Origin of the sequence: Aquabacter spiritensis, assembly GCF_004346185.1 — a bacterium.
In the GTDB taxonomy this organism is placed as follows: Bacteria; Pseudomonadota; Alphaproteobacteria; order Rhizobiales; family Xanthobacteraceae; genus Aquabacter; species Aquabacter spiritensis.
On the sequence record NZ_SMAI01000018.1, the window covers coordinates 1 to 56,739 of the forward strand.

Here is a 56,739-nt window from a genome sequence, read left to right on the forward strand (position 1 = left end):
GATCTCAAGAGCGGTCTGGGTCGGGCCGGGTTTCTTCAGCATACCCGAATGAATCAAAAACCCCCGGCTCGCGCCAGGGGTTTGTCAGCGGTCTGGAGCGCCGTCCCCGGACGGCGCTCTTTTCATATCGGCCGCCGGAGGCCGCTCGGAAGCTTCCGCACCACCTTCGCGTTTGACGCTATCGTATTGAAAAGCATCGTTTTCCACAGGCCGTATCGGCGCGCGCCGACGGCGATTGGACGATCGGGAAAGAGTTGGGCCGGAGGCCTAGACAGGGGCAGGACCCTCTGCTACACGACCACCTCCTTCGCGACGCCCTCGGGCGCTGAAGGGGCGCATAGCTCAGTTGGTAGAGCAGCTGACTCTTAATCAGCGGGTCCTAGGTTCGAGCCCTAGTGCGCCCACCACTCCTTAAGATGAGATCCGGGCCCAGAGCCCGAACCAACCGGACCGGTCGATCCCCAACCCTTCCGATCGCTCCGGCGCGAGGCCCTCAGCCGCGATTCAGGCCAAGGCCGCGCCCGCCGCCAAATCCCCGCGTCCGCGCAGCGAGTCCATGTTGTGGATATGGACATGGGCGCCGATTGCGATCGGCGCCGTCGCCCGGCCGACCACCACCCCGTATTTCAGGATCGGCGCGCCCGCCGGGATGGCGGCGAGGGCGAATTTGTGGCCGTCCGGAACCGCTTCGGCGGGCGCCAGGGTGCCGGCCGCGATGCCGCGCAGCGCCAGCGGCTCGTCCGGCGCTGCGGCGCCGCCGAGCAGGGTCGCGACATTGTCCGCGGGGTGCAGGATGAAGGCGACCTTGGACATGCGCGTCTCCCGAAGGCTCAGATGGAGGGCCGAATGCGGCTGATCGCGACTTCGAGCTCGCCCAGGCGCTCGGCCGCCGTGAGCGCGCCGCAGGCGACCTTCCGCAGGCCCGCATAGATGCGCTCGCCGGCGGCCTGAAGGCTGGTCTCGCCGGTCACGACGTCGCCGAGCGGCACGTCGATATGCACCGGCATGGCGGCGCAGGTGCGGGGATTGCCGCAGATCTTGATCGTCGGCGAGACCGGGCTGCCGATCGAGTTCAGCGCCCCGGTCCCGAACAGGATCGCGTGCGCCCCGCCGGCCGAGAGGGCGGTAATGTTCTCGGTCGCGGGGGCGGGGGCGTCCATCAGATAGAGGCCGGGCGCCGGCGCTGGCGCGCCATAGGACAGGACGCCGGAAATCGGCCGCGTGCCGGTCTTGCAGATGGCGCCGAGCGACTTCTCTTCGATCGTGGTCAGACCGCCGCGAATATTGTCGGGCGCGGGATTGACCGCATTCAGATTGACCTGCGCCGCCTCGGCGATGCGCTCGTATTTCAGGATGGTGTCCCGGATCGCCGCCGCCACCGCGGGCGAGGCCGCGCGCGCGTCGAGCGCGGCTTCTCCGCCGAGGCATTCGACGGGTTCGGAGAAGACGAGGCGCGCACCCGCATCCACCAGCCGGTCGCAGACGAGACCGATGGCGGGGTTCGAAACCAGGCCGGAGGAGGAATCCGACCCGCCGCATTCGAGGCCGATCGACAATTCGCCTTCGACGAACGGCGTGCGCGCCACGCGGACCGCATCGCTGCGCCAGGCATCGAGGAGAACGGTGCCGCGCGCCTGCAGATTGGGGGTGCCCGAAAGGCTCTGGATCGACAGCATCTCGACCGGCGTTCCCGCGGCCGCGATGGCCTCGGCCACACGCGCGCCGGCGACCGGCTCGAGGCTCACAACGAGGACGGCATAGACGTTCGGATTGGTGCCCAGCCCCACCATGGTGCGGATGGAGAGCGCGAGATCGTCGCCGAGCTGACCCCGTCCGTATAACGGCGTGATGGCCACGGCGCCGGGCACCGCGGCCGCGAGCCGCCGGGCGACCGGATTGGCCGCGTCGGTCGCCGAGATCACCGCCAGGCAGTTCCGGATGCCGATCCGGCCATCGGTGCGGCGGAAACCAAGCCAGGGAAGAGCCGCGGGATTAGCCATCGAGCCGTGCGCCTTTTGGAATGTCGAGGTCGGTCGCGAGCCGGTCGAGTTCGGCGCGGATCTCGAGCGGGAGGGGAATGCCGGTCTCCGCCCGGTCTGCCGCGATCGATCGGCGCCGATCCCCGGGCAAGCGGATCGTGGCGCCGGCGCGGGCGGGGGCCTGGCGAAGGTCGTCGGTCATCTGTTCCATGCGGGCGGCGAACTCGTCCTGCCCCAGGATTGCCGTCGGATCGATGGCGGCGAAGACCTGGCCGAGGCCGGCCGCCCCGGCGCCGCCGACATGCTGCGAGCCGACATTCGGGGCGAAGGCCGAGCCGGCGAGGATGCCGGTCAGAATTTCCAGGCCGACCATCAGGGCATAGCCCTTGGCGCCGGCCATCGGCAGGACCGAACCCGCCAGCGCCGCCTTGGGATCGGTCGTCGGCACGCCGTCCGCATCCATCGCCCATCCCTCGGGGATGGGGCGGCCGGTGCGCGCCGCGAGCAGGATCTGGCCGCGTGCAACCACGCTGGTCGCGAGGTCGACGACGACCGGGTTCGCCCCGTTGGGCGCGCCGATGGCCAGAGGGTGATTGGTGAAGAAGGCGCGGGTGCCGCCCCAGGGCGCGACCACGGGCTCGCCGGAGGAGGCGCACAGGCCGATCATGCCGGCTTCGGCGGCGAGCGCCGCATAATGGCCGGCATGGGCGAAATGATTGCTGTTGCGGGCGAGCACCCAGCCGATGCCGAAATCCTGCGCCAAGGCGATGGCATGCCGCATCGCGGCACGCCCCACCACCGGGCCGAGCCCGTTATCGCCGTCGAGCACCGCGAGCCCGCCCCGGCCCGCCACCAGGGCGAGGGCCGGATCGGGATTGATCGCGCGGCTGGCGACCCGGCGGGCATAGACACCCAGTCGAGCCACGCCGTGCGTATCGATGCCTTCCAGATTGGCCTCGACGAGACACGCGGCGGTCTCCCGGGCATGGGTCTCGGGACAGCCCGCTTGGATCAGGACCGCCGTCGCGAACGCCTCCAGCCGGCCGGCGGAAACGGGCGCCGGATCGCTCAACTCGTCGGCTCCAGAAGCGCGCCGTCGGCGATCGCGAAGCCCTTCGCGCCGGCATCGACGATGCCGGACATGCGGCTGAAGAACAGAACGCCGTCGCAGGGTGCGCGCAATTCCTCCACCGGTTCGAGGCTGAAGGCGTCGATCACCGTGCCGAGAAGTTCGCCCTTGGTGACCCGGCGGCCGAGATCCTCGGGCGCATCGGCGCGCGAGAGGAGATAGCCCGCGCGGGTTGGGTTCGCCTCCTTGCGGGCCTTGCGGCCGAACACGTGCTGCGGCCCCGGTTCGGGCGGGTGCCCGTCCAGCATGCCGAGGAGGGTCATCACGGCCTCGATGCCCTGGACCGTCAGGTCGCGATAATAGTCCGCGAGCGCGGTCGGCAGATAGGTGCCGCCGACCTCGACCGCGCAGGCCGCGATGCCACGGGCATTGGCGTGCCCCGCCGCCGTTCCGGGCGGCAGGAAATTGACGTGGACGAAGCCGGTGCCGAACGCGGTGCACATCGCCCGGCTCCTGGCTGCGACCTCGCCGGTCGCGTCCTCGTTGAGATCGGCGCGCTGCTGGATCCGCCCGCCATTTCCCCCGGCATGGATGTCGATAAGGGCGTCGCATTTGGCGATCACCTCGCGGGCGATCACGTCGGCGATCATTTCGGTGATCGATCCCCGGGGATTGCCCGGAAAGCAGCGGTGCAGATCGGTATTCTCGCGCTGCTCGCCGGTCTCGCGGCGCAGATCGGCGAAGGCGAGAGGATTGGCGACCGGCAGCAGCAGCAGGGTGCCCGACATCCGGTCGCGGTCGAGGACGTCCACGAGCTTCTTCAACGCGACGAGCGAGCCGTTCTCGTCGCCGTGGACAGAGCAGAGCACGGCGAGCGTGGGGCCGGGCGCGAGCCCATTGAGGACATGGACGGGGATCGACAGGTCGCCGCGCAGCGTCCGGGTGACCGGCAGCGAGACGAGGCTCCGGCCGCCCGGCGCGACCTCGGCGCCTCCCAGGGTAAACGCACTCATAGGCTCATGCCCCATTTCTTGATGGTGACCCGCTCCAGGAAGTCGAAGGCGAATTTTTCGAAGAGATAGCCGAGCAGGGCGATCGTGATCATGCCGGCGATCACCTCCTCGCCGCGCAGCAGGCCGCGGGCATTGTCGATCATGAAGCCGAGGCCGGAGCGGGCGGACAGGATCTCGGCACCGACGATCACCCGCCAGGACGTGCCGTAGGTGAGGCGCAGACCGGCGAGGATGAAGGGCAAGGCGGCCGGCACGATGACGCGGGTGAAGGTGCGCCATTGCGAGGTCCCGAGCGCCATGGCGGCGCGCCGGTAGATCGGATTGATGCTGGTGATACCGGCTTGGGTGTTGAACAGGAGCGGCCAGATCGACGAGAAGAAGATCACGAAGATGATCGATTCCACGCCGATGCCGAACCACAGGATCGCCAGCGGCACCCAGGCGAGGCCGGGGATCGGATAGAGCAGCTGGAGGATCGGCTGAACCGGTTCGCGGAAGGCGCGGGAATAGCCGAGGAGCACGCCGACCGGCAAAGCGAAGGCGACCGACAGGGCGAAGCCCGTCATCTGCCGTCCCAGACTGATGCCGATATTGTCGATCAGATACCCCGAGCGCGTCATCTCGATCAGCGACTGCACCACCGCCGACGGCGCCGGCAGCAGGAAGGGGGGATAGATCTCGGATATCGCGACGACGTGCCAGACGATGATGACGGCCGCCAGAAGCCACAAATGGCGCAGCGGCCGGGCCAGGAAGTTCAGGAATAGTTTCACGGCCGTTTCCTTCGCGGGGCCGCCATCGGCGGCGCGGCGCGTTTCGAAAGAGGCGAGGCTCACGCGGCGGCTCCCACGGGTGCGATCTCGTCGGCGATCGCCTGGAACAGGCGGTAGCGCAGCTCGGTCATGGACGGGTCGTTGGGATTGCGGGTGTGGGGGTGGTCGATGGTCTCGATCAGCTTGATCCGCCCGGGCCGGGCCGACAGCACGATCACCCGGTCGGCCAGCACGATCGCCTCTTCGAGCGAATGGGTGATCAAAATGGTGGTCTTGCGCGCCTCGCGCTGGATCCGCAGCAGCTCGATCTGCATGAGATAGCGGGTCTGGGCGTCGAGGGCCGCGAACGGCTCGTCGAGCAGCAGAATGTCCGGCCCCGGCGCAAGGGCCCGGGCGATCGCGACGCGCTGCTTCATGCCGCCGGAAAGGCGGTTGGGATAGGATTGCTCGAAGCCGGACAGGCCGACCAGCTTGAGATAGTCGCGTGCCTTGGTGGCGGCCTCGGCGCCCGAGACGCCGAGATTGCGCAGGCCGAAGGCGACGTTCTCGATGATCGTCATCCAGGGGAACAGGGCATATTCCTGGAAGACATAGCCGCGCTCCGGCCCCGGCTTGCGCACCGGCTTGCCCCCCACCAGGACGGTGCCCGTGGTGGGGGTCTCGAAGCCGGCGACGATGTTGAGCAGGGTCGTCTTCCCGCAGCCCGAGGGACCGAGGATGCAGACGAATTCCCCCTCCTTCACCTCGATGTCGGTCGGCGAGAGGGCGACGAACGTCCCCTTGCCGTCGGGCTTGGGGAAGCTCTTGCTCACGTTGGACAGCGTAACCCCTGCCATCACATGACGTCCTTGGGCAGGAAGGAGGTGTCGACCACGGGGCCGAGATCGGGTGCCGATTTGATCAGGCCGAACTTCACCATGGCATCGGCGAAGCGGGCGACGGCGGCGGGCTCGATCTTGGCGGTGAAGGTCAGGCTGCGCATCGAATCGAGCTGCAGCGCGAGATCCTTCTCGGTGCCGCGCAGCAGCTTGTTGACGATCTCGGCCGCCTTCTTCGGATCCTCGTTGATGAACTTGATCACCTCGCAATGCACCTGGACCAGCTTGCGGACGGTCTCCGGTTCCTTGGCGACGAAATCGGCGCGGGCGGCGACCACGGCGGAATAAGCCGGTCCGTCCCACATCTTGTTCGGCGGCACGATCACCTTGGCGCCGAGCGCGACGGCCTGCGACACATAGGGGTCGAACGACACGGCCGCATCGACGTCGCCGCGGCGCATGGCGGTGAGGTTGTCGGTCGGCGCCAGCGGCACGATTTCGACGTCCGCTTTGCTCAGGCCGGCCTGCGGCAGCACATACATTTCGAACTGCAGGGCATGGGTGGTGACGCCGCGCGGGATCGCGACCTTCTTGCCCTTGAGGTCGGCGACGGACTTGATGGCCTCGGAGAAGGTGTAGACGCTGGTGCCCCCGATCGTGGTGGCGGCCAGGATCTTGATGGGCAGCCCGACCTGGAGGAGCGTCACGGCGTTCGGCACGTTGATATAGCCGAAGCTCGCGCTGCCCGAGGCCATGGCTTCAGCGGCGGCGCTGCCATTGCCGAGGTCGCGATGGTCGACGGAGAGTCCGTATTTCTCCCAGAGCTTCATCTCCGTCGCGATGAAGGGCATGCAATGCGGCCAGCCCAAGCGGCCGGAGACGACGGTGACGGTCGGTGCGGCGAACGCCGCCTGCCCGGACATCAGAGGCAAAGCGAGCGAGCCACCGAGAAGGTGGAGGACCCGGCGACGATCGAGGGTGAAGGACATCACGCGCTCCATTAGAAAATGTTTATCAGCATTTCCTAAGCAATCCGCGTGCCAACATGAAAATACAACAAATGCGGCGCATTTCCCTTCATTCCAGCGACGGAATGCGATAGTTTATCTTATTCAAAATGCCGGTACGGACGTTTGCCGCCATGGAAAAGCTGCCGCCCCTCAACGCTTTGCGCGCCTTCGTCGCGGCCGGTGCGGCGCTCAGCTTCACCAAGGCCGCAGCCGAACTCGGCGTCACGCAGGCCGCCGTAAGCCAACAAATTCGGCTTCTTGAACAACATTTAGGCAGCGCATTGTTTGTGCGGAACCACAACACGCTCCACCTGACGGAAGCCGGGGCGCAGCTTCTCCCGCGCTATCAGGATGCCTTGTTCGCGATTTCCGCGGTCTCCGAGGCCGTGCGCGCGCGCCGGCCGCCGGGCATCCTCAGGGTCAGCGCGCTGCCGGGCTTCGCCCAATGCTGGCTGTTGCCGCGTTTGAAATCGTTCTGCGACACAAATCCGGATGTCGAGGTGCATGTTCTCACCTCGCACCGCACCGGCGACTTTCCCCATGGCGACGCCGATATCGCGGTGCGCGTCGGCACCGTGTGGCCGGGTCTCGATGCGACCTTTCTGATGGGGGCGGAAATCACGCCCGCTTGCAGCCCGCAGCTCCTGGCGCGGGGCAGGGGCCTCAGGAGCCCCGAGGACGTGCTGCATTATACCCGCCTCCATTCCACCACCGATCCCGACGATTGGCGCACCTGGCTGGCGGCCGCCCGGGTGAGCGCCGACGACATCGACCGGGGGCCGCGCCTGGATTCCTTCGTGCTGGTCATCGGCGCGGCGGTTGCCGGGCTCGGCATCGGCATCATTCGGCGAACCCTGATCGCCGAGGATCTCGCCAAGGGCCGGCTCGTCGCTCCGTTCTCGCTCTGCGTCGGGATCCCGGGCGGCTGGCATCTGCTCCATCCCCCGGAGAACGGGCGCCGGCCGGAGGTGCGCCGCTTCAAGGACTGGATCATCGCGGAAGCGGCGCGCGATTCCGGAGTCTCGCGTGATTAAGGCGATCTGATGCGACCGCCTTCGGCCGTCCTCAGGGCGGCGCCTGGCCGAACCGGATGGCCGGGAAATCCCGGACCGGATGCCGGTCGTCGCGGAGATCGGCCTGCGCCTCATATTCCGCGACCGCCGCCCGCGCGGCATCGGCCATGACCGAGAACATGGTGAGGAAGAAATTCGTCATCGCGCGCCGCATCGGCTCGGCGAGTTGCACATTTCCCGAAGCCGACGGCGTCCGGACGATCAGCCCCTCGGATTCGGCCTCGCGAAGCAGCTTCAGCACATGCGCGCGGGAGACGAAGAATTGCCGCGCGAGGGCGGCCACCGGCACGGGGACCGGGTTGCGGGGCGGAAACACGTCGTCCTCGGTCCGCGAGATCAGGAGGCTCATGGCGATGAGGAGCCCGGCATCGCGTTCGGCGAAGAGGGACGCTTCGGGCGCGTGGTGGAGGATCCGCATGCCGGCCTGAAACCGATGGCCGACCTGTCGCAGCAGCGCGCGGGCGAAGGCGCGCTCCTCGATATGGAGAAGAACCTGCTCTCCGACCGGGTCGATCAGCGAGAGGGCGCCGTACATATGCTGCCAGCGCTTGATATGTTCGGCCATCAGGCGGGGCGTTGGAAGCAGCGGCCGCTGCCGCCGGTTCGGCCCCGATTCGGGACCTGTCTCGAGATAGCCGGCCCAACGCATCAGCAGGACCATGGCTTTCGCGCGGCCGCGGCTGCACACCCCTTGTTCCTGGCAGAGATTGGCGATGCGCGTGACGGTCAGCCCGACCCCGTTCTCGTCGGGCATCGCGTCGAGATAGAGTGCGAAGACGCCGAAGGCGACCCGGCCACGGTCATTGAGAATCCGGTTCAAAATCCGGTTGCCGCGATACATTTGCACGAGCCCGCGGGCACACTGCTCGAAGGCCGTGAGGAATTGCGGATGAGCCCGGAATTCGTCCACCCTGCTGAGAGATTGCGCCACGATTGCTTTGTTCCCGGATCTATCCGCGCGCTGCATTCCAACCGAGCCTCGCCGACGGCATTGTATACCATCCGATCGCGTGTTGGTGCTTATAGCGCGGACAGGGGGGCTGTGACGAGGTAGGCTGGGCAGCGAGGGACCAATAATCGCCATTGTCACGGCGCGGCATGCAGCATAGCCCCTGCCTTCGGCAGACCCCTTGGGAGGTTTTAATATGATCAGAAGCCGTCTCGCATTCTTCGGACTTTGCGTCGGTCTTTCGACGTTCGGCGCGGCGCCGAGCCAGGCCGTCGTCTATTGCACCGGCCCGGGCTATCCGGTCGGTTGCGTCGTTCGTCCCGCGCCGGCCGTGGTCCATTGCACCCGTCCGGGCTATCCGGCGGGCTGCGTGGCAAATCCCGGTGGTATCGGCGTTCTGCCGGGCGCGGGCGCCGGTGCGGCCGGTGTCGGCCTCGCCCCCGGCGCGGGCGTCGGCTGGGGCGCGAATGCCGGCGGACCGGTGAACCGGGCCGGCGTCCGCTGACCGGTCCGCGGCGCACACAGCCTGCCCGCCGGAGCGGGAACCCGGTATGATATCGGCACCGGAGCCGCGGTCGACGGGCTCCGGTCGGTACGGTGGTGAGTTCAAACGGCCGGCGCGGATCCGGCGCGTTTCAAGGAGGAGAAGGCAATGTCTCTGAGAGTTATCCTGGCTGCAGGGTTCTGCGTGGTCGCCACCGGGGCCCTCGCCGACAAGGCGGCTGGCGACAAGTGCGCCGCCAACCTGAACACCGATGGCAAGGCGATCTATGCCGGTGCGGCGCCTCAGGTTGCGCCCGGTGCCGACCTGCGCGGCATCGTCACCGCCCAGACCCAGTCGCTGGTCAAGTCCGGCGCCATCGGCATGAGCGGTGCGCGCTCGGCCGCCGAAGCGGCCGGGAAATGCCTCGCGATGATCAATTCCTGATCCCGCGTCTTCATATGAGGTGACGCGTTCCGGCGCCCGGCTTCATCGAGCCGGGCGCCGTTCGTTTGCGGGGTCAGGACCGGGAAACCGGCTGACGTCCGAGAAGGGTCGCCATCTCCGCCTCGAGGTCCCCGAACGGATCGTCGGCGTCCGCGGCCTTGACGTCGGGCGCTTTGGCTTCGGAGACTTTGGCTTCGGGCGCTTTGGGTGCCGGCTCGCTTCCTTCCGGCGCCACGGCGGCGGGGACCGGGGGCGCCGCGGGCGCGGCTGATGCGGCCTGCTCCTTGCGCGTGCGCTCCTCCTGCGCCTCCCGTGCCAGTGTGAGTTCGAGTTCCCGGACGAGGTCGTTCTCGTTCAAGCCGAGGCCGTCCGCCGGGGCGACGGTCTCGCGAACCACGACATCCTGAACCACGACATTCGGCGGTGCCTTGGCCGCCGGGACCGGAGCGGGCGCGCGCGGCGGCTGGGCTGCGGGGACGTTCGCCCGCAGGAACGGCGCGAAGCGCGCGGGCGTCGACCGGCCCGGCTGCGGTTCGGAGGCGGCGGGCGACGCCGGTGCGGCCGGCGGCCGTGGCGCGGGGGGAGCTTCCGGAGCCGAAGGCGGGACGGCCGGGCCGCCGAGCGCACGCTCCAGAGTGGCATCCAGCTTCTGCGCCACGTCTTCGATGCGCGGCTCGGTGCGCTGCGGCGGCGCGAGCGGACCGCGCAGCGGTCGGGCGATGTTGAAGAGCGGGATGCGGCGCGCCGCCGGCGTCGGAGCCGACGGTTCCGGCTTTTCGCCGGCCGGGGCATCATCGGTGCGGGCAGCGACCACCGGCGGCACCGGGGGGGCCGGCCGCTCGGAAGGCGCGGGGGCGGCGATCCCGGGAACGGGTTCCGACGGGCCCGGTTCGGGCTCGGCGGTGGAACCCGGGACGGCGCCCTCGCTCTGCCCGTCGGCGCGCGGCATCGGCGGCGCGGCGGGCGTCGGCGCGACCGACGCCGGGGGGGCGGATACCGGTGCCGCGGGCGGCTCATCCGGTTCGGACGCGGGGGCTTCGGATTTGGGAGTATCGGATGGGGGTGTGTCGGATGCGGGCAATTCCGGTGCCGGCGGCTCCGGTTTCACGTCCTCGGCCTTCACGTCCTCGGCTCTCACGTCCTCGGCCTTCACGTCCTCGGCTCTCACGTCCTCGGCCTTCACGTCCTCGGCTCTCACGTCCTCCGGCTGCGTAAGCTCCGAGGTCGGGGGCTCCGAGGCAGGGGGCTCCTGGGCCGCTTGCTCTTGGGCCGGGGGCACTTCAACTGTGGGCGCTTCAACCGCGGGAGATTCGGGCGGCAACTCGCGGTCCGATGGCCTTTCGGCCGGCTCGGCCGGGCTCGGCGCGAGGGGCGCCACGGCGGCCGGGGCATCCTGCGGGGCCGGGGGGCGGACGTCGGGCGCGGAGGTCGGAGGCGCGGGCGTCGGGGGCTCGGCCACCTTCGGTTCCGGCGCCGCGGCCGCAATCACCGGCTCGTCCACGCCCGAGGCAACACCGTCCGCAGTCCGGGGTTCGGGGGCGGGAGGGGAGTCGACGGAGGGGGCGACGGGCGCGTCCGCGGGCACGTCCACGCGGTCGGCCCGCGGCCTGCCGGCTTGCAGGCCGCCCTCGCGCGTAATGGCGGAGGCAGCCGGAGGATCCTCGGCTGAGGGCGTTTCGGGCGCGGAGACAGCTTCCGGCTTGGGGGCGGGTGCCGCCTCGGGCCAAGCATGGGCAGGATTATGGGCGGGATTGAGGCGCGCACGGGACGGCGATTCAGACCCGCGCGGGTCGGCGGCGCGCCCCGCGGCCGGCTCCGGGCGACCCATCGCGCGCATCGCGGCAAGGCTGGGTGGCAGGCCGCGTGCGGGGCGGTCGGCGCCCGCCGGACGGTCGGGGAGGCCGAGGGGCCGCACCGGGCGCGCGCTCTCCTCGCCCTCCGGCCGCAGCGGCCGGCGCAGTGCGGGGCGGCGCAGATCGGGAGTGGACGGGGCGTCTTCCGCGACCTCGGGTTCGGAGGCCGGTTCGGCCGCAGCCGGCTCGGCGAGCGGGGAGGCCGGCGGCGACAAAGGCGGCGCGACCGGCCGGCGCGGCAGGGCCTCGCGGCGCGCCGTATCGTCCCGCAGCGCAAGGGGATCGCGCAGGCCGGAGGGTTCGCGCAGCGCGGTCGGCTCGCGCTGGGTCGGATCTCGCGGCAGCGCAGCGTCCCGCTCGCGGGCGAGCAGCGCGTCCCGCGTCAGGCCTCGCGCAATGCCGGGCTCCACCACGATGTCCGCGGTACCGCCGATCAACAGCAAATGTTCGACATCGTCCCGTCGGACCAAGACGAGGCGACGACGCTGGTCGACCGTGACGCTGTCCAGAACCGCGAGGCGCGCTTGGCGGGACCGGGCGCCGCCCGCGCCACCACCCGCGCTCAGCCGCCGGACGATGAAAACCGTAAGCGCGAGCAGCGCGATAATGACGATGGCGGCGATCGCCACCCTGATCGGCAGATCGAGCTGCATTCCTAGAAGGTCCTGCAACATCACGTCTCCTTGTGGCGGCCGCCCCCGCGGTCGCATTGCCAACCGGCATCCGCCCACTTACAGCAGGAGGTGCGCGAGTCCCAGACCTTCGCGCAAAACGAAATTCTTGACGAATATGACCAGAATTCAACCAATGCCGTAACTTTGCGTTAATTTCCGGGAATCGGCAATGCGCGGCGGGTGCATCGCAAGTTGCTTGATAAAGAAGGAAAGTTCATGATGAGTGACGCGCGCAAGGACCGCGCGGAAAAGTCGACCTCCCTTTTGCAGCCGCAGCGAATCGGAGTTCAGCGCCTGCTGGTGGGCGGCGCCGCCTTTGCGGGCGGGCTTGCGGCGGCCATATTTCAGCAGGAAGGCGGGCCGGCATTGACCGCCACGCTGGCGGCTCTCGCCGCGGTCGGCGTCTTTTCCATGATCGTCACATCCGTCCGCTTTGTGCGCGGCGACGCGAAGAAGAGCGATGATCTGGCGCGGACGCTGCTGTCGGCGACCAGCGACGCCATCGCTCTCGTGGAGGATGGCGAGCAGCTGGTCGAGGTGAATGCCGCCTATCTCCGCCTGTCGCGCAGCGGAGAGGGGCAGGCGCCGACGCCGGAACGCTTCCTCAGCCGCATTCCGGGTTCCCAGGCGGCCGTTGGTGCTCTGCTGCGCGCGATCGCCGACGGAACCCATGCCGTCCAGATCTTTCCGTTCGATCCCGAGCCCACCGGCCGGCGGCTCGTGGCGGCTGTCCACCCGTTGGAGGGGCTGAAGCGGGTCGTCTGGGTCCTCAGCCTCAGCGATGCCGAGGGGCAGAGGGTCAGCGGCGGGTTCAACGCGCGCGCCGGCCGGAGCGACCAAGCCGCCGGGGCGCGAGGAAATGTCGACGGGGGCGGGGTCGACGGGGACGGGGCGGCGATCCTGACCCGGCTTTGGGAGCAGGCCCCCGTCGGGCTGATGCTGATTTCGCCCACCGAGGGCCGGATCCCCAATGGAACGCTGGCGCGTTGGCTCGGCTACGATCTCGCGGATTGGGGCGCAGCGCCGATGGCGGTCGCCGAACTGCTGAATTCCCCCAGCGAAGTCGCCGTGATGCGCGCCGTGGCGCAGGGCGACGCGGGGCCAGGGGGATTGGCGGTGGATTTCGTCTGTAAGGACGGTTCGATCTGGCCCGGCCATGTGTGGATCGGCGGGCGATCGGGCGGCGAAAATATCCTCGTCGTCGTTCCGCGCGCCACATCGCAGCCGGCGGGTCAGAGCGCGCCGGCTTCGCTTGTGGGCGGCGCCGATGCGGCCTTCTTCACGCGTTCGCCGCTGGCGATGGCGAATGTCGACCGGACCGGCCGGGTGGTCGAGGCGAACGGCAGCTTTTCGCGTCTCTTCGCCGGCAGCGCCCCCGCCGTGGTGGGGGCGAAGCTCGACCGGCTCGTGGTGGAGCGGGATGCGCCGGGTGTCGAGCGGCTGATCAAGGATACGCTCGCAGGTCTTGCGACCGCGACGCCGGTCGATGCCTCGGTCGGCGGCGAGGGCGGACGCTCGGCGCGGCTGTTCGCCGCCATGCTCGGCACCGGAAGCATCGCCGTCTATGCGGTCGACACCACGGCCCAGCGGGCGCTCGAGGTCCAATTCGCCCAATCCCAGAAGATGCAGGCGATCGGCCAGCTGGCCGGCGGCGTGGCGCACGATTTCAACAATGTGCTGACCGCCATCCTCGGCTATTGCGATCTTCTGCTCGCCAATCACCGCCCGAGCGACCCGTCCTTCCCGGACATCATGCAGATCAAGCAGAATGCGAACCGCGCGGCGGGACTGGTACGCCAGCTTTTGGCCTTCTCGCGCCGCCAGACGCTGCGCCCCCAGGTGATCCAGCTGACCGACGTTCTGGCGGATCTCTCCATGCTGCTGCGGCGCCTGATCGGCGAGAGCATCGACCTGAAGGTGGATCACGGCCGCGATTTGTGGCCGGTCAAGGTCGACGTCAACCAGTTCGAGCAGGTGATCGTCAATCTCGCCGTCAATGCCCGCGATGCCATGCCCGAAGGCGGTGTGCTCGCCGTGCGCACCGCCAACGTTTCCAGCGCCGATTGCGCCGCCTTCGGCGATGCGGCGACGCTCGCGCCCGCCGATTACGTCCTGATCGAGGTGGTGGATACCGGCACCGGCATTCCCTCCGACATCATCGACAAGATCTTCGAGCCCTTCTTCTCCACCAAGGAGGTCGGCAAGGGGACGGGCCTCGGCCTGTCGACCGTCTACGGCATCGTCAAGCAGACCGGCGGTAGCATCCTCGCCGCGAGCCAGCCGGGGCGTGGCAGCACGTTTCGGGTCTTTCTGCCGCGTCACGAGCCGACGGCCGAGGATGCCGTCCCGGTTCCGGCCGAGCCCGATTCGCGCGGGACAGATCTCACCGGGCAGGGGACCATCCTGCTGGTCGAGGACGAGGACGCCGTGCGCGCGTTCGCCGCGCGGGCGCTGGCCGCGCGCGGCTACAACGTCATCGCGGCCGCCAGCGGCGCCGAGGCGCTGGAGGCGATGGACGCGGCCGACACGCGGATCGATCTCGTGGTTTCCGACGTCGTGATGCCCGAGATGGACGGGCCGACGCTGCTGAAGGAATTGCGGGCCCGGGATCCCGCGCTCAAGGTGATCTTCATCTCGGGCTACGCGCAGGAGGCGTTTGGGCGCAGCTTGGCCGAGGGGGAGAAGTTCTCGTTCTTGCCCAAGCCGTTTTCGCTGAAGCAGCTGGTCGCCGCGGTGAAGGAAGGCATGGGCGCCTGAGGCGCTCTCGCCTGCCGAGCCATACTGTCGCACTTTGCGGCCGCCGCCTCTGCGGGCCGATCCCGCATTGCAGCATGACGGGTGGCGAGGACATCGCTGCGGAAGCCGCTTCAGCGCGTGTCGCGGCGGTTCCGGCCCTGTCCGCCGGGGCCGGTACGGGGGTGGTGGCGGGAAGCTTGTACTTGCCAACCTATCTGGCACTGCGATAAGCCTCGGTCGTTTCGAATTCCTCCAACCGAGGCCGGCGCGGTAACGCCTGAGGCGGATCGCCCAATGCGCCCCGAGGTGCGGACATGACTCTGCTTCTGCAGGACTATCTTCCGGTGGTGATCTTCATCGGCGTGTCCCTGGTGATCGGGCTCGCTCTGCTGATCTCCCCCTTCCTGGTCGCCTACAGCAACCCCGACCCGGAAAAGCTGTCCGCGTACGAGTGCGGATTCAACGCGTTCGACGATGCCCGCATGACGTTCGACGTGCGGTTCTATCTGGTCGCGATCTTGTTCATCATCTTCGATCTGGAAGTCGCCTTTCTGTTTCCCTGGGCCATTTCGTTCGGCGGCCTCGGCGATCTCGGCTTCTGGTCGATGATGATCTTTCTCGGCGTCCTGACCGTCGGGTTCATCTACGAATGGCGCAAGGGAGCACTCGAATGGGATTGACCCCTTCAGCCACCAAGCCTCTCGTCGCGCCAGCGCCGAAGGGGCTGATCGATCCCTCGACCGGTCGCCCGGTCGGGGCGGACGATCCTTTTTTCAGCGAGATCAATGCCGAGCTCGCCGACAAGGGTTTTCTGATCACCACCGCCGACGACCTCATCACCTGGGCACGCACCGGCTCGCTCATGTGGATGACCTTCGGGCTCGCCTGCTGCGCGGTGGAGATGATGCAGGTCTCCATGCCGCGCTACGACGTCGAGCGCTTCGGCTTTGCGCCGCGTGCCTCTCCGCGCCAGTCGGACGTGATGATCGTCGCCGGCACGCTGACCAACAAGATGGCCCCGGCTCTGCGCAAGGTCTACGACCAGATGCCGGAGCCGCGCTACGTGATCTCGATGGGCAGCTGCGCCAATGGCGGCGGCTATTACCATTATTCCTATGCGGTGGTGCGTGGCTGCGACCGGGTGGTTCCGGTCGACATCTACGTGCCCGGCTGCCCGCCCAGCGCGGAGGCGCTGCTTTATGGCGTTCTGCTGCTGCAGAAGAAGATCCGACGCGTCGGGACCATCGAACGCTGATCGTGCCATGCAATCGCCCCCGGGGATCCGGGCGGCGCGGGGAAGAAGCTGATGGACGAGACCCTGAAGGACCTCGCGGCCCACGTGACCGGCGCGCTCGCCGGAGCGCTGCGCGGCAGCACGGTCGCGTTCGGCGAATTGACCCTGCATGTCGAGCGCGCGCAGATCGTCAAGGTGGCGACCTTCCTGCGCGACGATCCGACCTGCCTGTTCAGCTGCATCGTGGACGTTTGCGGCGTCGATCATCCGGCGCGGGAAACCCGCTTCGACGTCGTCTATCATCTCCTCTCGGTGAAGCAGAACGTGCGGGTGCGCCTCAAGGTCGAGACCGACGAGGCGACGCCGGTGCCGTCCTTGTGCGGGGTCTATCCGGGCGCGAACTGGTTCGAGCGGGAAGCCTACGACATGTACGGCATCCTGTTCACCGGCCATCCCGACTTGCGGCGCCTGCTGACCGATTACGGCTTCGACGGCTACCCGCTGCGCAAGGACTTCCCGCTCACCGGCTTCGTCGAGGTGCGCTATGACGATCAGGCCAAGCGCGTGATCTACGAGCCCGTGCGGCTGGCGCAGGAATTCCGCAACTTCGACTTCCTCTCGCCCTGGGAAGGCGTCGAATACGTCCTTCCCGGTGATGAGAAGGCGGCGTCCCAACCCGGCGCCCCGAAGGCGGGCTGAAGGAGCGATCCATGGCGCACACCCTCGATTCGCCCCGGCCGGCGGCGCCGGTCCGCAACTTCCAGATCAATTTCGGCCCGCAGCATCCCGCGGCCCACGGCGTGCTGCGCCTGGTGCTGGAGCTGAACGGCGAAGTGGTCGAGCGGGTCGATCCGCATATCGGCCTCCTGCACCGCGGCACCGAGAAGCTGATCGAGGCCAAGACCTATCTCCAGGCGGTGCCCTATTTCGACCGGCTCGATTATTGCGCGCCGATGAACCAGGAGCATGCCTTCTGCCTGGCGGTCGAGCGCCTGCTCGACCTCGAAGTGCCCCGCCGCGGCCAGCTCATCCGCGTTCTGTATGCCGAGATCGGGCGGCTGCTGTCGCATCTTCTGAACGTCACCACTTTCGCGATGGATGTCGGCGCCCTGACGCCGCCGCTGTGGGGCTTCGAGGAACGCGAGAAGCTCATGATGTTCTATGAGCGCGCCTCCGGCAGCCGCATGCACGCGGCCTATTTCCGGCCCGGCGGCGTGCATCAGGACCTGCCGACCAAGCTGGTCGAGGATATCGGCGCGTTCTGCGATCCGTTCCTGAGGCTCCTGGACGATCTCGACGGGCTCGTCACGGAGAACCGCATCTTCAAGCAGCGCACCGTGGATATCGGCGTCGTGACGCTGGACGACGCGCTGGCCTGGGGCTTTTCGGGCGTGATGGTGCGCGGCTCGGGCGCGGCCTGGGATCTGCGGCGCGCCCAGCCTTACGAATGCTATTCCGAGCTGGATTTCGACATTCCCATCGGCCTGCACGGCGACTGCTACGACCGCTATGTCGTGCGCATGGAAGAGATGCGGCAGTCGACCAAGATCATGAAACAATGCGTCGAGCGCCTGATGAAGGAGCCCGGCCCGGTCCATTCCACCGACCACAAGGTCACCCCGCCCAAGCGCGGGGAGATGAAGCGGTCGATGGAAGCGCTCATTCACCATTTCAAGCTATACACGGAAGGCTTCCACGTGCCGGAAGGCGAGGTCTATGCCGCCGTGGAGGCGCCGAAGGGCGAGTTCGGCGTCTATCTCGTGGCGGACGGCACCAATAAGCCCTACCGCTGCAAGATCCGCGCACCGGGATTCGCCCATCTGCAGGCGATGGACTTCCTGTGTCGCGGGCACATGCTCGCCGACGTCTCGGCGGTGCTGGGCTCCCTCGACATCGTGTTTGGGGAGGTGGACCGATGAAGACCCTGATCTGTGCCGGCGCCGCGCTGGTCTGCGCCACGGCCGCTTTCGCCGCCGATCCTTTGACGATCACGCCCGGTTTCGTGGTGAAGACCCCGGTCGACGTCGTCGTTCCGGTGATCATGCCCGCCCCGCCGCCGACCGCAATGGTGGTGGAACGGATCACCATGTACAGCCTGCTCGAGACCGGCTGGACTCCCGTCAGCGCCGCCATCATCCCGGAAAGCGGGGTGCCCGGCACGCACGGCGCCTTCGCCCATGTGAACGGCAAGGTGGTCCGGCTCTACAAAGGCGGAGTCTACGCCGATTGCGGCATCGCCCAGGTGGGCGGCGCCTATAATGATTGTCGCATCCTCACGCCGGGGACCCGCTGATGTCCGTCCGCCGCCTCGCCGCCGTCCAGCCGGAGAGCTTCGCCTTCACGCCCGAAAATGCGGCGTGGGCGGACCGGCAAATCGCGAAATATCCCGAGGGCCGGCAGGCAAGCGCGGTGATTCCGCTGCTCTGGAAGGCGCAGGAACAGGCCGGCGGCTGGCTGCCGGAGCCGGCGATCCGCGCGGTCGCCGAGAAGCTCGGCATGGCGCATATCCGCGTTCTGGAGATCGCCACCTTCTACACCATGTTCAATCTCGAGCCGGTGGGCCGCCACTTCGTCCAGTTGTGCGGCACCACGCCCTGCATGCTGCGCGGCGCCGAGGAGCTCAAGGAGGTCTGCCGCCGCAAAATCGGGCCCGAGCGGCACGTGACGGCGGACGGCGCCTTGTCCTGGCTGGAAGTCGAATGCCTCGGCGCCTGCGCCAATGCGCCCATGGTCCAGATCAATTATGATTATTTCGAGGATCTGAGCCCAGAGGTGTTCGGCAAGATCCTCGACGACCTCGCCGCCGGCCGCCCGGTGACGCCCGGCTCCCAGAATGGCCGCCAGATGTCGGCGCCGCTCGGTGGGCCGACGACCTTGACCGATCCGGCTCTCTATGAACGGCCGGCACCGACGAAGGGAACGTCGCAGGAAGTGCCCGACCTCCAGGCCGCCGGCCGCCCCTCGACCGCGGCGCAGAGCCCGGGCGACCCTTTGGGCGCCGCGTCCGCGAAAGAGGAGAAGGCGATCAACGGCAAGGACTCGCGCGAGAAGCGCGAAGCGGTGGCCGCCACTGCACAGGACAACAGCCCGGATGTGACCGGATCCAAGCGCGTGGGGCCGAAGACCGGCACCGGCGTCCGCGACCCGGAGGAGTGAGCCCATGCTCCACGACAAGGACCGCATCTTCACCAATCTCTACGGGATCCACGATTTCGGCCTCCAAGGGGCGCTGAAGCGCGGCAATTGGGATGGCACCAAGGCCATCCTGGAGAAGGGACGCGACTGGATCATCAATGAGATGAAGGCGTCCGGCCTGCGCGGGCGGGGCGGGGCGGGGTTCTCGACCGGCCTGAAATGGTCGTTCATGCCGAAACAGTCGGATGGCCGCCCGCATTATCTCGTGGTCAATGCCGACGAATCCGAACCCGGGACCTGCAAGGACCGGGAAATCATGCGCAACGATCCGCACACGCTGATCGAAGGCTGCCTGATCGCCTCCTTCGCGATGGGCGCGCACGCCGCCTACATCTATGTCCGCGGCGAATATGTCCGCGAGCGCGAACGGCTCGAGGCGGCGATCGATCAGGCCTATGAGGCGAACCTCATCGGCAAGGATAACATTCACGGCTATCCCTTTGATCTTTATGTGCATCATGGGGCAGGGGCCTATATTTGCGGCGAGGAGACCGCGCTGCTCGAAAGCCTTGAGGGCAAGAAGGGCATGCCGCGGCTGAAGCCGCCGTTTCCGGCCAATATGGGCCTCTATGGCTGCCCGACGACGGTCAACAACGTCGAATCGATCGCGGTTGCCCCGGAGATCCTGCGTCGGGGCGCGGCTTGGTTCGCCGGCATCGGCCGGGCCAACAATGTCGGCACCAAGCTGTTCGGCATTTCCGGCCATGTGAACACGCCGTGCGTGGTCGAAGACGCCATGGGCACCACCTTCAAGGAATTGGTGGAGCGGCACGGCGGGGGGGTGCGTGGCGGCTGGGACAATCTGCTCGCCATCATTCCCGGCGGCGCCTCCTGCCCGATCATTCCGGCCGCGCACTGCGAAGACCTGATCATGGATTTCGACGGCACCCGCGCCGCGAAATCCTCGCTCGGCACCGCCGGCATTCTGGTGATGGACAAGTCGACCGACGTGGTGCGGGCGATCGCGCGCATCTCGTATTTCTTCAAGCACGAGAGCTGCGGCCAGTGCACGCCCTGCCGCGAGGGCACCGGCTGGATGTGGCGCGTGCTGAACCGCATGGCGGAAGGCCGGGCTCAGAAGCGCGAGATCGACGTGCTGCTGGAAGTGACCAGCCAGATCGAGGGCCACACCATCTGCGCGCTCGGCGATGCCGCGGCGTGGCCGGTGCAGGGCCTGATCCGGCATTTCCGTCACGAGATCGAGAAACGCATCGATCAATATGCCGCCAATCCCCATTCCGACGCGGCCATCATGCCGGTCGCAGCGGAGTGACCGGCATGATCGGAAAGTCCAAGAGCCCCGTCCGCGGCGCCGTCAAGCGCTTCGGAGAGATGCGCGATCGCGGGGGGCGCGTTACCGCAAGTGAAGACATTCGTGCGGGCGTTCACCGCCGCCTCGACCGCATCGCGATGCGGCTCGACCTCGTCGAACTGCCGCACTGAGGATCGGATTGATGGCCAAGATCATCGTCGACGGCACCGAAGTTGACGTCCCCGCCGAATACACGCTGCTCCAGGCGTGCGAGGTGGCGGGGGTCGAGATTCCGCGCTTCTGCTTCCACGAGCGCCTGTCGATCGCCGGCAATTGCCGCATGTGCCTGGTCGAGGTGAAGGGCGGACCGCCCAAGCCCACCGCGTCCTGCGCCATGGCGGTCAAGGATCTGCGCCCCGGATCGAACGGCGAGCCCCCGGTTGTGCTCACCAAGAGTCCGATGGTGAAGAAGGCGCGCGAAGGGGTGATGGAGTTTTTGCTCATCAACCACCCGCTGGATTGCCCGATCTGCGACCAGGGCGGCGAGTGCGATCTGCAAGACCAGGCCATGGCCTATGGCGTAGACACGTCGCGCTTCGCGGAGAACAAGCGCGCGGTCGAGGACAAATATATCGGTCCCCTGGTGCGCACCTCGATGAACCGGTGCATCCATTGCACCCGCTGCGTGCGCTTCTCCACCGAGGTCGCCGGCGTGCCGGATCTCGGCGCGATCGGCCGCGGCGAGGACATGGAGATCACAACCTATCTTGAGCACGCTATGCGCTCGGAGATGCAGGGCAATGTCGCCGACCTCTGCCCGGTCGGCGCGCTCACCCACAAGCCCTACGCCTTTCATGCCCGCCCCTGGGAATTGGGCAAGACCGAGTCGATCGACGTCATGGACGCCGCCGGCTCGAATATCCGCATCGACACGCGCGGCCGCGAAGTCATGCGCATCCTGCCGCGCACCAGCGAGGCGGTGAACGAGGAGTGGATTTCCGACAAGACCCGTTATGTTTGGGACGGCCTGAAGACCCAGCGGCTCGACCGACCCTATGTCCGTCGCGACGGACGTCTCGCGCCGGCGACCTGGACCGAGGCGTTCGACGCCATCGCCGCCAAGGTCAAGGCGGCGGATCCGACGCGGATCGGCGCCCTGGTCGGCGATCTCGCGACCGTCGAGGAGGCATTCGCGCTGAAGGGCCTGATGGACGGGCTCGGCTCGGGGAACATCGATTGCCGACAGGACGGGGCCGCCTTGGACCCCGCGCACGGACGCGCATCCTACGTTTTCAATCCCGGGATTGCCGGGATCGAGGAGGCCGGTGCGATTCTGATCGTCGGCAGCGATCCGCGGCATGAGGCCCCGGTCATCAATGCCCGGATCCGCAAGCGCTGGCGTGCCACAGCCGGCACGTTGAAGGTCGGCCTCATCGGCGCGCCCGTCGATCTCACCTATCCGTGCGATTATCTCGGCGCGGGACCCGACAGCCTCGCCGATCTCGCGGGCACCGGGACCTTCGCGGACGTCCTGAAGGCGGCGGACAAGCCGCTGGTGATCGTGGGCCAAGCGGCCTTGGCGCGCCCCGACGGCGCGGCGATCCTGGCCCTGGCGGCGCGCCTCGCGGTTGCGGTCGGCGCGGTCAAGGATGGCTGGAACGGATTTGCGGTGCTTCACACGGCTGCCGGCCGGGTCGGTGCGCTCGATGTCGGCTGCGTACCGGCGGCCGGCGCCAGCGATGCGGCCGCGATGGCCGCGCCCGGAGGCCTCGATGTCGCTTTCCTGCTCGGCGCAGACGAGATCGAGGTCGCGCCGGGCGCCTTCACGGTCTATATCGGCACCCATGGCGACCGGGGCGCGCACCGGGCGGACGTGATCCTTCCCGGCGCCGCCTATTCCGAGAAGTCGGGGCTCTACGTGAACACCGAAGGACGGGTGCAGTTCGCCAATCGCGCCGCTTTCCCGCCTGGCGATGCCCGGGAGGACTGGGCTGTTCTGCGGGCTTTGTCGGAAGTGCTCGGGACCAAGCTGCCCTACGATTCGCTGTTCGCGCTCCGCGCGGCTCTGGTCGCGGCGCACCCCCATCTCGGCCGGCTCGACGTGCTCGAACCCGCCGGTGCCGACGCGGTGATCGCGCTCGGCCAGACCAGCGGAACGACGGACAGGGCCGCGTTCGGCCTTGCGGTGACGGATTTCTACCTGACCAACCCGATCGCCCGGGCCTCGGCCGTGATGGCCGAATGTTCGGCGCTGCGGCTCGGCGGGGCGACTGCGGTCGCGGCGGAATAACGGGGCGGACGGATGACCTGGCAGGACACTCTTCTGAAGGTGGCGATCATTGCGGGGCAGAGCCTCGCGCTGCTCGTCGCGCTGCTCGTCTTCATCGCCTATATCCTGCTGGCCGACCGCAAGATCTGGGCCGCGGTGCAGCTTCGCCGGGGGCCAAACGTCGTCGGCCCGTTCGGCCTGCTGCAATCCTTCGCGGATCTGCTCAAATTCGTGCTGAAGGAGCCGGTCATCCCATCCGGCGCGAACAAGGCGCTGTTCCTTCTCGCGCCGCTGGTGAGCTGCGTGCTCGCGCTCGCCGCCTGGGTCGTCGTGCCGATCGCGGACGGCTGGGTGATCGCCGACCTCAATGTCGGCATTCTCTATATCTTCGCCATCTCCTCGCTCGGCGTGTACGGCGTGATCATGGCGGGGTGGGCCTCGAACTCGAAATACCCCTTCCTGGCGGCGCTGCGCTCGGCGGCGCAGATGGTGTCCTACGAAGTCTCGATCGGCTTCGTGATCATCACGGTGCTGATGTGCGCCGGCTCGCAAAACCTGTCCCGGATCGTCGAGGCCCAGGACGGCCCGCTCGGCCTTTTGAACTGGTATTTCCTGCCGCTCCTGCCGATGTTCGTCATCTTCTTCGTCTCCGCGCTCGCCGAGACGAACCGTCCGCCCTTCGACCTCGTCGAGGCGGAATCGGAGCTGGTCGCCGGCTTCATGACCGAATACGGCTCCACGCCCTATCTGCTGTTCATGCTCGGCGAATACGTGGCGATCATGACCATGTGCGCCATGGGGACGATCCTGTTCCTCGGCGGCTGGCTCTCGCCGCTGCCCTTCCCGCCCTTCACCTGGGTGCCGGGGATCGTCTGGTTCGTGCTGAAGCTGTGCTTCATGTTCTTCCTGTTCGCCATGGCGAAGGCCATGGTGCCGCGCTATCGCTACGATCAGCTGATGCGGCTCGGCTGGAAGGTGTTCCTGCCGATCTCGCTGGTCGCTGTCGTGGTCGTGGCGGGTGTCCTGCACTTCACCGGAACGGCGCCGCGATGAACCGTCCGATCCCATCTCTGCCGCGAATTGAAGGGGCGAGGCCATGAAGCTCGACCAAGCCGCGCGCGCCATCTTCCTCACCGAGCTGGTGTCCGGCTTCTTCCTCGCCATGCGCTATTTCTTCAAGCCCAAGGCGACCATCAACTATCCGTTCGAGAAGAACCCGATCTCGCCGCGTTTCCGCGGCGAGCATGCGCTGCGCCGGTATCCCAACGGCGAAGAGCGCTGCATCGCCTGCAAATTGTGCGAGGCGATCTGCCCGGCCCAGGCGATCACGATCGAGGCCGGACCGCGGCGCAATGACGGGACGCGCCGCACCACGCGGTACGACATCGACATGGTGAAGTGCATCTATTGCGGCTTCTGTCAGGAAGCCTGCCCGGTGGATGCGATCGTCGAGGGGCCGAACTTCGAGTTCGCCACCGAGACGCGCGAGGAATTGTATTACGACAAGGATCGGCTGCTCGCGAACGGCGATCGCTGGGAGCGGGAAATCGCCCAGGCGATCGTGCTGGACGCGCCCTACCGGTAGGGCGGCGATCCGGCGGACCGGGGGCGATGGGTGGGGATGGCGGCCGTGTCCTGCGGCGGCCTCAGACGAATGGACGAGGGCATGGGTAGGGGCTATCGACGGGCCGAAGGCCACACGCGGCTTGTCGTGACAGCCGCGGAATCCTGCGCGGCACAGGGCGGCGTTCGCGCGCCGCACAAAAGGGGGCTCGGCGCATGAGTGTCGCGGCAGCATTCTTCTATCTCTTCGCGTGCGTCCTGGTGGCCTCGGCCTTCATGGTGATCGCCTCGCGCAACCCGATCCATTCGGTGCTCTTCCTCATCCTCTGCTTCGTCAATGCAGCGGGCCTGTTCATCCTGATCGGCGCGGAGTTCCTCGCTTTGATCCTGGTGGTGGTCTATGTCGGCGCGGTGGCGGTGCTGTTCCTGTTCGTGGTGATGATGCTCGACGTCGACTTCGTCGAACTGCGCCAGGGCTTCCTGCAATATTTGCCGATCGGGGCGCTGGTCGGGATGATCTTCCTCGCCGAGCTGGTTCTGGTGGCCGGCACCTGGGTCGCAGGTCCGACGGTCGCCAGTGTGCCGCAGATCGCGCAGGCGGGAACGGCGGCGCTGACCAACACGCAGATGCTCGGACGGGTACTCTACACCGAATATGTCTACTTCTTCGAGGCGGCGGGCATGGTGCTGCTGGTGGCGATGATCGGCGCGATCGTGCTGACCCTGCGCCACAAGCCCAATGTCAAGCGGCAGAACATTTCCGACCAGGTGGCGCGCACGGCCAAGACCGCGATCGACGTGGTCAAGGTCAAGCCCGGCCAGGGCATTTGAGGAGAGAAAGATGGAAATCAGCCTCTCCCACTATCTCATCGTCGCGGCGATCCTGTTCACGTTCGGGACGCTGGGCATCTTCCTCAACCGGAAGAACGTCATCGTCATCCTGATGTCGATCGAGCTGATCCTGCTCGCCGTGAACATCAATCTCGTCGCCTTCTCGGCCTTTCTCGGCAGCATCGTCGGACAGGTCTTCGCGCTGCTCGTCCTCACCGTGGCCGCCGCGGAGGCGGCGATCGGGCTCGCGATCCTCGTGGTGTTCTACCGCAACCGCGGATCGATCGCCGTCGAGGACATCAATGCCATGAAGGGTTGAGATCATGTATCACGCGATCGTCTTCCTCCCCCTCATCGGCTTCCTGATCGCCGGCCTGTTCGGCCGTTCGATCGGCGCCCGCGCGTCCGAGGTCGTCACCACCTCGCTGCTGTTCATCGCCTGCCTGCTCGCCTGGATCGCCTTCTTCAATGTCGGCTTCGGCGGCCATGACACCCGCGTCCAGGTCATGCACTGGATGTATGTCGGCGACCTGAAGATCGACTGGGCGTTCCGCATCGATACGTTGACGGCGGTCATGCTGATCGTGGTCACCACCGTCTCCTCGCTCGTGCACCTCTATTCGATGGGGTACATGCACGAGGATCCGAGCCGGCCGCGCTTCTTCGCCTATCTCTCGCTGTTCACCTTCGCCATGCTGATGCTGGTGACGGCGGACAATCTGCTCCAGATGTTCTTCGGCTGGGAAGGCGTCGGCCTCGCCAGCTATCTGCTGATCGGCTTCTGGTACGAAAAGCCCTCGGCCAATGCCGCCGCCATGAAGGCCTTCGTGGTCAACCGCATCGGCGATTTCGGCTTCATCCTCGGCATTTTCGGCGTGTTCGTGATGACCGGGGCGGTGAATTTCGAAACCGTCTTCGCCCAGGCGCCCGGCCTCGCCGGCAAGACCATCGCCTTCCTCGGGCATCATTGGGATGCGCCAACCGTCATCGCCGTGCTGCTGTTCATCGGCGCCATGGGCAAATCGGCGCAATTCCTGCTGCATACCTGGCTGCCGGACGCGATGGAGGGGCCGACGCCGGTCTCCGCGCTCATCCATGCCGCGACCATGGTGACCGCCGGCGTCTTCATGGTGGCGCGCATGTCGCCCATCTTCGAGCTGTCGCCGTCCGCGCTCGACCTCGTGATGATCGTCGGTGCGACGACGTCGATGTTCGCCGCGACCATCGCTCTGGTCCAGACCGACATTAAAAAGGTGATCGCTTATTCGACCTGCTCGCAGCTCGGCTACATGTTCGTGGCCATGGGGGCAGGGGCCTATTCGATCGGCATGTTCCACCTTCTGACCCATGCCTGCTTCAAGGCGCTGCTGTTCCTCTCCGCCGGCTCGGTGATCAATGCGATGCACCACGAGCAGGACATGCGGAACATGGGCGGGCTCTACAAGAAGATCCCCTTCACCTATGCGATGATGCTGGTCGGCACGCTGGCGATCACCGGCTTTCCGTTCCTGGCCGGCTATTATTCCAAGGACGCGATCATCGAATCCGCCTGGGGCAGCACCAACAGCTTCGCCCTCTATGGCTGGGTGATGACGGTCGGCGCCGCCGCGCTCACCTCCTTCTATTCCTGGCGGCTGGTCTTCCTCACCTTCCACGGCCAGCCCCACGACCATCATCATTACGAAGCGGCGCACGAATCGCCGCTCGTCATGACCATTCCGCTCGGCGTGCTCGGCTTCGGCTCGGTCGTCTCCGGCATGATCCTCTACCCCGAGTTCGTCGGGCACGATGTCGGGGAGTTCTTCCGCCAGTCGATCTTCATGGGCGCGGAGAACCATGTGCTGCATGCCATGCACGACATTCCGTTCTGGGCGAAATGGATGCCGACCCTGATGATGGCGCTCGGCCTCCTGGTCGCCTATTGGTTCTACGTGGTCGACCGGACGCTGCCGGTGCGCCTCGCGCACAGCCAGGATGCGCTCTACAAATTCCTGCTGAACAAGTGGTATTTCGACGAGATCTACGACTTCCTGTTCGTCCGGCCGGCTCTGTTCATCGGCCGGGTGCTGTGGAAGCAGGGGGACGTCCGGATCATCGACGGGATGGGGCCGGACGGCGTCTCCGCGCGGGTGCTCGACGTGACCGGACGCGTGGTCCGGCTGCAGAGCGGCTATCTCTACCATTACGCCTTCGTGATGCTGATCGGTGTCGCGGCCCTCATCACCTGGTTCATGTTCGCCGGAGTGTGACGATGACCACCTGGCCGATCCTCTCCGTCATCACCTTCCTGCCGCTGGTCGGCGCGCTGTTCATCCTGGTGGTGCGCGGCGAGGAGGAAGTGTGTGCGCGCAACGCCCGCTGGGTGGCGCTCTGGACCACCCTCGTCACCTTCGTCGTCTCGCTTCTGCTGCTGCCGGCGTTCGATCCGGCCGCGCCGGGCTTCCAGTTCGTCGAGAAGCATCCCTGGCTCGGCGAGATCGCCGCCTATCATCTCGGCATTGACGGCATTTCGCTGCCTTTGGTGATCCTCACCACCTTCCTCATGCCCTTCTGCATCCTGGCCTCCTGGGAGAGCGTGCATAAGCGGGTGAAGGAATACATGATCGCCTTCCTGGTGCTCGAGACCCTGATGGTCGGCACCTTCTGCTCGCTCGATCTCGTCCTGTTCTATTTCTTCTTCGAGGGCGGCCTCATCCCGATGTTCCTGATCATCGGGATCTGGGGCGGCCCGCGGCGGATCTATGCGAGCTTCAAATTCTTCCTCTACACGCTCGCGGGCTCGGTGCTGATGATGCTCGCCATCATGGCGATGTATTGGCAGGCCGGGACGACGGACGTGCCGACCTTGATGGCGCACACCTTCCCCTCCGGCATGCAGACCTGGCTCTGGCTCGCTTTCTTCGCCTCCTTCGCGGTGAAGATGCCGATGTGGCCGGTCCACACCTGGCTGCCGGACGCGCACGTGGAAGCCCCGACGGCGGGTTCCGTGATCCTCGCGGGCGTGCTGCTGAAGATGGGCGGATACGGCTTCATCCGCTATTCGCTGCCGATGTTCCCCGAGGCGTCGCATCTGTTCGCGCCGCTGGTCTACACTTTGTCGGTGATCGCCATCATCTACACCTCGCTCGTCGCGCTGGTGCAGGAGGACATCAAGAAGCTCATCGCCTATTCCTCGATCGCCCATATGGGCTTCGTGACGATGGGCATCTTCGCCATGAACGAGCAGGGGCTCCAGGGCGCGATGTTCCTGATGATCTCCCACGGCTTCGTCTCGGGCGCGCTGTTCCTGTGCGTCGGCGTGATCTACGACCGGATGCACACCCGCGAGATTTCGGCCTATGGCGGGCTCGTGAACCGGATGCCGCTGTATGCGACCGCGCTCATGGTCTTCACCATGGCGAATGTCGGCCTGCCGGGCACGTCGGGCTTCGTCGGCGAATTCCTCACCATGATCGCGGTGTTCGAACGCAACACCTGGGTCGCCTTCTTTGCGGCCACTGGCGTCATCCTGTCGGCAGCCTACGCCCTCTGGCTGTACCGCCGGGTGGTGTTCGGCACGCTCGACAAGGACAGCCTCAAGGGCATCATGGATCTCAATCACCGGGAAATGGTGATCATGGCGCCTTTGGTGGTGATCACCATTCTGTTCGGCTTCTGGCCCGCGCCGATCCTCGACATGACGTCGAGCGCGGTCAATGCCGTCGTCGCCCGCACCGATTCCGTGGCCCAGGCGGTGAAGACCGCCAGCGTGCTCTTCAGCTTCTGATCGAGGTCGCCCGATGCCCTCCCTTCTGCCTCCGCTCGGCGCGGTCCTTCCCGAGGTCCTCCTCGCGCTCGCCGCCATCGTGCTCCTGCTCGTGGGTGCGATCCGGGGGGAGCGCTCGGCCAATCTGGTGACGGGGCTCGCCATCGCGGTGCTGATCGCGGCCGGGGTTCTCGTTCTCCTGAAGCCGGACCTCACGCTCACCGCCTTCGGCGGGGCCCTGGTGATCGACCCCTTCGCCCGCTTTATGAAAGCGCTGGCGCTGCTGGGTGCCGCGGTGTCGCTGATCATGTCGGTGGACTGGTTCAACCGCGAGCAGCAGACCAAGTTCGAATTCCCGGTGCTCGTCATCATCGCCACCCTCGGCATGATGATGCTGGTGTCCGCGGGCGACCTGATCGCCCTCTATCTCGGCCTCGAACTGATGAGCCTGTCGCTCTATGTCGTGGCCGCGATGAACCGGGATTCGATCCGCTCGACCGAGGCCGGGCTGAAATATTTCGTCCTCGGCGCCCTGTCCTCCGGCATGCTGCTCTACGGCTCCTCGCTGCTCTACGGCTTTACGGGCACGGTGAATTTCGAAGGTATCGCCAAGGTCGCGACCGAACCCACGCTCGGCCTCGTGTTCGGCATCGTCTTCGTCATGGCGGGCCTGTGCTTCAAGGTGTCGGCCGTGCCGTTCCACATGTGGACGCCGGACGTCTATGAGGGCGCGCCGACGCCCGTGACGGCGTTTTTCGCCACGGCGCCGAAGGTTGCGGCGATGGCGGTGTTTCTGCGGGTCGCGATCGAGGCGCTGCCGAACGTCACCCATCAATGGCAGCAGATCGTCGCGTTTGTCTCCATCGCCTCGATGGTGCTCGGCGCCTTCGCCGCGATCGGCCAGCGCAACATCAAGCGCCTGCTGGCCTATTCCTCGATCGGTCATATGGGCTTCGCGCTGGTCGGCCTGGCCGCCGCAACGCCGCAGGGGGTGCGGGGCGTGATGGTCTATATGGCGATCTATGTCGCCATGACCCTGGGCAGCTTCGCCTGCGTCCTCGCGATGCGCCGCAACGGGCGCGCGGTCGAGACGGTGGACGAACTCGCCGGCCTGGCGCGGACGCGGCCGATGATGGCACTCGCGCTGGCGGGGCTGATGTTCTCGCTCGCGGGCATTCCCCCGCTTGCCGGCTTCCTCGCAAAATACTACGTGTTCCTTGCGGCGATCCAGGCGGGCCTCTACGGGCTCGCGGTGATCGGCGTTCTCGCTTCGGTGGTCGGAGCTTTCTATTATTTGCGCATCGTGAAGATCATGTATTTCGATGAACCGGCGGACGCGTTCGATCCCATGCCCGGCGAGCTCAAGGCCGTCCTCGGCGTGTCGGGCCTGTTCACCGTCTTCTATTTCCTCTGGCCTGCGCCGCTGATCGATGCGGCGGGCGCCGCGGCGCGTTCGCTCTTCTGAACGATGGCGCTCCAGCGGTTTCAAAGCTCCACGGTCCCCATCGTCCGCTTCACGGAGATTGGCTCCACCAATGCCGAGGGTCTGGCGCGCCTCGCGCGGGGCGAGGCATTGCCGGTCTGGATCGTCGCCGACATCCAGTCGGCGGGACGCGGGCGGCGCGGGCGACCCTGGACCAGCGAAGTCGGAAACCTTTTCGCCACTCTGGTTCTGCCCAATCCGGCGCCGGCGGCCAATCTCGCCCAGCTCTGTTTCGTCGCCGGCCTGGCGCTGCGCGACGCGGTGCTCGGAGCAGCGCCCGAACTGGCGGCGGACGCGCTCAAGCTGAAATGGCCCAATGACCTGATCCTCGACGGTGGCAAGCTCGCCGGCATTCTTGTCGAAGGCGGCGCGGATCCGGGAGGGCGGCCCTGCGCCGTCGTCGGGTTCGGCGTGAATTGCCTGCACCATCCGGAAGACCTTCCCTATCTCGCCACCAGTCTGGCCGCCGCCGGGTCGCCCGCCGCGCCGGACCGCGTGCTCGAGGCGCTTGACATCGCCATGGCGGTGCGCCTGAACCAATGGCACGGCGGCAACGGCTTCCCGTCGATCCGCACCGAGTGGATGCGCCATGCCCTCGCCATCGGCGATACGGTGATGGTCAAGGTGGGCGAACGGGAAGTCACGGGACGCTTCGAGAGCATCGATACGCGCGGGGCGATGATGCTCCGACGCCGCGACGGTATCGCGGAAATCATTACCGCGGGCGACGTCCTCGTCCCCAAGGGAGAGTAGCTCCGCACATGTCTGAACAGAATGAACTGGTCTTCGCGCCCCTCGGCGGGGTCGGCGAGATCGGGATGAATCTCGGCCTCTACGGCTTCGGTCCCAAGCGGGGCCGGCGCTGGCTGATGGTCGATCTCGGCATGAGCTTCGCGGGGGATGAGGCGCCCGGCGTCGATCTCATCCTTCCGGACATCCGATTCCTCGAGGCCGAGCGCGCCAATATCGAAGGGCTGATCCTCACCCATGGCCATGAAGACCATGTGGGGGCGGTGCTCGATCTGTGGCCGCGGCTCAAATGCCCGGTCTATACGACCCGCTTCACCGCCGGTCTGCTGGAAGCCAAGCGCTGGGCCGAGCCCGGCGCGCCCAACGTCCCGATCACCGTCGTTCGTCCGGGTACGCCGATCCAGATCGGACCGTTCAACGTCGAATTCGTGCGGGTCGCGCATTCGATTCCCGACAGCAATGCGATCGCGATCCGCACCCCGGCGGGGCTGGTTCTGCATACCGGCGACTGGAAGCTCGATCCGACGCCGGTCGTCGGCAATGTGACCGACATCGCCCGCCTCACCGCGCTCGGCGACGAGGGCGTGCGGGCGATGATCTGCGATTCGACCAATGCCATCCGGGACGGCATTTCGCCCTCGGAGGCCGAGGTTGCGGTGACGCTGAAGCAGGTCGTCGCCGCCGCCAAGCACCGGGTGTGCTTCACCACTTTCTCCTCCAACGTCGCGCGCATCCGCTCGATCGCCGAAGCGGCGATGGCCAATGACCGCGAAGTGGTGGTGGTCGGTCGGGCGATGGACCGGGTGATCGGCGTCGCCCGCGAACACGGCATGCTCGACGGCATTCCGCCGTTCCGCGGCAGCGAGGCCTATGGCTATCTCCCGCGCGACAAGGTCGTCGCGCTGCTCACCGGCTCGCAGGGCGAGCCCCGGGCGGCGCTGCGGCGCATTTCGGAGGATGATCATCCGGAAATCGCCTTGTCTTCGGGCGATCTCGTGGTGTTTTCCTCGCGCACCATCCCCGGCAATGAGCGGGTGGTGAACGGGGTGATCAACGGCCTCGTGAAGCGCGGCGTCAAGGTGATGACCGACCGCGATGGACTGGTCCATGTCTCCGGCCATCCGCGCCGCGGCGAGCTGGAGCAGATGTATGGCTGGGTGCGCCCGCAGGTCTGCGTGCCGGTGCATGGCGAGCCGATGCATCTCGCCGAGAATGCGGCGCTCGCCAAACGGCTCGGCGTTCCGGAGGTCGTGATCTGCTCCGACGGCCATGTCGTGCGCCTCGCGCCCGGTCCGGCGGAGCGGGTGGATACGATTCCCTTCGGCCGCCTCTACAAGGACGGACGCCTTCTGATCTCCGATCAGGCGCGCACCATTCCCGAGCGGCGCAAGCTCGGCTTCGTCGGCGTGGTGTCGGTCGCCCTCGCCCTTGATTCGAAGGGGAGCCTGGTGGGCGATCCCAGCGTCGAGGCCAGCGGGCTGCCGGAGCGGGGCGAGGGGGGCGTCGACGTGCTCGACCACATCCTCGACACCGTCGTCACCACGCTGGACGGCCTGCCGCGCGCCCGGCGCCGGGATCCCGACGCGCTCGCCGAGACCCTGGAGCGCGCGGTGCGCGGCGCGGTGAATGGGCTCTGGGGCAAAAAGCCCGTTTGCCACGTCCACATCGTCGAGGTCTGATAAGGTAGGTTCTCCGGCGAGGAGGGGACGATGATCGGACGGCTCAACCATGTGGCCATTGCGGTGCGCGACATCGAAGCCGCCACCGCGCTCTATCGCGACACGCTCGGTGCCGACGTGTCCGAACAGGTGGCCCAGCATGCCCATGGCGTGACGACGGTCTTCATCACTTTGCCCAATACCAAGATCGAGCTGCTGGAGCCGTTGGGGGAGGGATCTCCGATCGCGAAATTCCTCGATCGCAATCCGGACGGCGGGATCCACCATATCTGTTACGAAGTGGCGGATATCCGTGCCGCGCGCGACCAGCTGAAGGCCAAAGGCGCGCGGGTGCTGGGCGACGGCGAGCCGAAGATCGGCGCGCACGGCAAGCCGGTGCTGTTTCTTCACCCTAAGGACTTCACCGGCACGCTGGTGGAGCTGGAGGAGGCCTGAGGTCGTCGTGCAGGTCGGAACCTATCTCGCCATCTATTTCATCGTCTGGTGGACGGTGCTGTTCGCCGTGCTCCCCTGGGGCGTGCGCTCGCAGGCGGAGGCCGGCACCACGGAGCCGGGCACCGATCCCGGGGCACCGACCCGCCCGCTGCTGCTCCGTAAGGTCATCGCCACCAGCCTCGTCGCCGCCTGCGTGACCGCCGGGATCTTCTGGCTCGGCACCAGCGGCGTCGTGCGTCTCGAAGACTTTCCGATGCCGTTCAGGACCGACGCGCGATAGCTGCCGCAATGGATCCCGGCGCGGCCGGATCCGTCGCCACATCGGCAAAGAAAAAGGGCGAGGCTTCGGCCCCGCCCTGATCTCAATCGGCACATTTTCGGGCCGGCATGCTGCCGAGCCTGGCCCCGTGCGGCCGCTTCCGTTATCGCCCGCCTAAGAGGCGGTCGTCGGGCGGCGTTTGGTTGACCTTCCTCCCGAGACCTGGACCCTCTCCCAAGATGCCTGCGAGGGCATGATGGCGGACCCCTTTCTTTTGACGCGCCGAAAGTAGAACAAGACTTACCTGTTTGTCATCCTTGCGCCGCAATAGATCATGTGCTGCGCCGCAACACATTGCGGGACGGCGGGCTTGTGTTTTGCCGGCCGTTCAGCTTTCACTGGCGGCGCCCCGAACGAAGATCCGAGTCCCCACCATGCGCCTGTCCCGTTATTTTCTGCCCATCCTTCGCGAAGTGCCGAAGGAGGCGGAGATCGTATCGCACCGCCTCATGCTGCGGGCCGGAATGGTGCGGCAGGAGAGTGCCGGCATCTATGCCTGGCTGCCGCTCGGGCTGCGCGTGTTGAACAAGGTGTGCGCGATCGTCCGGGAAGAACAGAATCGCGCCGGCGCCATCGAACTTCTGATGCCGACCATCCAATCGGCGGATTTGTGGCGGGAAAGCGGGCGCTACGACGATTACGGCAAGGAAATGCTGCGCATCCGCGACCGGCACGAGCGCGAAATGCTGTTCGGTCCGACCAATGAAGAGATGATCACCGAGATCGTCCGGGGCTATGTGAAGTCCTATAAGAGCCTGCCGCTCAACCTTTACCATATCCAGTGGAAGTTCCGGGACGAGGTGCGCCCGCGCTTCGGCGTCTACCGCTCGCGCGAATTTTTGATGAAGGATGCCTATTCCTTCGACCTCGATGCCGAGGGCGCCCGCCATTCCTACAACAAGATGTTCGTCGCCTATTTGCGGACCTTCTCCCGGATGGGGCTGAAAGCGATTCCCATGGTGGCGGACACCGGCCCGATCGGCGGCAACCTGTCCCACGAATTCATCATCCTCGCCTCCACGGGGGAGAGCGAGGTGTTCTGCCACGCCGATTATCTCGATAAGGCGGTGCCCGGCGCCGGAACGGATTTCGAGGACCGGGCCGGTCTCCAGGGGCTGGTGGACCAGTGGACCGAGCTTTACGCCGCCACATCCGAAAAGCACGATTCCGATGCGTTCGGCGCAATCCCCGAGCCGCGCCGCCTCGCCGCGCGGGGCATCGAGGTCGGCCATATCTTTTATTTCGGCACCAAATATTCCGCGCCCTTCGGCGCCAAGGTGCAGGGCCCGGACGGCGCCGAGCATATGATCCATATGGGATCGTACGGGATCGGTCCGTCGCGGCTGGTCGCGGCGCTGATCGAGGCCTCCCACGACGAGGCCGGCATCGTCTGGCCCGAGGCGGTGGCGCCGTTCCGTGTCGGCATTCTCAATCTGAAGACCGGGGATTCGGCCACCGATGCGGCCTGCGAAGACCTCTATGCCCGCCTCGTGGCGGCCGGGATCGACGTGCTTTACGACGACACGGACGAGCGTGCCGGCGCGAAATTCGCGAGCGCGGACCTGATCGGCCTGCCCTGGCAGATCCTGGTCGGGCCGAAGAGCCTCGCCGCGGGCAAGGTGGAACTGAAGCGTCGGGTGGATGGAACGCGCGAACTCGTTTCCCCCGACGACGTCCTGGAAAGGCTGACCGCGTGACGGGAGCGCAGCGCATGGCGGACACGCGGATCGAGCGGCCGGAGCCCACGGGCACGCGGCCTTTCTCGCCGTTCGAGTGGATGCTGTCGCTGCGCTATCTGCGCGCCCGCCGCAAAGAAGGCTTCATCTCGGTCATTGCCGGCTTCTCTTTCCTCGGCATCGTGCTCGGCGTCGCGACGCTGATCATCGTCATGGCGGTGATGAACGGCTTCCGCCAGGAATTGCTGGGCAAGATCCTCGGTCTGAACGGCCACCTTCTGGTCCAGCCGATGGAGAGCCCGCTGACCGACTATGTCGCGGTCGCCCAGCGCATCGCAGCCCTGAAGGGGGTGCGGCAGGCCGTGCCGCTGGTGGAAGGTCAGGCGCTCGCTTCGTCGGCCTACAACGCCTCCGGCGTCCTGGTGCGCGGGATGTCGGAAAAGGATCTGCGCAGCCTTCCCTCGATCGCGCAGAACATCCGCGGCGGATCGCTGGAGAATTTCGACGCCGGGCAGGGGCTCGCCATCGGCCGGCGGCTCGCCGACCAATTGTCGCTGCGCGCCGGGGACAATATCACGCTGGTGGCGCCACGCGGGGCGGTGACGCCGATGGGCACCTCGCCGCGCATCAAAGTTTACAAGGTCGCGGCCGTCTTCGAGATCGGCATGTCGGAATATGACGGCGCCTTCGTCTTCATGCCGCTGCCGGAGGCGCAGGCCTATTTCAACCGGCAGAACGACGTCAACGCGATAGAAGTCTATATAGACAATCCCGACGACGTCGCGGAACTGCGCCCGGCCATCATCGCGGCGGCCGAACGGCCGGTCTATGTGGTCGACTGGCGCCAGCGCAACGCCACGTTCTTCAATGCGCTTCAGGTCGAGCGCAACGTGATGTTCCTGATCCTGACCCTGATCGTCCTCGTCGCGGCGCTCAACATCGTCTCGGGGCTGATCATGCTGGTGAAGGACAAGGGGCACGACATCGCCGTATTGCGCACCATGGGGGCGACGCAAGGGGCGGTGATGCGCATCTTCCTGATCACCGGCGCGAGCATCGGTGTCGTCGGCACGCTGGTCGGGCTCCTGCTCGGGGTGGTGGTCTGCCTCAATATCGAGGAGATCCGGCGCTTCATCTCCTGGCTGACCAGCACCGAGCTGTTTTCGCCCGAGCTTTATTACCTCTCGAAGCTGCCGGCCCAGATGAATGTCGGGGAGACCAGCTCGGTGGTGATGATGGCGCTCGTGCTCTCGCTGCTCGCCACCCTCTATCCCTCCTGGCGGGCGGCACGGCTCGATCCCGTGGAAGCCTTGAGATACGAGTGATGCACGCAGGGCTTCCCCCGCATACCGAGACCATTCCGGCGGCCATGGCCCTGGTCGGCGTCACGCGCCGCTACCGGCAGGGCGAGGGCGTGATCGAGATCCTTAAGGGCGCCGAACTGGTGCTGGAGCCCGGCCAGTCGGTCGCGCTCGTCGCCCCCTCGGGCGCGGGAAAATCGACCCTTCTGCACCTCGCCGGTCTCCTGGAGCATCCGGACGAGGGCGAGGTCTATATCGACGGCCACCCGACCGCACGGCTCTCGGACGCCGAGCGCACGCGGATCCGCCGGCTGCATGTCGGCTTCGTGTACCAGTTCCATCACCTGCTGGCGGAATTCTCGGCGGTCGAGAACGTCGCCCTGCCGCAGATGATCCGCGGCCTCTCCCGCAAGGCGGCCGAGGCACGGGCGCGGGAGCTTCTGACCTATCTCGGCCTCGGCCACCGCCTCACGCACCGGCCCTCCGAACTGTCCGGCGGCGAGCAGCAGCGCGTCGCCATCGCCCGCGCGCTCGCCAATGCCCCGCGCCTGCTTCTGGCCGACGAGCCGACCGGCAATCTCGATCCGCGCACGTCCGACCACGTGTTCGGAGCGCTCGCGGAGCTCGTGCATGCGACAGGCGTCGCGGCGATGATCGCCACCCACAATCTGGACCTCGCCTCGCGGATGGACCGGCGCGTGACGCTGCGCGACGGACGGGTGGTCGAGCTGGCATAACGCCGCGCGGCAGGCAAAGCATCGGCTCCTCGGGTTTCGGCCCGTGCGGGGGCGCGAGCCGCGCGGGAGGCAAGCGGGCGGGCGGCCTGGCGTCGGCTGGCAAGCCGAGACAGAGCCGAACAGCGAAGAAGGCCGGGGGGCCAAAGGGAGAGAATCGCATGGCATTGTTTTCGCGCATCGTCACAGGGGGCCGATGGCCCGTCCTGAGTCTGCTGCTGGCCGGCACGATCGGCCTCGCGCCGCCGGCGGCCGCCTGTACCAGCTTCACCATCAAAGCCAAGAATGGCGGCGTCGTCTATGGCCGGACCATGGAGTTCGGCTTCAAGCTGGACTCCCAGGCGATCGTCATTCCCCGGCAATTCGCCCTCGCGTCCAGCGGGCCGGACGGCAAGCCGGGCGCCCTGACCTGGAAGGCGAAATACGCCGCCGTCGGGCTCAATGCCTTCGGCGAACCGTTTCTGGTCGACGGCGTCAACGAGCGTGGCCTCGCCGGCGGGATCCTGTATTTTCCCGATTATGCGGGCTATGCCGACGCCGCTCGAGCAGATCCTGCCAAGTCTTTGGCGCCGTGGGATTTCCTGACTTGGGCCTTGACCAATTTCGCGACCGTCGCCGAAGTGAAGGCGAATCTCGCGGGCATGTCGATCGTCGGCATCAAGCAGCCGACGATGGGGATCACGCCACCGTTCCATTACACGATCCACGATGCTACCGGGGCCTCGCTGGTGATCGAACCCGTCGACGGAATTCTGAAGGTCTATGACAATCCCTACGGTGTCATGACCAATGCGCCGACCTTCGACTGGCACATGACCAACCTCAGAAACTACGTGAAGCTGTCGGCGACCAATGCGCCGCCGCTGAAGATCGACGGCCAGACGATCGCGTCCTTCGGGCAGGGCTCGGGCCTTCTGGGGATCCCCGGCGATCCGACGCCGCCCTCGCGCTTTCTCCGCGTGCTCGGCTATGCCGTGTCGGTGGAGCAGCAGCCGGCGGGACTCGAAAGCGTCCGTCTGGCGGAGCATATCGCCAACAATTTCGACATCCCGACGGGCTGGATCCGGGCGGATGGCGGCCCCTCCGAGCCGCTGGAATATACCCAGTGGACCGGCATCTCCGACCTCGCCAGCAAGAAGTATTACGTGAAGACCTATGACGATCAGGTTTTGCGGGAGATCGACCTCATGGCCTTCGACCTGAACGCGAAGACCATCGCCACGGCCCCGTTGAAGCCGGCTCTGAGCGCGCCGCCGCTCGCTTTCCCCAAGCCGTAGAGCCGGATCCGATCAACCTGTGCCGGAACCGCGCCGCGGTTCCGGCACCTGCTTTCATTGCCGGGGCCAGGACAGTCCATGCTCGTCGACAGCCATTGCCATCTGGATTTTCCGGAGTTCGCTCCCGAACTCGACGCCGTGGTGGCGCGCGCCCGCGACGCCGGCGTGTCGCATCTCGTAACCATCTCGACCCGGGTGCGGCGGTTTGACGAGATCCGGGCGATCGCCGAGCGCTTCGAGACCGTGTTCTGCACCGTCGGCACCCACCCGCACCAGGCGGCCGAGGAACCGGACGTGACGGCAGAAGAGCTCGTCGCCCTCTCGGCGCATCCCAAAGTGGTGGCGATCGGCGAAGTGGGGCTCGACTATCATTATGACAACAGCCCCCGTGCAGCGCAGGCACACGGCTTCCGCACCCATATCGCGGCGGCGCGTGAGACCGGCCTGCCGCTCGTGATCCACGCCCGCGCGGCGGACGACGACGTCGCCGCCATCCTGGAAGAGGAGAGCGCAAAGGGCGCGTTTCCCTTCGTGCTCCACTGCTTCACCGGCGGGGCGGACCTCGCTCGGCGGGCGGTGGCGCTCGGCGGCTATGTGTCGTTTTCGGGGGTTTTGACGTTCAAGACCGGCGACGCGCTGCGGGCGATCGCGGCCGATCTGCCGGAAGAGCGGCTTCTCGTCGAAACCGATGCCCCTTTTCTCGCGCCGGTGCCGCATCGCGGCAAGTGCAACGAACCCGCCTTCGTGCGCGAGACCGCCAAGGTCCTGGCCGCGGCGCGGGGCGTGAGCCTCGACCATATCGCCGCACGCACAAGCGCGAACTTCTTCACCCTGTTCGCCAAGGCCCGCTGACGCGGCTAAGGCGGAACGTCCGAAGGGCAGGGACCTTCAACGGACTGGTCCGGGACGCGCCGGGTGTCCATCCGGGAGAGGCCACCGCACGGACCGGAGCCCGTGCGGCAAAGGACTCAGCCAGCCTTCACACGCACCGGGCGCAGAAGGAAGGCAGGGAGGTGGGACATGTCGGCGGGTTCGGCGGCGCCGCGGTCATGCTCGCGGCGCGGCGGACGGGATGCGGTGCGCGCCGCCGGCTGGGCGGCAGGCTCCCGCGCAACGTCCCGACCGGACTCGCGCCCGGATTCGCGTCCAGGCTCGCGCGGCGGACGGGGTGCGCGCGGGGCGCGGGCCTCGGCCGGTTCCGCTGTCTTTTCCGGCGTCCGCTCGCGCTCGGGACGCTCGCGCCGGTCCCGTTCGGGGCGCTCGGGCCGTTCGCTGCGCTCGGGACGGTTCCGCTCGCTGCGTTCGCGCTCTTTGCCGCGGCCGGAGGCGCGATGCTTGTCGGTGCGGCCGTCGCGCTTTTCTTCGCGGCGGCGGCGCGGCGGCGCCTCGCCCAGGGGCTCGCCGCTCCAGGGAATCGCATTGCCGATCAGCTTCTCGATCGCCGCGAGGGATTTGGCGTCCTCGTGCGTGACGATGGAGATCGCCGCGCCCGCCCGGCCCGCGCGGCCGGTGCGGCCGATGCGGTGGACATAATCCTCGGCATGGTGCGGGACGTCGTAATTGAAGACGTGGCTCACCGCCGGGATGTCCAGGCCGCGGGCTGCGACGTCCGAGGCGACCAGGATCGCGGCTTCACCGGACCGGAATTGATCGAGTGCCTGGGTGCGGGAATGCTGATCCATGTCGCCATGCAGGCAGACGGCGTTGAAGCCGTGCTTCTGCAGCGAACGATGCAGCACCGAGACCTCGCGCTTGCGGTTGCAGAACACGATCGCATTCTGCAGGCCCTCGACGGTCCGCATCAATTCGCGCAGCACGTCGCGCTTCTCGTAATCCTCGCTGCCCGATCCGACCAGGATCTGTGTCACCGTCGCCGCGGTGGAGGCGGGCTTGGACACCTCGACGCGGACCGGGTTGGACAGGAATTGCGAGACGAGGCGCTGGATCTCCGGCGGCATGGTGGCCGAGAAGAACAGCGTCTGGCGGGTGAAGGGCACCAGCTTGCAGACCCGCTCGATGTCCGGAATGAAGCCCATGTCCAGCATGCGGTCGGCCTCGTCGATCACGAGGACCTCGATTCCGGACAGGAGCAGCCGGCCGCGCTCGACATGGTCGAGAAGACGACCCGGGGTCGCGATCAGGACGTCGACGCCGCGCAGCAGCTTGGAATCCTGATCGCCGAACGAGACGCCGCCGATCAGCAGCGCAACGTTCAGTTTGTGGTTCTTGCCGTAGCGGACGAAATTCTCTTCGACCTGGGCGGCGAGTTCGCGCGTCGGTTCGAGAATGAGGGTCCGGGGCATGCGCGCCCGCGCGCGCCCCTGCTCCAGCAGAGTGAGCATGGGAAGGGTGAAGGCGGCAGTCTTGCCGGTGCCGGTCTGCGCGAGGCCGAGCACGTCGCGCCGGGCCAGCACATGGGGGATGGCTTGGGCCTGGATCGGCGTGGGCTGCGTGTAGCCGGTCGCCGCGACGGCCGAAAGGACCTTTTCGCTCAGGCCGAGTTCAGTGAATGACATTGCGTCGCTTAGTGCGGCAGCGCCCCGCTGATCACGCGCTCCATGCCGTACGGAGCTGCACGAGTGGTCGTCGTTCGGCGCGCTTGGATTCGAAAACTCGGACGACGCCTTGCAAAATAAGGATTTTGTGCGCTGTGTCAATGATGGCGTCCGAAAGGGTGCAAAGCGTCAAGAGATCGGGTGGTCGCAGGTCGTTCACGGGCGGGGTTGACAGACGGCTCGGCAAGGCGAATGTAAGGTCGCCTTCCTTTCGCGTGTCCAATGCCCTTCACCTTCATTCTCGGCTTCGCCGGTTTCGCCAGCGCATTCTCGCTGCGCGCCGTCGAGCCCACTCTCACCCTGATCGCGGGGGATCTGCAGATCTCCCTGCAGGAGGCGGCTCTGCTGTCCTCCGCCTTCGCCGTGCCCTATGCGCTGTCGCAATTGGTCTTCGGCATGGTGGGGGACGCCTTCGGCAAGGTGCGCGTCATGCGCCTGACCTTGACCATGATGAGCATCGGCCTCGTCGCCTGCGCCATCGCGCCGACGCATGGGACTTTGATGGCGGCGCGAATCTTCACCGGCGCCTGGTCCGGCGGCATCATTCCGGTGTCCTTCGCGCTGGTGGGGGATCGCTTCTCTTATGCCGATCGGCCGGCGGCGCTCGGGCGGATCTTGATGCTGGTGGTGTTCGGCCAGCTCGCCGGCGCGGCGATATCGGGCATCATCGCGACCGGCTTTGGCTGGCGCGCGGTGTTCTGGCTCTCGACCGCGCTGGGATTGCTGGCCGCCGTCGGGCTGTTCGGCTTCGTCACCGAGACAGCAGTCCGGCAGCGTTTCTCCCTTTCGGAGGCGATCGACCGCTATCGTTCGGTCCTGCGAAATCCGATCTCGACGCGGCTCTTTACGATTGTCGCGATCGAGGGCGCCTTCATCTTCGGCTGCTTCCCGTTCGTTGCCGCCCATATGATCGAGCAGAACTTCGGAGACGCCGTGGAAGCGGGGATCGCCCTCGGCGCGTTCGGCGTCGGCGGCATCCTCTATACAGCGCTGGTGACGCAGGTGATGCGCTGGCTCGGCCTTCCCGGCATGTCGATGGGGGGCGCGATCGTCGCCGGCCTGAGTTTTCTGCTGATCGCAGAGGTGCCCTCACTGCCTGTGGTCATTGTGCTGTTCGCGCTGTCGGGCTTCGGCTTCTACATGATCCACAACACCATCCAGATCATGTCGACGGAGTTGGTGCCCTCGGCCCGCGGGTCCGGCGTGTCGCTCTATGCGACGAGCTTCTGGTGCGGCCAGGCGGCCGGCGCGGCACTCGCGGCCCAGGCGGTGCCGCTGATCGGCACCGGCGGCATGTTCATCGGCGCGGGGATCGGCCTCTTCGCCTTGGGCTGGCCGGCTTATGTGGTGGCGCGCAGCTCGCTGCAGCAGCACCAGCCCTGAGCCCGCTCGGGTCAACCGAGACTTCGATACTTCGGTTCAAGACATTAAAAATTAAAGGAAAAACGCCACTCTTCATTAAATGGCTCATTGGCTGCGCGTGGCGCGGGCGGCGAACCGGACCGCCTCCTCGCCGGCACGGAACAGCGCCTTGGCCTTGTTCACGCATTCCTGGTGCTCGCTCGCCGGCACCGAATCATAGACCAGCCCGGCCCCGGCCTGGACATGCATGCGCCCGTCCTTGACCACGGCGGTCCGCAGCACGATGCAGGTGTCCATCTCGCCATTGGCGCCGAAATAGCCGATCGCCCCGGCATAGATGCCGCGTTTGTCCTTCTCCAGTTCGTCGATGATTTCCATCGCGCGGACCTTCGGTGCCCCGGAGACGGTGCCTGCGGGAAACCCGGCGGCGAGCGCGTCGAGCGCATCGAACCGCGGATCGAGCCGGCCCTCGACGTTCGATACGATGTGCATCACCTGGCTGTAGCGCTCGATGAAATAGCTGTCGGTGACCGCGACGCTGCCGATCTGCGACACCCGGCCGGCATCGTTGCGCCCGAGATCGAGCAGCATCAAATGCTCGGCGCGCTCCTTCGGGTCGGCGAGAAGCTCGGCCGCCAGAGCCTCGTCCTCCCCGGGATTGGCACCGCGCCGCCGGGTCCCGGCGATCGGGCGGATCGTCACCCTGCCGCCGCGCACGCGGACCAGGATTTCCGGGCTCGAACACACCACCGAGAAGCCGGGAAAGTTGAGATAGACCAGAAACGGTGCGGGATTGATGCGGCGCAGCGCCCGGTAGAGGGCGAAGGGCGGCAGCGCGAACGGGCTCTCGAAACGCTGCGAGAGCACCACCTGGAACACGTCGCCGGCGCGGATATAATCCTTCGCCCGGTCGACCATGGCGCAGAATTCGGCTTCGGTGGTGTTCGAGAGCGCCTCGACATGGCCGTGGAACGGCTCGGGGGCGGGATGGGCCATCGGCCGGTCGAGTGCCGCCACGATGCCGTCGAGCCGGTCGAGCGCCGCCTCCAGCGCGGCTTTGGCCGAGACGCCGGGTCGCGGGCGAACCGGGGTGATGGCGGTCAATTCGTCCTTCACGGCATCGAACACGACCATGATGGTCGGCCGGATCAGCAGCGCGTCGGGAACGCCGATCGGATCGGGCTTGGCCGGGCCGAGCCGCTCCATCTGCCGCACCATGTCATAGCCGAGATAGCCGAAGACGCCCGCCGCCATCGGCGGGGCCCCTTCGGGCAGAGCGATGGCGGAGTCCGCGAGCAGAGCGCGCAGCGCGTCCAGCGGGGCCTCGGGGCAGGGGGTGAAGGCGTCGGGATCGGTCGCGGCCGAGCGATTGATTTCGGCGCGGCCGTCCTGCGTGCGCCAGATCAGGTCCGGCTCCAGCCCGATCATCGAATAGCGGCCGCGCGTCTCCCCGCCCTCGACCGATTCGAGCAGGAAGCTGTTGGGCCGCTCGCCGGCGATCTTGAGGAAAGCGGAGACCGGCGTTTCCAGGTCGGCGATCAATGTCGTCGACACGACCTGCGCCTCGCCGCGCAGATAAAGCTGCGCGAACGCGTCGAAATCGGTGGGGGCGTTCATGGTCTATTGCTCGCCGCCGATTGCGGTCTGGAACGACCGCTCATTGATTTCGACCCCGAGTTCGGTGCGCAGCCCGGCGACATATTGCAGAAGCAGGTCGGTCTCCATCTGCCGGGCGATCTGCTGGTCCAGCTCCTGATCGCTCGGTCCTGCGGGCGGCAGCGTCACTTTGGTCACCTGGAACACCAGCCGCTCGGTCGGCGTCGCACCCGGCGCCGAGCCGACCCCTCCCACCTTGACCTCGAAGATCTGGTTCAGGGCGTCGCCGGAGAAATCGGCGCTGGCGCGGCCGCGCTGCAGGCCGTCGGCGGTCTTCACGTCGAGCTTCGCCGCCGCCGCGAGGTCTGCGAGCGACTTGCCCGCCTGCGCCGCCTCGAGGAGAGACTTCGCCGCCGCGTCCACCACTTTAACGGTCTCGTCTTCGCTCCAGCGCGCCTTCACGAGGTCTTTCACCTCGTCGAAGGGGCGCTCGCGTGACGGCGTGACTTCCAGAACGTCGAACCAGACATAGCCGCCATTCTGCGGCAGTTGGATCACATCGGCCTCGATGCCGGGCTGGGTCGCGAACGCGCCGGACACCACATCCTGGCGGCCGGGAATATCGGTCAGCTCCGCGCCGGTGGGATCGCGGCCGGACCGGTCCACGGCCTCGAGCGTGTCGATGGCGAGGCCGAGCTTCTGCGCGACTTCGGCGAGGGTCGAGCCGGCCGCCCGCTCGTCCTCGATGGCGTCGTGCTTGTCGAGGAGGTCGCGCCGCGCCCGCTCCAGCGCGATTTCCTGCCGCAACTGGTCCCGCACTTGGTCGAACGGCTGCTGCTGGCCGGGCTGTATAGCCGCAACATGGACCAGAGCGGATCCGAAGGCGCCGGGGATCGGGCCACTCGTTCCGCCGTCGGGCAATGTAAAGGCGGCTTCGGCGATCTTCGTGTCGATCAGATCGGCCCGCGTTACCAGACCGAGATCGACGTCCTTCGGCCCCAGCCCGCGGGCGGCGGCGATGTCGAGGAAGCTGGCGCCGGCCTTGATCTTGTCGTCGGCGGCCTGGGCGGCGGCGGCGTCCGGGAACACGATCTGCTGGATCTGGCGGCGCTCGGGGGTGCCGAATCGGGCGGGATTGGACTCGTAGGCGGCCTTCAGATCCGCCTCGGACACCTCGATCCATTGCGCAAGATTGGCGGGCGTGAGCGCGAGGAGGGCGACTTTGCGGAATTCGGGGGCGCGGAACGTCACTTTGCGGGCGTCGTAGAACGCCTTGAGCTGGTCCTCGGTCGGCTCGGGCAGAGCCGGGGCGGCGGCGGGGGTGACGACGACATAAGCGATATCGCGCTGCTCGGTCTGATAGCGGTGCAGCGCGTCGCTCAAGACGCGCGGTACGACCATTCCGCCGCCGAAGGATTCGACGATCTCCTGGCGCAACGTCCGCTGCTTCTCCATCGCGATGAAGCGCAGCTCGGTGAGGCCGTTGCTGCGCAGCAATTGCTCGAAATAGGCCGGCTCGAACTCGCTCGCCCCGGGGCGGCGGAAATCGGGATTGGCGCGGATCTCACGGGCGATCTCGTCGTCGGACAGGGCGAGGCCGCGGCGCTTGGCGTCGTCGTCGAGGGCGGCTTCCGCGATCATCTGGCTGAGGATCTGACGGTCGAGACCGAACGCCCGCGCCTGATCCGGCGTGATCGGGCGGCCGGTGCTGCGGCTGATCCTCTGGATCTGGTCGAGATATTGCTGGCGGAAGGCCGCGACCGGTATTTCCGTGTCGCCCACCTTGGCAACCGCGCTGGTCCCGTATCCGCGGAAGACGTCGGAGATCCCCCAGATGACGAAACTGAGGGTGAGGACCAGGAGGAAGGCCTTGGCGACGAGCCCGGAGGCGCCTTTGCGGAGTGTTTGCAGTACCATCTTGCTTCAATTCGGAGGAGCGCGGCGGGCCGGCGCAGGAGGCGCGCATCATAGGGAGGGGGGCGTTCGCTCGCAACGGAGCCGGAGCAGGAGTTTGCAGCCCGTCCGAGGCTCTGCTAACGCGAGGGAAATCAATGCGGAACACGGAGATCACCATGCCAGCCGCTTCCCGCCCGCTCGTCGCCGGAAACTGGAAGATGAACGGAATGCGGCACGCGGGCGCCGAACTCCTCGCCATGGTGGAGGGATATGATTCCGCGCTCGCCGCGCGGGTCGACCTGCTGGTGTGTCCGCCTGCGACGCTGCTCGCGCAATTCGCCGCCACCGCCGCCGAAACCGGAATCGCCATCGGCGCGCAGGATTGTCATTCCGCGACGGCCGGTGCGTTTACCGGCGACCTCTCCGCCGAAATGCTGGCCGATGCCGGCGCCAGCCATGTGATCGTCGGCCACAGCGAGCGCCGGACCCTGCATCAGGAAAGCGACGCGCTGGTCAAAGCCAAGGTCGAGGCGGCATGGCGGGCCGGGCTCGTGGCGATCGTCTGCGTCGGCGAAAGCGAAGCCGAGCGCCGGTCCGGCGCCGCCCTTGAGGTCGTCGCGGCCCAGATTCGCGGTTCGGTGCCGCAGGGCGCGCGGGGCGATCGCCTGATTGTCGCCTATGAGCCGATCTGGGCGATCGGCACGGGCCTCGTCCCGACGGTCGCCGATGTCGAGGACATGCACGGGACGATCCGGCGGGTGCTCGGCGAGGTGAGTGGCGAGGCGGCCGCGATGCGCCTGCTCTATGGCGGCTCGGTCAAGCCGGAGAATTGCGATGCGCTTCTGTCGGCGCGCGACGTCGACGGGGCGCTGGTCGGCGGCGCGAGCCTGAAGGCGGCGGATTTTCTGGCCATCGCGAACATTTACCGGCAGCACGCCCTCAGCGCATGAGGACGGGCTGCCCGGCCGATCCGGACACGTGCCGGATCCCAATCGTCACATCGTGAAGTTGGTCGCCTGGATGATCTGCTTCAGCACGCTCAATTCCTCACCCGAGGTCGGCGTGGTCTGCGACACGAAGTCGAAGATCTTGCCGTCCTGCAGCCCATAATTGGCGACGCGGGTGACGCGGCGGTCCTTGCCGAAATAAATCGCGACCACCTTCTGGTCGACGATTTCGGGCTTCAGGAACGCGACCTTCTTTTCGGTCTGCGAGATATAATAGAAGACGTCGCCCTGAACGGTCGCGACGGTGGAGGGCGTGCCGAGGACCAGCAGAACCTGCTCCTGGCTGGAGCCGACCGGAACCTGGTCGAGGGATCCTTCATTCAGCACGTAGCCGCGCTGATAGGTCCGCACGACGCCGCTCAGCGAGGTTCCGGTGCCGCCGACGATGTTCGAACACCCGGCCGCCAGCCCCGCAAGAAGCAAGGCCCCCACCAGCTTGCATCGCGATCCGTGCATGGATTGAAGCCCAAATGACGCCACGCCAGTTCCCTTATCTTCCCGCCGTCACGACGGCGGAGATCTGCCACCCTTGCCACGCCACGCTCGGCAGGCTACGCCCGGTTTTGCCTCCGGCGCCGGCCCGATTTCGGCCCGGCCGATAACCTGCCATGCGCCAGATGATCTTCAACCTGTTTCGTCGCCCGCGCCAGAACGCCACCATCGAGCGCCTGTATGGCGCGATCGTGGCGCAATCACGTCGGCCGGACTTCTACACCGCCTTGAGCGTGCCCGATACTATCGAGGGGCGGTTCGAGTTGCTATTGCTCCACACTTTCCTGATATGCCATCGGCTCAAGGCCGAGGATGAGGCGGGAAAGGCCATGTCGCAGGATGTGTTCGACGCCTTTCTCGACGACATGGATCGGACCCTGCGCGAGATGGGCGTGGGCGACCTCTCGGTGCCGAAACGCATGAAGAAGATCGGCCAGGCCTTTTACGGCCGCACCGCCGCCTATGATGCTGCGCTCGCGGAGGGGCAGGCGGCCGTTGCGGCGGCCTTGGCCCGCAATGTCTTCGAAGTCCCGCCCGGCGACCCCCGGGCCGACCGGCTGGCATCGTATGTCGGTGCGGCCGTGCGCCGCCTGGCGCAGATGCCGGTCGCATCGCTCGCCGGCGAGTCCGCGCCGTTTCCCGCACCCGACCAACCGGAGGCGCCTTATGTCTGAGGCCCCTTATTCCTTTATCGTCCGGATCGCCGATCTGCCCCAGACCGGCACCGTCTTCCGCCTGGAACCCGACGCCGCCACGCGAGACCGGCTCGCCCGTCACATCGACGTCCTGGCGATCCATCGGCTCGAAGCGGAACTGAGCGTGCGTCCGGTCGGCGAGGGGGCCCGCGTCACGGGCGGGATCTCGGCGGACCTGCAGCAGATGTCCGTGGTCTCGCTCGAGCCGTTCGACACCACGATCGGCGAGGATGTGGACGTCCGGTTCGAACCCCAGGCGGATCCGGAGCCCACGCCGGACGAATCCGCCGAAGACCTCGAACGCGATCCGCCCGATCCGCTCGTCGACGGACAGGTCGACCTCGGCGATCTGGTGACGGAGTTTTTGTCGCTCGGCGTCGACCCCTATCCACGCCGGCCCGGCGAGGTGTTCGAGGCGCCGGCCCAAGACGACGACGCGCCGTCGCCCTTTGCGGCACTCGCGCACCTGAAGGATAAACTGTGATGCGCCGTGCCCGCAGTTGCGGCCCGCTTGCGAGCCGCTATTGTCCCCGCGCGCGGCTTCGGGCGCGTTCGACCGAAGCAACCGGAACCTGTCCTGAATGAGCGTCCCCGTCCGCATATCGATCGATGCCATGGGCGGAGACCATGGGCCGGAGGTGGTGCTCGCCGGCGTCGCGATTTCGCAGGCGCGCCATCCGGACGCGCGGTTCGTGCTGTTCGGCGACGAGCCGCGCCTGACCAAGATTCTCGCCGCCAGGCCCGCGCTCGCCGCGGTCTCGCGCGTCGTCCACACGGAAGTCGTGGTCGGCATGGACGACAAGCCGAGCCAGGCGCTGCGCAACGGCCGCTACAAATCGACCATGTGGCGCTGCATCGATGCGGTGAAGACCCACGAGGCGGACGCCGCGGTGTCCGCCGGAAACACCGGCGCGCTGATGGCGATGGCCAAGTTCAATCTGCGCACCATGCCGGGCATCGGCCGGCCGGCGATCGCCGCGATCTGGCCGACTTTGCGGGGCGAGAGCATCGTGCTCGACATGGGCGCCTCGATCGGCGCGACGGCGCAGAGCCTGGTCGAGATGGCGATCATGGGCGCCGCCATGGCCCGCACCATTTTCGACATCCCCCAGCCCAGCGTCGGCCTGCTCAATGTCGGGGTCGAGGAGATAAAGGGCGTCGAGGAGGTCAAGGAAGCCGGCCGCATCCTGCGGGAGGACGAGCATCCGGACCTGCGCTATCACGGCTTCGTCGAGGGCAACGACATCGGCGCCGGCACGGTCGACGTGGTGGTGGTCGAGGGCTTCTCCGGCAATATCGCGCTGAAGACGGCCGAGGGCACCGCCAAGCAGATCGCCACCTATCTGCGGGCCGCGATGGGACGCACCTGGCGCGCCCGGATCGGCTATCTGCTCGCCCGCGACGCGTTCAAGATGTTGCGGGAAAAAATGGATCCCCGCCGCTCGAACGGCGGCGTCTTCCTCGGCCTCAATGGCGTCGTGATCAAAAGTCACGGTGGCGCGGATGCCGAGGGCTTCGCGGCCGCGGTCGATCTCGGCTACGACATGGTGCGTCACCAATTGCTGACGCGGATCGAAACCAGCCTGCTCAGCCGCCTCCCCCGAGGGGATGCGGCGGGGGCTCCCGAGGCTGCGGAAGCGGAAGGCCGATCGTGAGCGTTATAAAGTCCGTCGTCGCCGGCATCGGGTCGTATCTGCCGGAACGGGTTGTGACAAATGCCGAATTGGCCGAACGGGTGGCGACGTCGGACGATTGGATCGTCCAGCGCACCGGGATCCGCCAGCGCCATATCGCCGCGGACGGTGAGTTCACCTCCGATCTCGGGCGGAAGGCGGCGGAGCGGGCGCTGGCCGATGCCGGCCTCGGTGCCGCAGACATCGATCTCGTCATTCTCGCCACATCCACGCCGGATCAGACCTTCCCCGCGACGGCCGCAACGATCCAGGCACAACTCGGAATTGAGCGCGGCGCTGCGTTTGACCTTCAAGCCGTGTGCTCAGGCTTCGTGTTCGCCCTCGCCACAGCCGACGCCCATCTGCGTACCGGGATGTTCCGTCGGGCGCTGGTGATCGGCGCCGAGACCTTCTCGCGCATCCTGGACTGGGAAGACCGGGGCACCTGCGTCCTGTTCGGGGACGGGGCGGGGGCGGTCGTTCTCGATGGGGTATCACAGGCGGACGCGCAAGGGCGCGGCATTCTCACCACCCATTTGCGCACGGATGGACGCCATCGGGGCAAATTGTTCGTCGATGGCGGCCCGTCCTCCACCGGCACGGTCGGGCACCTGCGCATGGAGGGCAGGGAGGTCTTTCGCCACGCGGTGGGAATGATCACCGACGTGATCGAGGACGCGTTCGCCGCGACCGGGGAGAGTGCCGAGACGATCGACTGGTTCGTGCCCCATCAGGCCAATCGGCGCATCATCGATGCCAGCGCGCAAAAGTTGCATATTGCGCCTGCGAAAGTGGTGACAACGGTGGATCTCCACGGTAATACCTCTGCGGCCTCCATCCCTCTGGCTTTGGACGCAGCCTGCCGCGACGGACGGGTGCGGACGGGCAATCTCGTCCTGCTGGAGGCCATGGGAGGCGGGTTCACCTGGGGTTCAGCCCTGGTGCGATGGTAATAAATCGCTAAGGACATTGACCGGTCTCTCCGTGAGTGGATACGTTCAACCCGTTGATGTCTTTCTCTGGTGGGGCCGGGCGACACATGGCTGGAAAGACTGTCACGCGTGCGGATTTGTGCGAAGCCGTTTACCAGCAGGTGGGGCTGTCACGGACCGAATCCGCCGCTCTCGTCGAATTGGTTCTGACCGAGATCGCGGACTGCCTTGCGCGGGGCGAAACGGTCAAGCTATCCTCGTTCGGCTCCTTCGTCGTGCGGGAGAAGGGGCAGCGGATCGGGCGCAATCCCAAGACGGGTGAAGAAGTCCCGATCGAACCGCGCCGCGTGATGGTGTTCAAGCCCTCGAGCATCTTGAAGAATCGCATCAACGGGGGCAAATCTGACGGAGCGGATTGCGATTGACGCGTCGGGTCCGAGGCTTGGGGCGGGATCTTCGCGTCGGCTTCGCACGTCGGCGGATTCTCTGCGCAAGCTGGATCGAGGATGCCCGAGGCGCCGATCGTTCGGATCCGCGCCTGACGTGCTCCGGACCGCGCCGATGGGGATATGAGGCACGTGGCAGAAGCGAGGTCCTCGGACAAGTCGCCCGACGCGTTCCGAACCATCAGCGAGGTGGCGGAACATCTCGCCCTGCCTCAGCACGTGCTGCGGTTCTGGGAAACCCGATTTGCCGAGATCAAGCCCGTCAAGCGGGCCGGGGGACGGCGGTTCTATCGGCCGGACGATGTCGACCTGCTCCGGGCCATTCGCCATCTGCTCTACAGTGAAGGCTACACGATCAAGGGCGTGCAGCGGATCCTGAAGGATCAGGGCGCGCGCCAGATCCAGGCCATGGGCGCGGATCTGCTCGGCGGAACGCTTCCGCCGCCGCCGCCGGAGGCACCGGCGGTGCGCAAAGGGGCCGAAAGCGGGCCGGGGCGCGGCGGGCTGCTCGGTCTGCTGCCGCGCCGACGCGTTGCCCCCGACGCCCATCCGTCCGAAGCCGATGCTCGCGGCGGGACGGAACCGCGCGTGGACCAGTCCTTCGAGCGCGACGCGTATCTCCCCGGCTTCGAAGCCCCGCCTGCGGAGACGAATCGGGCCGAGCCCTCATTTTTAGAGCCGGAAACGCGCGACTCCCCCGTGCGTCCCGCCGCTCACGCCGCGCACCATCCTGCCGCGCCGAAGGCCGACCCGACCCGCACCGACCGGAAGGCGCCCCGGCGTGCCGCGCCTCCCCCGGAGGACAGCGATGCCGGGTTCGCGGACGATTTCGACGACTTCGCCGCCGCGATGGAGGAGCGCCAGCAAGAGACGCCGGCTTTGTTCGACGCGCCGGCGCCGCGTCCGCTCGTCCAAGCCAAGCCGCCGGCCCCTCCGCGGCGGCCGACACGCGGACCGGCTTCGCGCATCCCGGACCCGCCGCCCGCGCCTGAACTCGAGGATCCGCTCCTGCCGTTTTTCGACGATGCCGTGCTGCCACTTCCGGGCGATTCCATATCGGAGCCGCTCGATGCGCGGATCCGCCGGCTGAAGGAACATGCGCCGCCGGACGCGGTGGCGCCGGCCGGCCGGCCGGTCGAGGGCGAGGGGCCGCGTGTGGGGCCGCTGCGCGCGCCGGTCGACGCGCCTGAGGAGACCGCCGGCCGGTTCGCCGACTTCCCGCCGGACGACGAGCCCCCACCGCCATCGCGTCCGGATGGGCCGCCCGAACAGTATCTGCCGCCTCATCTACGCTCGGCGCACTACGCCGCTGCCCATGCCCCGCGGCCCGTTTTGTCGCGGGACGACGTCAATCGCCTCCAGGCGGCGCTCTACGAATTGGGGGAATGCCGCCGGCTGATCGTGTCCGCCCTCGCGCCGCCGCAGGGCTGATCCGTCACGCGCGCCCGACCGGACAGGCGCGCTCCAGCCGCTGGGAGCCCGGCTGCCGATCGGACGGGGATCCATCCGATCGCCTCAGGTGCGGGACTGCCGAGGGGCGTCCGGCTCAGTTCGCCGGAGCGTCCGTGCCCTCTGCGGGTTCCGCGGGTGCGGCGCTCGGTGGCGGCACCAGCGTCCATCCACCCGTGGCATCGGCCGGCGTGTCAGAGGGGGTCTGCGCGGCCGGCGGTTCGGCCGGGGCATCGGCGGCCGCGACCCGGATCGCCGCGGGCTTGGCGGGAGGCTTCGGGATCGGCAGGGCGATCGTCTCGGCCTCGTCGTCCACCACGGCAACCCGGACCTTCGTCACGCCGTGCCGGGTGAAGCCGAGTTCGCCAGCGGCGGCGCGCGATACGTCGATGATGCGGCCGCGGATGAAGGGGCCGCGATCATTGATGCGGACGATGACGCTGCGGCCGTTGCGCAGATTGGTCACTTTCACCTTGGTGTCGAACGGCAAGGATCGATGCGCCGCGGTCATCGCATTGGCGTTGAACCGCTCGCCGCTCGCGGTCCCCTTGCCCTGCCAATAATAGGAGGCGACGCCGGTTTGGCCGCCATCGGCGCGCGCAGGTTGAACAAAAGCCCCGAGCGAGAGGGCGAATGATGCGAGCACAATCCCCTTTGTGACTGCCATGCCCGAACCTCCGTCTTGTTGATGGAGATCGCCCAATGGCTAGACAATGCGGCGAGAATGTCACCGCGTCCGGGCAGCAGCGTGATCGGGCTAAAGCAGGGTGTGCCTTTGCCAGCAAAAATGCCGATAAATTTGACTATGCGACAAATTAACCACACAGAACGGAAGCTGTGCCGTATGGGAAACGCGACTATGACACTTCGTTACGGTGATATACGTCGATACTAATAAATTTTACTTCACGTCTCCAGAACTTCTCCGCCGCGCTCAAGAACTGGGTAAGCCGTGCCGGAGACCAGATGGGCATTGATTCGCTTCAGATCGCGGACAACCTCGAGATGCAGCGTGCTGGTTTCCGCCTCGGCATTCGCGCCTTCCCGCAGGCGGACCATATGCGCCTCGGTCGCGCGGGTTTCGATGGTGCGGAAGATCGCCTTTTCCGCTGCGAGCAGGCGGGCGGCGCGGGGATCGTCGGAGATGAAGAGCGCGGCGGCGGTCCGCAGATTGGTCTCCACGCGGTCGAAAACGCCGCCCAGCGCGCTGCCGGCCTCCGCCGCGGGCGCGTCCCGCTTCAGCGATTTCGCGGCCAGAGAGAGCATGCTGTTGTCGATGACGTCACCGGCCTGCTCCATATTGGTGGTGAAGGCGAGGATTTCGGAAATGCGCTGTTCGTCCCGGGCGCTGAGGGCGCTGCGGTCGATCGACAGGAGATAGGCCTTGATCGCCGCGTTCAGGCGCTCCACCGCCTCTTGAGTCTCGTGGGCCTTGCCGATCGCCTCGGCGGTCCGGCGCTCGAGGGCCGCGCGCACGTCGCGCAGCATCTCGTCGAGCAGATCGGCGAGGCGGAGCGCCTCGCGCGCGGCATTGCCGATCGCGACGACCGGCGTCTCGGTCGCCGCCGGATTGAGATAGAGCGGGCGGTACGGGTCCGCGGCGGCGGCCTTGTCGGGAAAAAAGCGCGTCAGAAGCCGCGCATACTGCCCGAGGACGGGCAGAAAAATCACCGCCAGAACCAGATTGAAGAGGGTGTGGAAGTCGGCGACCGCGCGCTTGAGGTCGATGTGGACGTCCAACATCAAGGCGGTGATCGGATCGATCAGGGCGAGGCCCACCACCGCCCCGATCACGCGGTTGAGGAGGTTGCCCATCGGCATGCGGCGCGAGGCGGGATCCTCGGTGCTGCTCGCCTCCAGAACGGGATTGAGCGCGCTGCCGAGATTGGCGCCGATGACGAGGGCGATCGCGGCCTCCGGCGGCACCGCGCCCTGCGCCGCGAGCGACATGGTCAGAAGCACGATGGCGACGCTCGAATGCACCACCCAGGTCATGAAGGCGGCCAGAAGCATGGCGATCACCGGCTGGGTGGAGATCGCCCCCATGAGCAGGCGGAGAGAGGGTGTATCTTCGAGCGGGGTGAAGATCTCGATCAGATTGTGCAGCGCCAGCAGCATCAGGCCGAGCCCGATCACCGCCGGCCCGAGATCCTTGGAGAGCGACGCCCCCTTGCGCCGGACCATCACAACGCCGATCAGGAACAGAGCCGGCGCCAGTGCGGCGGCATTGAACGACAGCAATTGCACGACCAACGTCGTCCCGACATTGGCGCCGAGCATCACCGCGAGCGCGGGCACGAGATCGACCATCCCGGCGGAGGTGAAGCCGGCCACCATCAGGCCCGTCGCGGTGCTGCTCTGGAGCAGCGCTGTGACGCCGATTCCGGCGAAAAAGGCGCGCACCCGGTCCTTCAGCGCGGCGCCGAGCACCCTGCGGAGCCGCGGCCCGAAGGCCTGCTGCACGGCGTTCTGCACCATATGGGTGCCCCAGAGCAGCATCGCGACCGCGCCGGCGAGATTGATGAACGTTAAAGAAAAGGTCACGGCACGCCCCCATCCGGGCGGGACCATGCCATGCCCGGATAGGGCGTCAAAGGCCGCATCGCTGGGGACGGGGCGGGGAAGGGCTTGTCCGGCGTGGCGTCATGGTCTAAGGCTCCGCCCCATGTCGGAACGCTTCCTCCGCCATGTGCCCGGATCGGGCACCGGCGGTGCGAAGCGAGCGATGGACGTGGAGCGGTGCTTGACGGGCAGTAGCGCAGCCCGGTTAGCGCACTAGTCTGGGGGACTAGGGGTCGTGGGTTCGAATCCCGCCTGCCCGACCAACAGCATATGATTTCAGGCCTGGCTTGAAATCTCCGCTCCGAACGAAGGGCCGGGATGGCGTGATCCATCCCGGCCCTTCGCGTTTCCGCCGCAAGCGTCCGCGTCGAAGAGAATCCTCGCCTCGACAGCTCCACGTCGGCCTGCGCTCCGGCTGAAATCCGGCTCGTGCATCCGCGCCGCGAACAGAAATGCGCCCGGCCGCGTTGACCCGACTGGCGGCTCCGTCCACCCCGCGTTCGCGCACGGCCGGCTTTGCGCATCCGGGGGGCCGCCCGAGGAGGTCGGATATGCAGCTCACCGGCTTGAGCCTTTGGGTCATTGTGCCGATCTTTCTGGCGGCGGCCGCCATCGTGTGGGGCGCGGGGACGCGTTTGACCGGCTATCTCGACGGGATCGCCACGCTTACCGGCATCGGCCACGCCTTTGCCGGCATGCTGCTGCTCGGCGGCATCACGTCCTTGCCGGAAGTGGCCTCGGTGGCGACGGCGTCCGTGGCTGGGAACGCGCCGCTCGCCACCAACAATCTGCTCGGCAGCGTCGCGATCAATGTCGTCCTCATCGCCTTTGCGGACGTCCTGATGGGGCGCGAGGCCCTGACCTCCGTGGTGCCGACCTCGACCACGATCTTGCAGGGCGCGCTGGGCATGATCGCGCTCGGAATCCTGGTGCTCGCCATCCTGACGGGCGACGTCGCGATCGGCTGGATCGGTCTCTGGCCGGTCGTGCTGGCCGCCTATTGCGTCTTCGCCTTCCGGCTCTCTTCGCTATATTCCAAGCGGCGGCCCTGGCAGGCGGTCAAGGCGGCGCCACTCTCTCCCGTCCGGGATGAGGATCTGTCGGGGAGTTCGCTCCAGTCGCTGATCGCGAAGACCTCTCTTGCCGGGGTCGCCATTCTGATCGCCGGCTTCTTCCTGGCTCTGTCCGGCGAGGCGATCGCGGAAAAGACCGGCCTCGGTTCCGGCTTGGTGGGGCTGGTTCTGGTCGGGTTTGCCACCTCCTTGCCGGAGGTCAGTTCGATCGCCGCGGCGGTGCGGCTCAAGCGCTATGAAATGGCGCTGGGCGATATTTTCGGCACCAATCTCCTGACGATCGGCCTTCTCGTCATGGCGGACGGGCTTTATACCGAGGGTCCGGTCCTGGTCCATGCCGGCAAGTTCGAGACGATCGCCGCTTTGATCGGCCTCTTGCTCAC

At 67.0% G+C, this 56,739-nt stretch carries 51 protein-coding genes, 2 tRNA genes and 2 pseudogenes (1 of these 55 only partly in view); 40 read left to right on the forward strand and 15 right to left on the reverse strand.

The genetic code is table 11. The features are described 5' to 3' along the window. The first annotated feature begins 331 nt into the window (after positions 1 to 331). Positions 332 to 407, forward strand: a tRNA-Lys gene (locus tag EDC64_RS20930). Between the two features lie 97 nt (positions 408 to 504). Here EDC64_RS20930 and EDC64_RS20935 read toward each other — a convergent pair. From EDC64_RS20935 to EDC64_RS20965, 7 genes are read right to left on the reverse strand one after another with little or no spacing between them, the layout of a single operon-like run. After that, positions 505 to 813, reverse strand: a complete 309-nt coding sequence (locus tag EDC64_RS20935; protein ID WP_132035083.1) for a UxaA family hydrolase — start codon at positions 811 to 813, stop codon at positions 505 to 507. 17 nt (positions 814 to 830) lie between these two features. Continuing rightward, on the reverse strand, positions 831 to 2,000 hold the full coding sequence (locus EDC64_RS20940) for a UxaA family hydrolase (RefSeq protein ID WP_132035086.1): 1,170 nt from the start codon (positions 1,998 to 2,000) through the stop codon (positions 831 to 833). Continuing rightward, complete coding sequence (locus EDC64_RS20945) at positions 1,993 to 3,051, reverse strand: Ldh family oxidoreductase (protein ID WP_165933843.1); 1,059 nt, start codon at positions 3,049 to 3,051, stop codon at positions 1,993 to 1,995. The genes EDC64_RS20940 and EDC64_RS20945 overlap by 8 nt, the downstream gene beginning before the upstream one ends. Then, positions 3,048 to 4,061: a succinylglutamate desuccinylase/aspartoacylase family protein gene (locus EDC64_RS20950; RefSeq protein WP_165933844.1), complete on the reverse strand. Its 1,014-nt coding sequence runs from the start codon at positions 4,059 to 4,061 to the stop codon at positions 3,048 to 3,050. Before EDC64_RS20950 ends, EDC64_RS20945 begins: the two co-directional genes overlap by 4 nt. Beyond that, positions 4,058 to 4,897 carry an ABC transporter permease gene (locus EDC64_RS20955; protein ID WP_132035095.1) on the reverse strand — a complete coding sequence of 280 codons (840 nt, stop codon included), beginning with the start codon at positions 4,895 to 4,897 and terminating at the stop codon, positions 4,058 to 4,060. Before EDC64_RS20955 ends, EDC64_RS20950 begins: the two co-directional genes overlap by 4 nt. Then, entirely contained in the window at positions 4,894 to 5,670 is a 777-nt protein-coding gene (locus EDC64_RS20960) for an ABC transporter ATP-binding protein (protein ID WP_207916153.1), read from the reverse strand. The genes EDC64_RS20955 and EDC64_RS20960 overlap by 4 nt, the downstream gene beginning before the upstream one ends. Next, positions 5,670 to 6,641, reverse strand: coding sequence for an ABC transporter substrate-binding protein (locus tag EDC64_RS20965; RefSeq protein ID WP_165933845.1), 972 nt, complete (start codon positions 6,639 to 6,641; stop codon positions 5,670 to 5,672). The genes EDC64_RS20960 and EDC64_RS20965 overlap by 1 nt, the downstream gene beginning before the upstream one ends. Positions 6,642 to 6,793: 152 nt before the next feature. On the opposite strand from EDC64_RS20965, the gene EDC64_RS20970 reads away from it, so the two are divergent. After that, positions 6,794 to 7,696, forward strand: coding sequence for a LysR substrate-binding domain-containing protein (locus tag EDC64_RS20970; RefSeq protein WP_165933846.1), 903 nt, complete (start codon positions 6,794 to 6,796; stop codon positions 7,694 to 7,696). Positions 7,697 to 7,727: 31 nt separating this feature from the next. Here EDC64_RS20970 and EDC64_RS20975 read toward each other — a convergent pair whose 3' ends face one another. Further along, positions 7,728 to 8,666 (reverse strand): hypothetical protein, encoded by a 939-nt coding sequence (locus tag EDC64_RS20975; RefSeq protein ID WP_132035106.1) that lies wholly within the window; start codon positions 8,664 to 8,666, stop codon positions 7,728 to 7,730. A gap of 214 nt (positions 8,667 to 8,880) precedes the next feature. On the opposite strand from EDC64_RS20975, the gene EDC64_RS20980 reads away from it, so the two are divergent. Continuing rightward, positions 8,881 to 9,189 (forward strand): hypothetical protein, encoded by a 309-nt coding sequence (locus EDC64_RS20980; RefSeq protein ID WP_132035108.1) that lies wholly within the window; start codon positions 8,881 to 8,883, stop codon positions 9,187 to 9,189. Positions 9,190 to 9,336: 147 nt separating this feature from the next. Continuing rightward, positions 9,337 to 9,612, forward strand: a complete 276-nt coding sequence (locus tag EDC64_RS20985; protein ID WP_132035111.1) for a hypothetical protein — start codon at positions 9,337 to 9,339, stop codon at positions 9,610 to 9,612. A 73-nt stretch (positions 9,613 to 9,685) separates the two neighbouring features. On the opposite strand, the gene EDC64_RS20990 is transcribed toward EDC64_RS20985, so the two are convergent. After that, positions 9,686 to 12,139 carry a flagellar biosynthetic protein FliO gene (locus tag EDC64_RS20990; protein ID WP_165933847.1) on the reverse strand — a complete coding sequence of 818 codons (2,454 nt, stop codon included), beginning with the start codon at positions 12,137 to 12,139 and terminating at the stop codon, positions 9,686 to 9,688. Positions 12,140 to 12,355: 216 nt separating this feature from the next. Between EDC64_RS20990 and EDC64_RS20995 the strand changes: the two genes are divergently transcribed. The 26 genes from EDC64_RS20995 to EDC64_RS21115 all read left to right on the forward strand — a co-directional run bounded on the left by EDC64_RS20995 (position 12,356) and on the right by EDC64_RS21115 (position 39,470). Further along, a complete protein-coding gene (locus tag EDC64_RS20995; RefSeq protein ID WP_245504825.1) occupies positions 12,356 to 14,896 on the forward strand; it encodes a response regulator in 2,541 nt (846 codons plus the stop codon). 293 nt (positions 14,897 to 15,189) lie between these two features. After that, positions 15,190 to 15,555, forward strand: coding sequence for an NADH-quinone oxidoreductase subunit A (locus EDC64_RS21000; protein WP_132035117.1), 366 nt, complete (start codon positions 15,190 to 15,192; stop codon positions 15,553 to 15,555). Beyond that, entirely contained in the window at positions 15,546 to 16,130 is a 585-nt protein-coding gene (locus EDC64_RS21005) for a NuoB/complex I 20 kDa subunit family protein (protein ID WP_132035120.1), read from the forward strand. Before EDC64_RS21000 ends, EDC64_RS21005 begins: the two co-directional genes overlap by 10 nt. 51 nt (positions 16,131 to 16,181) lie before the next feature. Further along, complete coding sequence (locus EDC64_RS21010) at positions 16,182 to 16,808, forward strand: NADH-quinone oxidoreductase subunit C (RefSeq protein ID WP_132035123.1); 627 nt, start codon at positions 16,182 to 16,184, stop codon at positions 16,806 to 16,808. A gap of 11 nt (positions 16,809 to 16,819) precedes the next feature. Next, the gene (locus EDC64_RS21015; protein ID WP_132035126.1) at positions 16,820 to 18,028 is read left to right on the forward strand and encodes an NADH-quinone oxidoreductase subunit D; all 1,209 of its coding nucleotides are present in this window, start codon (positions 16,820 to 16,822) and stop codon (positions 18,026 to 18,028) included. After that, positions 18,025 to 18,402: a hypothetical protein gene (locus EDC64_RS21020; protein WP_132035129.1), complete on the forward strand. Its 378-nt coding sequence runs from the start codon at positions 18,025 to 18,027 to the stop codon at positions 18,400 to 18,402. Before EDC64_RS21015 ends, EDC64_RS21020 begins: the two co-directional genes overlap by 4 nt. Continuing rightward, positions 18,402 to 19,265 (forward strand): NADH-quinone oxidoreductase subunit NuoE, encoded by an 864-nt coding sequence (gene nuoE, locus EDC64_RS21025; protein ID WP_132035132.1) that lies wholly within the window; start codon positions 18,402 to 18,404, stop codon positions 19,263 to 19,265. Before EDC64_RS21020 ends, nuoE begins: the two co-directional genes overlap by 1 nt. 4 nt (positions 19,266 to 19,269) lie before the next feature. Continuing rightward, the gene (gene nuoF, locus EDC64_RS21030; protein WP_132035135.1) at positions 19,270 to 20,577 is read left to right on the forward strand and encodes an NADH-quinone oxidoreductase subunit NuoF; all 1,308 of its coding nucleotides are present in this window, start codon (positions 19,270 to 19,272) and stop codon (positions 20,575 to 20,577) included. Continuing rightward, positions 20,574 to 20,747 (forward strand): hypothetical protein, encoded by a 174-nt coding sequence (locus EDC64_RS23645; RefSeq protein ID WP_165933848.1) that lies wholly within the window; start codon positions 20,574 to 20,576, stop codon positions 20,745 to 20,747. The genes nuoF and EDC64_RS23645 overlap by 4 nt, the downstream gene beginning before the upstream one ends. Before the next feature lie 11 nt (positions 20,748 to 20,758). Continuing rightward, positions 20,759 to 22,846 carry an NADH-quinone oxidoreductase subunit NuoG gene (nuoG, locus tag EDC64_RS21035; protein WP_132035138.1) on the forward strand — a complete coding sequence of 696 codons (2,088 nt, stop codon included), beginning with the start codon at positions 20,759 to 20,761 and terminating at the stop codon, positions 22,844 to 22,846. 12 nt (positions 22,847 to 22,858) lie between these two features. Next, positions 22,859 to 23,878, forward strand: a complete 1,020-nt coding sequence (gene nuoH / locus EDC64_RS21040; protein WP_132035141.1) for an NADH-quinone oxidoreductase subunit NuoH — start codon at positions 22,859 to 22,861, stop codon at positions 23,876 to 23,878. A 43-nt stretch (positions 23,879 to 23,921) separates the two neighbouring features. Beyond that, complete coding sequence (gene nuoI / locus EDC64_RS21045) at positions 23,922 to 24,410, forward strand: NADH-quinone oxidoreductase subunit NuoI (protein WP_132035144.1); 489 nt, start codon at positions 23,922 to 23,924, stop codon at positions 24,408 to 24,410. 194 nt (positions 24,411 to 24,604) lie between these two features. After that, positions 24,605 to 25,219: an NADH-quinone oxidoreductase subunit J gene (locus EDC64_RS21050; protein WP_132035146.1), complete on the forward strand. Its 615-nt coding sequence runs from the start codon at positions 24,605 to 24,607 to the stop codon at positions 25,217 to 25,219. A gap of 10 nt (positions 25,220 to 25,229) precedes the next feature. Further along, positions 25,230 to 25,538, forward strand: a complete 309-nt coding sequence (gene nuoK / locus EDC64_RS21055; protein WP_132035149.1) for an NADH-quinone oxidoreductase subunit NuoK — start codon at positions 25,230 to 25,232, stop codon at positions 25,536 to 25,538. 4 nt (positions 25,539 to 25,542) lie between these two features. Beyond that, positions 25,543 to 27,468, forward strand: coding sequence for an NADH-quinone oxidoreductase subunit L (gene nuoL / locus EDC64_RS21060; protein WP_132035152.1), 1,926 nt, complete (start codon positions 25,543 to 25,545; stop codon positions 27,466 to 27,468). A 2-nt stretch (positions 27,469 to 27,470) separates the two neighbouring features. Beyond that, positions 27,471 to 28,985, forward strand: coding sequence for an NADH-quinone oxidoreductase subunit M (locus EDC64_RS21065; protein ID WP_132035155.1), 1,515 nt, complete (start codon positions 27,471 to 27,473; stop codon positions 28,983 to 28,985). Positions 28,986 to 28,998: 13 nt separating this feature from the next. Further along, positions 28,999 to 30,429, forward strand: a complete 1,431-nt coding sequence (nuoN, locus tag EDC64_RS21070; protein WP_132035158.1) for an NADH-quinone oxidoreductase subunit NuoN — start codon at positions 28,999 to 29,001, stop codon at positions 30,427 to 30,429. A 3-nt stretch (positions 30,430 to 30,432) separates the two neighbouring features. After that, entirely contained in the window at positions 30,433 to 31,200 is a 768-nt protein-coding gene (locus tag EDC64_RS21075) for a biotin--[acetyl-CoA-carboxylase] ligase (RefSeq protein WP_132035180.1), read from the forward strand. A gap of 8 nt (positions 31,201 to 31,208) precedes the next feature. After that, the gene (locus tag EDC64_RS21080; protein ID WP_132035183.1) at positions 31,209 to 32,876 is read left to right on the forward strand and encodes a ribonuclease J; all 1,668 of its coding nucleotides are present in this window, start codon (positions 31,209 to 31,211) and stop codon (positions 32,874 to 32,876) included. Between the two features lie 30 nt (positions 32,877 to 32,906). Next, positions 32,907 to 33,311, forward strand: a complete 405-nt coding sequence (gene mce / locus EDC64_RS21085; protein ID WP_132035186.1) for a methylmalonyl-CoA epimerase — start codon at positions 32,907 to 32,909, stop codon at positions 33,309 to 33,311. A 7-nt stretch (positions 33,312 to 33,318) separates the two neighbouring features. Continuing rightward, complete coding sequence (locus EDC64_RS21090) at positions 33,319 to 33,591, forward strand: DUF1467 family protein (RefSeq protein WP_132035189.1); 273 nt, start codon at positions 33,319 to 33,321, stop codon at positions 33,589 to 33,591. A gap of 413 nt (positions 33,592 to 34,004) precedes the next feature. Then, positions 34,005 to 35,327, forward strand: a complete 1,323-nt coding sequence (proS, locus tag EDC64_RS21095; protein ID WP_132035192.1) for a proline--tRNA ligase — start codon at positions 34,005 to 34,007, stop codon at positions 35,325 to 35,327. A 14-nt stretch (positions 35,328 to 35,341) separates the two neighbouring features. Then, positions 35,342 to 36,631: a lipoprotein-releasing ABC transporter permease subunit gene (locus tag EDC64_RS21100; protein WP_132035195.1), complete on the forward strand. Its 1,290-nt coding sequence runs from the start codon at positions 35,342 to 35,344 to the stop codon at positions 36,629 to 36,631. Beyond that, positions 36,631 to 37,344, forward strand: a complete 714-nt coding sequence (locus EDC64_RS21105; RefSeq protein ID WP_132035197.1) for an ABC transporter ATP-binding protein — start codon at positions 36,631 to 36,633, stop codon at positions 37,342 to 37,344. Before EDC64_RS21100 ends, EDC64_RS21105 begins: the two co-directional genes overlap by 1 nt. 158 nt (positions 37,345 to 37,502) lie before the next feature. Continuing rightward, the gene (locus EDC64_RS21110) at positions 37,503 to 38,618 is read left to right on the forward strand and encodes a choloylglycine hydrolase family protein (protein ID WP_132035200.1); all 1,116 of its coding nucleotides are present in this window, start codon (positions 37,503 to 37,505) and stop codon (positions 38,616 to 38,618) included. A gap of 78 nt (positions 38,619 to 38,696) precedes the next feature. Continuing rightward, positions 38,697 to 39,470, forward strand: coding sequence for a TatD family hydrolase (locus EDC64_RS21115; protein WP_132035203.1), 774 nt, complete (start codon positions 38,697 to 38,699; stop codon positions 39,468 to 39,470). Between the two features lie 116 nt (positions 39,471 to 39,586). Here EDC64_RS21115 and EDC64_RS21120 read toward each other — a convergent pair whose 3' ends face one another. Further along, positions 39,587 to 41,134, reverse strand: a complete 1,548-nt coding sequence (locus EDC64_RS21120) for a DEAD/DEAH box helicase (protein ID WP_132035206.1) — start codon at positions 41,132 to 41,134, stop codon at positions 39,587 to 39,589. A gap of 261 nt (positions 41,135 to 41,395) precedes the next feature. On the opposite strand from EDC64_RS21120, the gene EDC64_RS21125 reads away from it, so the two are divergent. Next, complete coding sequence (locus EDC64_RS21125; RefSeq protein ID WP_132035209.1) at positions 41,396 to 42,556, forward strand: MFS transporter; 1,161 nt, start codon at positions 41,396 to 41,398, stop codon at positions 42,554 to 42,556. A gap of 84 nt (positions 42,557 to 42,640) precedes the next feature. Here EDC64_RS21125 and trpE read toward each other — a convergent pair whose 3' ends face one another. Both trpE and EDC64_RS21135 read right to left on the reverse strand, forming a co-directional pair. After that, positions 42,641 to 44,152 carry an anthranilate synthase component I gene (gene trpE / locus EDC64_RS21130; RefSeq protein ID WP_132035212.1) on the reverse strand — a complete coding sequence of 504 codons (1,512 nt, stop codon included), beginning with the start codon at positions 44,150 to 44,152 and terminating at the stop codon, positions 42,641 to 42,643. 3 nt (positions 44,153 to 44,155) lie between these two features. Continuing rightward, positions 44,156 to 46,048 (reverse strand): peptidyl-prolyl cis-trans isomerase, encoded by a 1,893-nt coding sequence (locus tag EDC64_RS21135; protein WP_132035215.1) that lies wholly within the window; start codon positions 46,046 to 46,048, stop codon positions 44,156 to 44,158. A 155-nt stretch (positions 46,049 to 46,203) separates the two neighbouring features. Here EDC64_RS21135 and tpiA point away from each other — a divergent pair, with 155 nt between their 5' ends. After that, positions 46,204 to 46,977, forward strand: coding sequence for a triose-phosphate isomerase (gene tpiA, locus EDC64_RS21140; protein ID WP_132035218.1), 774 nt, complete (start codon positions 46,204 to 46,206; stop codon positions 46,975 to 46,977). A gap of 45 nt (positions 46,978 to 47,022) precedes the next feature. On the opposite strand, the gene EDC64_RS21145 is transcribed toward tpiA, so the two are convergent. After that, complete coding sequence (locus EDC64_RS21145; RefSeq protein ID WP_132035221.1) at positions 47,023 to 47,490, reverse strand: outer membrane protein assembly factor BamE; 468 nt, start codon at positions 47,488 to 47,490, stop codon at positions 47,023 to 47,025. A gap of 152 nt (positions 47,491 to 47,642) precedes the next feature. Here EDC64_RS21145 and EDC64_RS21150 point away from each other — a divergent pair, with 152 nt between their 5' ends. From EDC64_RS21150 to EDC64_RS21175, 6 genes and pseudogenes are all read left to right on the forward strand, one after another. Then, positions 47,643 to 48,200, forward strand: coding sequence for a ubiquinol-cytochrome C chaperone family protein (locus EDC64_RS21150; RefSeq protein WP_338023418.1), 558 nt, complete (start codon positions 47,643 to 47,645; stop codon positions 48,198 to 48,200). Continuing rightward, the gene (locus EDC64_RS21155) at positions 48,193 to 48,705 is read left to right on the forward strand and encodes a YceD family protein (RefSeq protein WP_165933849.1); all 513 of its coding nucleotides are present in this window, start codon (positions 48,193 to 48,195) and stop codon (positions 48,703 to 48,705) included. Before EDC64_RS21150 ends, EDC64_RS21155 begins: the two co-directional genes overlap by 8 nt. Before the next feature lie 97 nt (positions 48,706 to 48,802). Next, positions 48,803 to 49,876 carry a phosphate acyltransferase PlsX gene (gene plsX / locus EDC64_RS21160; protein WP_132035227.1) on the forward strand — a complete coding sequence of 358 codons (1,074 nt, stop codon included), beginning with the start codon at positions 48,803 to 48,805 and terminating at the stop codon, positions 49,874 to 49,876. Continuing rightward, complete coding sequence (locus EDC64_RS21165) at positions 49,873 to 50,847, forward strand: beta-ketoacyl-ACP synthase III (RefSeq protein WP_132035230.1); 975 nt, start codon at positions 49,873 to 49,875, stop codon at positions 50,845 to 50,847. The genes plsX and EDC64_RS21165 overlap by 4 nt, the downstream gene beginning before the upstream one ends. A gap of 86 nt (positions 50,848 to 50,933) precedes the next feature. Next, complete coding sequence (locus EDC64_RS21170) at positions 50,934 to 51,251, forward strand: integration host factor subunit alpha (RefSeq protein WP_132035366.1); 318 nt, start codon at positions 50,934 to 50,936, stop codon at positions 51,249 to 51,251. 144 nt (positions 51,252 to 51,395) lie between these two features. After that, positions 51,396 to 51,683 (forward strand): annotated as a pseudogene (locus EDC64_RS21175) (MerR family transcriptional regulator); the annotation flags it as partial. A gap of 1,351 nt (positions 51,684 to 53,034) precedes the next feature. On the opposite strand, the pseudogene EDC64_RS23960 reads toward EDC64_RS21175, so the two are convergent. Both EDC64_RS23960 and EDC64_RS21185 read right to left on the reverse strand, forming a co-directional pair. After that, a pseudogene (locus tag EDC64_RS23960) lies at positions 53,035 to 53,388 on the reverse strand (septal ring lytic transglycosylase RlpA family protein); the annotation flags it as partial. Between the two features lie 239 nt (positions 53,389 to 53,627). After that, positions 53,628 to 55,265, reverse strand: coding sequence for a Na/Pi cotransporter family protein (locus tag EDC64_RS21185; protein WP_132035233.1), 1,638 nt, complete (start codon positions 55,263 to 55,265; stop codon positions 53,628 to 53,630). A gap of 203 nt (positions 55,266 to 55,468) precedes the next feature. Between EDC64_RS21185 and EDC64_RS21190 the strand changes: the two genes are divergently transcribed. Next, a tRNA-Pro gene (locus EDC64_RS21190) sits at positions 55,469 to 55,546 on the forward strand. Between the two features lie 288 nt (positions 55,547 to 55,834). Further along, a protein-coding gene (locus tag EDC64_RS21195) for a sodium:calcium antiporter (protein WP_132035236.1) crosses the window boundary here: on the forward strand, positions 55,835 to 56,739 show its 5' portion. It continues 130 nt past the right edge of the window; 905 of the gene's 1,035 nt are visible here — the first part of the coding sequence; the start codon lies at positions 55,835 to 55,837; its stop codon lies beyond the right edge, outside the window.

Coding starts and splice junctions, on each gene's coding strand:
- EDC64_RS20935 (WP_132035083.1), bottom strand. CDS start 813: ATGTCCAAGGTCGCCTTCATCCTGCACCCCGCGGACAATGTCGCGACC.
- EDC64_RS20940 (WP_132035086.1), bottom strand. CDS start 2,000: ATGGCTAATCCCGCGGCTCTTCCCTGGCTTGGTTTCCGCCGCACCGAT.
- EDC64_RS20950 (WP_165933844.1), bottom strand. CDS start 4,061: ATGAGTGCGTTTACCCTGGGAGGCGCCGAGGTCGCGCCGGGCGGCCGG.
- EDC64_RS20960 (WP_207916153.1), bottom strand. CDS start 5,670: ATGGCAGGGGTTACGCTGTCCAACGTGAGCAAGAGCTTCCCCAAGCCC.
- EDC64_RS20965 (WP_165933845.1), bottom strand. CDS start 6,641: ATGTCCTTCACCCTCGATCGTCGCCGGGTCCTCCACCTTCTCGGTGGC.
- EDC64_RS20970 (WP_165933846.1), top strand. CDS start 6,794: ATGGAAAAGCTGCCGCCCCTCAACGCTTTGCGCGCCTTCGTCGCGGCC.
- EDC64_RS20980 (WP_132035108.1), top strand. CDS start 8,881: ATGATCAGAAGCCGTCTCGCATTCTTCGGACTTTGCGTCGGTCTTTCG.
- EDC64_RS20985 (WP_132035111.1), top strand. CDS start 9,337: ATGTCTCTGAGAGTTATCCTGGCTGCAGGGTTCTGCGTGGTCGCCACC.
- EDC64_RS20990 (WP_165933847.1), bottom strand. CDS start 12,139: ATGTTGCAGGACCTTCTAGGAATGCAGCTCGATCTGCCGATCAGGGTG.
- EDC64_RS20995 (WP_245504825.1), top strand. CDS start 12,356: ATGATGAGTGACGCGCGCAAGGACCGCGCGGAAAAGTCGACCTCCCTT.
- EDC64_RS21000 (WP_132035117.1), top strand. CDS start 15,190: ATGACTCTGCTTCTGCAGGACTATCTTCCGGTGGTGATCTTCATCGGC.
- EDC64_RS21005 (WP_132035120.1), top strand. CDS start 15,546: ATGGGATTGACCCCTTCAGCCACCAAGCCTCTCGTCGCGCCAGCGCCG.
- EDC64_RS21010 (WP_132035123.1), top strand. CDS start 16,182: ATGGACGAGACCCTGAAGGACCTCGCGGCCCACGTGACCGGCGCGCTC.
- EDC64_RS21015 (WP_132035126.1), top strand. CDS start 16,820: ATGGCGCACACCCTCGATTCGCCCCGGCCGGCGGCGCCGGTCCGCAAC.
- EDC64_RS21020 (WP_132035129.1), top strand. CDS start 18,025: ATGAAGACCCTGATCTGTGCCGGCGCCGCGCTGGTCTGCGCCACGGCC.
- nuoE (WP_132035132.1), top strand. CDS start 18,402: ATGTCCGTCCGCCGCCTCGCCGCCGTCCAGCCGGAGAGCTTCGCCTTC.
- nuoF (WP_132035135.1), top strand. CDS start 19,270: ATGCTCCACGACAAGGACCGCATCTTCACCAATCTCTACGGGATCCAC.
- nuoG (WP_132035138.1), top strand. CDS start 20,759: ATGGCCAAGATCATCGTCGACGGCACCGAAGTTGACGTCCCCGCCGAA.
- nuoH (WP_132035141.1), top strand. CDS start 22,859: ATGACCTGGCAGGACACTCTTCTGAAGGTGGCGATCATTGCGGGGCAG.
- nuoI (WP_132035144.1), top strand. CDS start 23,922: ATGAAGCTCGACCAAGCCGCGCGCGCCATCTTCCTCACCGAGCTGGTG.
- EDC64_RS21050 (WP_132035146.1), top strand. CDS start 24,605: ATGAGTGTCGCGGCAGCATTCTTCTATCTCTTCGCGTGCGTCCTGGTG.
- nuoK (WP_132035149.1), top strand. CDS start 25,230: ATGGAAATCAGCCTCTCCCACTATCTCATCGTCGCGGCGATCCTGTTC.
- nuoL (WP_132035152.1), top strand. CDS start 25,543: ATGTATCACGCGATCGTCTTCCTCCCCCTCATCGGCTTCCTGATCGCC.
- EDC64_RS21065 (WP_132035155.1), top strand. CDS start 27,471: ATGACCACCTGGCCGATCCTCTCCGTCATCACCTTCCTGCCGCTGGTC.
- nuoN (WP_132035158.1), top strand. CDS start 28,999: ATGCCCTCCCTTCTGCCTCCGCTCGGCGCGGTCCTTCCCGAGGTCCTC.
- EDC64_RS21075 (WP_132035180.1), top strand. CDS start 30,433: ATGGCGCTCCAGCGGTTTCAAAGCTCCACGGTCCCCATCGTCCGCTTC.
- EDC64_RS21080 (WP_132035183.1), top strand. CDS start 31,209: ATGTCTGAACAGAATGAACTGGTCTTCGCGCCCCTCGGCGGGGTCGGC.
- mce (WP_132035186.1), top strand. CDS start 32,907: ATGATCGGACGGCTCAACCATGTGGCCATTGCGGTGCGCGACATCGAA.
- proS (WP_132035192.1), top strand. CDS start 34,005: ATGCGCCTGTCCCGTTATTTTCTGCCCATCCTTCGCGAAGTGCCGAAG.
- EDC64_RS21100 (WP_132035195.1), top strand. CDS start 35,342: ATGGCGGACACGCGGATCGAGCGGCCGGAGCCCACGGGCACGCGGCCT.
- EDC64_RS21105 (WP_132035197.1), top strand. CDS start 36,631: ATGCACGCAGGGCTTCCCCCGCATACCGAGACCATTCCGGCGGCCATG.
- EDC64_RS21110 (WP_132035200.1), top strand. CDS start 37,503: ATGGCATTGTTTTCGCGCATCGTCACAGGGGGCCGATGGCCCGTCCTG.
- EDC64_RS21115 (WP_132035203.1), top strand. CDS start 38,697: ATGCTCGTCGACAGCCATTGCCATCTGGATTTTCCGGAGTTCGCTCCC.
- EDC64_RS21120 (WP_132035206.1), bottom strand. CDS start 41,134: ATGTCATTCACTGAACTCGGCCTGAGCGAAAAGGTCCTTTCGGCCGTC.
- EDC64_RS21125 (WP_132035209.1), top strand. CDS start 41,396: ATGCCCTTCACCTTCATTCTCGGCTTCGCCGGTTTCGCCAGCGCATTC.
- trpE (WP_132035212.1), bottom strand. CDS start 44,152: ATGAACGCCCCCACCGATTTCGACGCGTTCGCGCAGCTTTATCTGCGC.
- EDC64_RS21135 (WP_132035215.1), bottom strand. CDS start 46,048: ATGGTACTGCAAACACTCCGCAAAGGCGCCTCCGGGCTCGTCGCCAAG.
- tpiA (WP_132035218.1), top strand. CDS start 46,204: ATGCCAGCCGCTTCCCGCCCGCTCGTCGCCGGAAACTGGAAGATGAAC.
- EDC64_RS21145 (WP_132035221.1), bottom strand. CDS start 47,490: ATGCACGGATCGCGATGCAAGCTGGTGGGGGCCTTGCTTCTTGCGGGG.
- EDC64_RS21150 (WP_338023418.1), top strand. CDS start 47,643: ATGCGCCAGATGATCTTCAACCTGTTTCGTCGCCCGCGCCAGAACGCC.
- EDC64_RS21155 (WP_165933849.1), top strand. CDS start 48,193: ATGTCTGAGGCCCCTTATTCCTTTATCGTCCGGATCGCCGATCTGCCC.
- plsX (WP_132035227.1), top strand. CDS start 48,803: ATGAGCGTCCCCGTCCGCATATCGATCGATGCCATGGGCGGAGACCAT.
- EDC64_RS21170 (WP_132035366.1), top strand. CDS start 50,934: ATGGCTGGAAAGACTGTCACGCGTGCGGATTTGTGCGAAGCCGTTTAC.